The following is a 51250-nucleotide window of genomic DNA, read 5'->3' as shown; positions in this document are numbered from 1 at the left end:
GGCGGCCGGGGCGGCCGGGGCGGCCGGGGCGGCCGGGGCAGCTGGTGCAGTCGGGGCAGCCGGCGCACGCGGGGCAGCCGGGGCGGCTGGGGCAGCCGGGCGCCCCGACCTCAGGTGCCGAGGTGGGTGGCGGCGAACATGGCCAGCCGCGTCGGCAGCACCACGACGTTCGGGCCCTCGGCGAGCCAGGCGTCGACCAGATCCTCGCGCAGCGTCTCCGGCGTGGTCACCGTGGCGGGCACCCCGAAGGCCTCGGCGAGCGCGGCGAAGTCGGGCCGGACCAGCTCGGTCGCGGTCGGTGCCCCGAACGCGTCGGTCATGTACTCGCGCAGGATCCCGTAGCCGCCGTCGTCGACGATCAGCCAGGTCACCGGGAGGTTGTGCTGGCGGGCGACGGCGAGCTCGCCGATGCCGTACATCGCCCCGCCGTCACCGTTCACCGCCAGCACCCGGCGGCCGAGGCCGACTGCGGCACCGAGGGCTGCGCCGTAGGCCCAGCCGATGCCGCCCGCACCCTGCGCGGAGTGGAACTCTCCGGATCGCGGGTCCCAGCACGACCAGGCCCAGTAGCCGGCGATCGTCATGTCCCAGAACGTCTGCGCGTCGTCGGGCAGGGCCGCGCGGATGGCGCCCAGCACGCCGCGCTCGTGCGCCAGGTCCTGCCCGTCCAGCCGCCCCTCGACGATCTCCAGCAGCGTCTCGACCGCGTCCTCGGCGCGTCCGTCGGACGCCCGAGGCTGGAGCCGCTCGGCCAGCCCGGCCAGGGCGAGCTTCGCGTCGGCGTGGATGCCGAGCGCGGGGAAATTCGACTCCAGCACCCTGGCGGTGGCGTCGATCTGCACGATCCGGCCCCGCGGGCGCAGGGTGAAGTAGTTGCTCGTCACCTCGCCCAGCGACGTGCCGATCACCAGCAGGACGTCGGCATCGGCCAGCAGCTCGGTGGTGGCCACGTCCTCGACCCAGGACTGAGCGGACAGCGGGTGCTGCCAGTCGAAGGCACCCTTGCCGCCAGGGGTGCAGACCACCGGCGCCCGGACGGCCTCGGCCACCGCCAGCAGCTCCGCCTCGGCCCGGCCGCGGCGGACCCCTCCGCCGGCCAGGATCACCGGACGCTCCGCACCGGCGAGCCACTGCGCCGCGAGGTCCAGCAGCTCCGCCCGAGCCGGCAGCGGCTCGGGCGCCCCGGATACGTCGGCCACGGGCGGCAGCACGGTCGGCTCCAGCAGCGTGTCCTGGGTGATCTCGACCCAGACCGGTCCCTGCGGCGCCGTCAGCGCGGTCCGCCAAGCCCGCTGCAGCGCCGGCACGATCCCGGCCGCGTGCTCGACCAGCTCGCTGTGCTTGACCACGTTCTCGGCGCTGCGCCGCTGATCGTCCAGCTGGTGCAGGAAGCCCTTCCGCCGCCCGCCGAGTCCGGCGCGCGGGATCTGGCTGCTGATCAGCACGATCGGCACCGAGGTCGCGTACGCCTCCTGCAGGCCGGCCAGCGCGGTCAGCGCTCCGGGGCCGGTCGAGACGAACATCACGCCGGGTCGCCCGGTCGCCCGGGCGTAGCCGTCGGCCGCGAACGCCGCGTTGTTCTCGGTGCGGGAGGCCACGAGTCGGATCGATCCACCTCGGTCGGGCGGCACGTCTCCGGCGTGACGGCTGAGCGCGTCGAACAGGCCCAGCGCGTGCTGGCCCGGGATGCCGAACAGCACGTCGGTGCCCAGCGCGGTGAGGGTCTCGACCACCAGGTCGCCGCCGTTGCGCGCAAGAGCCGGGCCGTCGACGGGCTCGGGACTCGCGGACGCCGCGGGGGGCTCGGGGCTCGCGGGCGGCGCGACGGGCTCGGGGCTCGCGGGCGCCGCGATGGGCTCGGGCGGCGTCACGCGGGCCGACCCTTGGCCAGCACCGAGAGCAGCTCGTAGGCGACGTGCGCGGCGGCGATACCGGTGATCTCGGCGTGGTCGTAGGGCGGGGAGACCTCGACGATGTCGGCGCCGACAATGTTCAGGCCGTTCAGCCCGCGGAGCGTGTTCAGCAACTCGCGGCTGGTCAGCCCGCCGGCCTCGGGGGTGCCGGTGCCGGGCGCGTGGGCGGGGTCCAGCACGTCGATGTCGATCGATACGTAGACCGGAGCGTCGCCGAGCCGGGCGCGCATCCGGTCCACCGCGCCGCGCACGCCGTCGACCTCGTAGTCGTCGGAGCGGACCACCGCGAAGCCGAGCCGGGCGTCGTCGTCCAGGTCGCTGTCGGCGTACAGCGGACCGCGGGTGCCCATGTGCAGGCAGCGCTCGAGGTCGAGCAGACCCTCCTCGCTCGCCCGCCGGAACGGGGTGCCGTGGGTGTACGGCGCGCCGAAGTAGGTGTTCCAGGTGTCCAGGTGCGCGTCGAAGTGGAGCACCGCGATCGGGCCGTGGTCGCGGGACAGCGACCGCAGGATCGGCAGCGCGATGGTGTGGTCGCCGCCCAGGGTGAGCACTGTCGCCCCGTCGGAACGGACCTCGGTGATCGCGGTGTCGATCTGCTGCACCGCCTCGCCGAGGTCGAACGGGTTCACCGCGATGTCGCCGGCGTCGGCCACCTGCAGCACGTTCCAGGGCGAGACGTCCTGGGCCGGGTTGTACGGCCGGAGCAGCTTCGACGATGCCCGGATGTGTCCGGGTCCGAATCTGGCCCCGGGCCGGTAGCTGACGCCGGAGTCGAACGGCACGCCGACGATCGCGACATCGGCTCGGGACACCTGGTCGATCCGGGGCAGCCGGGCGAAGGTGGCCGGCTCGGCATAGCGGGGGACGCGGGTGGCGTCGGGCGGACCGATCGGGGCGGGGGTGGGGGACTGGCTCATCGCGAGGGCTCCTCGTGGCTTGGCGTGGCTTGGCGTGGCGTGGCGTGGCTTGGGCGTGGCGTGGGGTCGGGTGCTCGGTGGCCGGGGCGGTCAGACGGTGGTCGAGGTCTCGTCGGAGGGGGCCACGTAGTGCCGTTCGTGGCCGATCCTGGCGTCCCACTCGTCCCGGATCGCCTGCGGGGTGGGCTTGCTGGCGAGGCTGCCGACGACGTATGCGACGAGGCTGCCGGCGAGCCCGGCGAAGATCGGGGAGTTGGCGTAGATGTCGCCCACCGCGATCATCGTGCCCAGGGTGAGGACGGTGCCGGTGATGATGCTGGCCAGCGCGCCGGTGATGGTGGCGCGCTTCCACAGCATGCCGCCGAGGATCGCGACCAGCAGACCGCCGACCAGGATGTCGTACGCGACGGTCAGGGCGGCGACCACGTCACCGAGGATGCAGGCGATGACGATCGTGAGCACGCCGAAGACCAGGATGTACCAGCGGCTGTTCTTGACCTCGTCGGCTTCGTGCCCGCCACCGGCGCCGCCGCCGGTGCTGGCGCCGGGCTCGTCGGTCACCTCGGGATCGGCCGAGCGGCCGAGCCGGCGCTTGACCGCGCTGACGATGTCCTCCTTGGCAACGGTCGCGGTGGCGATCAGGGCGCCGCTGGAGGTGGACATGATCGCGGCCAGCGCGGCGGCGATCACCAGCCCGGACAGCCCGACCGGGAGCACGGCCTCGACCACCTCGGGATACGCGTCGTCGCGGTCGGTCAGGCCCGGCAGCAGCACCTTCGCGCTCATCCCGATCAGAGCACCGGCGACGGCGTACAGCAGGCAGTAGAACCCGGCGGCACCACCGGCCCAGCGGGCGACCGAGTCGCTGCGGGCGGTGAAGACGCGCTGCCAGATGTCCTGGCCGATCACCAGGCCGAAGAAGTAGATGACGAAGTAGGTGAGGATCGTGCCACCGCCGATGTGGGTCAGCGAGAACGCGTCGGCGGGCAGGTGCGCCTTCAGCCCGGCGAAGCCGCCGGCCTTGATCAGCGCGGCCGGCAGCAGCAGCACGAAGATGCCGACGGTCTTGATGATGAACTGGACGAAGTCGGTCAGCGTGATCGACCACATGCCGCCGAGCATCGAGTAGGTGACCACCACCGCGCCGCCGATCAGGATGGACGGCACCTTGCCGAGGTCGAACAAGACACCGAAGATCGTGCCGTACGCGATCGTCGAGGTGACCGCGAGCATCAGCGTGTACGCCCACATCACCACCCCGGAGATCAGGCTGGCGCCCGGTCCGTAGCGCAGCTGCAGCATCTGGCCGACGGTGTAGACCTGCAACCGGTTGATCCGGCTGGCGAAGCCGAAGCTCAGCAGCAGGATGCCGCAGCCGATGGCGAAGACCAGCCACATGCCGGAGATGCCGTACTGGTAGCCGAGCCCGACGCCGCCGATCGTGCTGGCGCCGCCGATGACGACGGCGGCCATCGTGCCCGAATAGAGCAGCGGTCCGAGCCGGCGGCCGGCGACGAGGAAGTCGGACTCGGTCTTCGCGCGGGACTTGGCATAGAAGCCGATGCCGATCATGCCCGCGATGTAGAGGGCGATGATGACGAGATCGATCATGGTCGGTTCCTTCTGGCTCGTCAGGTGGAGGGGTGCCATCGATCCTCGCTAACTCGCTGCCGACGGTCAATCGTGGTAGACACAGACATTGGTCAGATTCTTGTGGCTTGTCACAAAGGAGGTCGATGGTTGAGCACGGCTTCGGTGGGATGACGGTCGAGCGCCTGGTCCAGTCGCCGGCGCTGCAGATGCAGGTGCTGGCCGGCGGCGCCGGGCTCGGACGCCGGGTCGCCTGGGCGCATGTCAGCGAGCTGGCCGACCCCAGCCCCTGGCTGGCCGGCGGCGAGCTGATCATGACCACCGGGCTCGGCGTGCCGAGGGCCGCGGCACCGCAGCGCGCCTACGTCGAGCGCCTCGACGACGGTGGGGTCGCGGGGCTCGCGGTGTCGGCCCACCTGCACACCCCGCGGATCACCCGGGCGGCGCTGGCGGCAGCCGACGAGCGCGGCTTCCCGATCCTGGAGGTCCCGCTCTCGGTGCCGTTCATCGCCATCGCCCAGGAGGTCGCGGCGGCCGTGCAGGCCGACAGCACGCAGCGGCTGAACGCCCAGCTGCAGGTCTTCGGCGCCGTCCGCTGGCTCACCTCCGGTGAGCTGGACGAGGGCCAAGTGTTCGCCCGGCTCTCCCGGCTGTCCGGGCTGCGGCTCTATCTGTGCACCGTGGCCGGCGCCCCCCTGTTCCCCGACGTGGCCGCCCCGCCGCCCGAGCTGCGCCGGCTGCTGCCCACCGACGACGACGCGCCGCCGACCGTTCCGGGCGGCTTCGTGCTGCCCGTCCCGGTCGCCGGCGGCACCGGCGGCTGGCTGCTGGCGCTCGAGCGCGAGGGAGTCGCCAACGCCGGACTGGCCGTGGTGCAGCACATCGCGACCGTCGCCGCGCTGCAGCTCACCATGCGGCGGCACGGTGAGGAGATCCTGCGTCGGGAGGGTGCGGAGACCTTCGCCGACCTGCTCCAGGGAGATCATTCGGCGGAGGCGATCGTCCGCCGGCTGCGGCGGGTCGGGTTTCGCGCCGACGTCCGGCTGCAACTGATCGCGCTACGCAGTGCCGCCGGCGCGCAGGGTCGTGCTGCCGGGGCCGGCGCAGCCGGTTCGGTCCGGGCCGACGAGGTGGCCCGGGCGCTGGCCGACGGCGGCCTGCCCCATCTGCTGCTGAACACCGGCGACGTCGCGTACGTGCTGATCCGGTCCGGTCCGCGCGCGCGGACCGTGCTCGCCGGGATCCCCGAGCTGCGGGTCGGTGCCAGCCGCCCGTTCGAGGTCGGCGCCCCGCTCGGCCTGGCGCGACGGGAGGCACTGTGGGCCTGCGCCCGGGCCGACGACGCCGGGTTGGCGTACGTCCGATACGGCAGTGACACCATCGGCCGCTGGACGGTCGAGGACGCGGCGTCCCTGCGCGCCCTGGTCGCCTCGGTGCTCGGCGTCGTGCAGGCCTACGACGACGAGCACGACAGCGATCTGGTCCGGACGGTGCAGACCTGGCTCGAGCGGGAGCGCCAGACCGCGCCGACCGCGGAGGCGCTGCACGTCCACCCGAACACGCTGGCCTATCGGCTCAAGCGGTTCGAGGAGCTCAGCGGCCGCAACCTCCGGTCGACCGCCGATCTGGCCGAGCTGTGGCTCGCGCTGCGCGCCCTCGGCCACCTCGAGGTCGAGCAGCCGGGTTGACCCCGGGTCTGGCCCGAGGCCGCGCCGAGGACGACAATCGGACGGGCGGGGCCGTGGCACCGAGCGCGGCACCGGGCAGACGACTGAGCGGTCTATCTAGAATCATTCCAGACGATTATCTAGAATCACTCCAGACAGCGGCCCACATTCAGAGTTAGGACGGCGATGACAGACGGCACCCCCCTGATCGAGCAGGACGAGACCGAGTCCACGACGGTAACGGGGGAGGAGACTCCGGCGGCCGGTGGCTGCCCGGTGCTGCACGACCAGCAGCCGCATCCCACCAACGGCTCGGCCAACGAGACCTGGTGGCCGAACCGGCTGAACCTCAAGATCTTGGCCAAGAACCCCGCGGTGGCGAACCCGCTCGGCGAGGAGTTCGACTACGCCGCCGCGTTCAAGACCCTCGACCTGGCCGCGGTGAAGGCCGACATCGCCGCGGTGCTGACGACCTCACAGGAGTGGTGGCCGGCCGACTTCGGCAACTACGGGCCGCTGATGATCCGGATGGCCTGGCACTCCGCGGGGACGTACCGGGTCTGGGACGGGCGCGGCGGTGCCGGCGCCGGCCAGCAGCGGTTCGCACCGCTGAACAGCTGGCCGGACAACGTCAGCCTGGACAAGGCCCGCCGGCTGCTCTGGCCGGTGAAGAAGAAGTACGGCAAGAACCTGTCCTGGGCCGACCTGATGATCCTGACCGGCAACGTGGCGCTGGAGGACATGGGCTTCCCGACCTTCGGCTTCGCGGGTGGCCGGCCGGACGTCTGGGAGCCGGACGACGACGTCTACTGGGGTCCGGAGACGACCTGGCTCGGCGACGAGCGCTACAAGGGCAATCGTGAGCTGGACAAGCCGCTCGCTGCCGTCCAGATGGGCCTGATCTACGTCAATCCGGAGGGCCCGAACGGCACTCCCGACCCGCTAGCCGCGGCACACGACATCCGCGAGACGTTCAAGCGGATGGCGATGAACGACGAGGAGACAGTCGCCCTGATCGCCGGCGGCCACACCTTCGGCAAGACCCACGGCGCCGCGCCGGACACCAACGTCGGCCCCGACCCCGAGGCCGCGCCGCTGGAGAACCAGGGACTCGGCTGGAAGAACGGCTTCGGCACCGGCAAGGGCGACGACACCATCACCTCCGGGCTCGAGGTCACCTGGACCTACCATCCGACCCGCTGGGACAACGAGTTCTTCCACATCCTGTTCTCCTACGAGTGGGAGCTGTTCGAGTCCCCGGCCGGGGCGAACCAGTGGCGCCCGAAGAACGGTGCCGGCGACGACCTGGTCCCGCTCGCGCACGATCCGTCCAAGCGTCGCGAGCCGCGGATGCTCACGACCGACCTGGCGCTGCGGATGGACCCGGCCTACGAGAAGATCTCCCGCCGGTTCTACGAGAACCCCGACGCGTTCACCGACGCCTTCGCCCGGGCCTGGTTCAAGCTGACCCACCGCGACATGGGGCCGAAGGTGCGCTACCTCGGCCCGGAGGTGCCCGCCGAAGAGCTGCTCTGGCAGGACCCGCTGCCCGCGGTCGACCACGACCTGATCGACGACGCGGACGCCGCGGCGCTGAAGGAGAAGGTGCTCGCCTCCGGGCTGACCGTCTCCCAGCTCGTCTCGACGGCCTGGGCCGCCGCGTCGTCGTTCCGGGGCAGCGACAAGCGCGGCGGCGCGAACGGCGCTCGGATCCGGCTCGCGCCGCAGAAGGACTGGGAGGTCAACAACCCGGTCCAGCTCGCGTCGGTGCTGGAAACGCTGGAGGGCATCCAGGCCGAGTTCAACGGCGCCCAGACCGGCGGCAAGAAGGTGTCGCTGGCCGACCTGATCGTGCTGGCCGGGAACGCCGGTGTCGAGCAGGCTGCCAAGGCGGGCGGGCACGACGTGACGGTGCCCTTCCATCCGGGCCGGACCGACGCCTCCGCGGAGCAGACCGACGTCGAGTCGTTCGGCTACCTGGAGCCCGTCGCTGACGGCTTCCGCAACTACTACGGCAAGTACGCCGAGCTGCCGGCGGAGTATCTGCTGGTCGACAAGGCCAACCTGCTGACGCTGTCGGCGCCGGAGCTGACGGTGCTGGTCGGCGGCCTGCGGGTGCTGGAGACCAACTGGGACGGCACCTCGACCGGCGTGCTGACGTCACGTCCGGGCGTGCTCAGCAACGACTTCTTCGTCAACCTGCTGGAGCTGGGCAACACCTGGAAGCCGCTGGATCCGGGCTCGCACGCGTTCCAGGCGACCGAGGACGCCACCGGCGAGGCCAAGTGGACGGGCAGCCGCGCCGACTTGGTCTTCGGCTCGAACTCGGAGCTGCGCGCCCTGGCCGAGGTGTACGCCAGCGACGACGCGGCCGAGAAGTTCGTCCGTGACTTCGTCGACGCGTGGACCAAGGTCACCGAGCTGGACCGGTACGACCTGCGCTGAGTCCGAGCGCAGATCTTCGCGCCAATCGCGTCGGTTCGCGCCGTGAGGCACGGCGCGAACCGACAGCGATGGCGCGAAGTCAGCGCGGGGCGGCCGTCAGGCCGTCAGGCCGACTCGCTGAGCGAGTCGAGGGTCGTCGTCCGGCCGAGCACCGTGACGGTCAGTGTGGCGGTCGATCCCTTGGCGAGGGTGGCGGTCGGCAGCGCCTGCCAGCCACCGGTCAGCGTCGCCGACCGGGTCCAGGTCGAGCCGTCCGCCGCCTTGACGGTGAGCGTGACGGCGTAGCTGCGGCGGCTACCGGCCGGTGCCTGCACCTCGTAGGTCAGCTGGCGGTCCTTACCGCACGGGCAGGTCGCTGAGAACCGGTACGTCGGCAGCGGCGGGCAGGTGACAGTCAGGCTGCCGCTGTTGGTCGTCGGTGCGCCGGCACAGGTGCCGCCCGCAGCGAGGTAGCAGTACTTCGTGGTGACCACGGCGTCGTCGGTCACGGTGAACGTCTTCGTGCCGGTCTTGCAGGCCGCGACGTCGAGCGTGCCGTCGGTCAGGGCCTTGCCGTCGACGTACACGATCTCGCGCAGGGTCGCCGCACCGCACGGGTTGCTGGCGGTGAGGGTGACCGGCGCGGCGCCGCCGCAGTTGCCGGTGCAGGCGCTGGCCAGGCTCGGGCCGGTGGTGCTGCGGTGCGACGAGACGGTCGCGGTGGCGGACTCGGTGGCCTTGCCGGCGAGCACCAGACGCTGGTGTCCGGAGGTCGGCCGGGTGATCCAGACCCCGCCGGCGGCGGGCGTGGTCAGCTTGGCGTCGATCCGGACCGTCCCGGTGCCGGTGACCTTGACGCTGAAGCGCAGCTGTCCCTTGGCGTTGCTCGCCTTGTCCTGACCGGCGACGGTCCCGGCGGACTTCGCGGTCAGCGCGACGGTCCGGCCGGCGACGGCCTTGCCGTTCGTCGCCTTGATCGTCACCACACCGGAGACGGTCTGGCCGGGCAGCCCGGATCCCATCGTCATCGACAGCTTGTACGGCCCGTGATTCGCCGCCTCCGCAGCGATCTGGCTGACCCGGTCGCGGATCGCCTTCGAGACCATCTTCTTCTTCAGCAGCTTGGCGTAGAAGGAGTTGAAGCGGGAGGTGTTCTGGGTCTTCCAGACGTAGATCGCGGCTGCGGCGCCGTCGACCTTCGACGTCGTCAGGCCGTAGTGGTTCGCCACGTACTTCACCCGTTCGGACTCCTCGGCCGACATCCCGGGCACCCGGCCGTGCAGTGTCCCCGCGCCGGTGCTGTCGGGGTGGTCCTTGTCGAACTCGATACAGAAGCCGGTGCCGTCGGTGATACGCCAGGTGCCGATCCACTGCCCGTCGATGACATAGCCGACCCCGTGGGTGCCCTTGGTCCGCTTGTGCGAGGTGTCGGCGGCGGCGGTCTCCGGGCGGAGGGTCTCGCGGGTCAGGAAGGTCACCGTGCCGGTGATCAGCATCGCCAGGATGATCAGCAGGGCCACCGCGGTGGTCTTGGGGGTAGGGCGCGCGGGAATGATGTCGGGGGACATGGCGGACCGCTTTCTCCGGCTCGTGCCGGCACTCGACGGAGCCGGATCGGGCCCCGCTGGTCGGGATGATCGTCTGGATCCCGACAGCTGTCCGGTGCGGGAGGAGCTCGGTCGCCGGGGATCGTTGACGTCGTAAGGCGACTTTGATCCGGGTCGGCTAAGAAATGGCTGGAACGTGTCGGGTCGACCCGGCCGGGGTCCAGCCATCCCTTAGCCGCGTCCGGGCACCATCGGCGATGTCCCTCCCGATGGAGAAGGTGGCCCGACATGCCGTATCCGCACCGCCGGAGCGGGATCGACGCCCCAGTCGCCGATCGCCCGATCACCGCGCCGCGCGCACCAGCTGCCGTGTCGTCGACGATCCCGCCCGCGGCGTCGCTGATCTCGTCGCTCCAGCGAGTCGCCGGCAACCGCGCGGTCCAGCAGTTGCTCGGCGGCCGACGCCTCGCCGCTGCTCCGCCGGCTACGGTGCAGCGGCAGATCATCATCGGCGCCGCGGAGGCCGACGGCGACGCGCAGCCGCTGGTGCTCGGCGGCCAGGTCGCGCTCGACCTGCTGGTGGATCACTACCCGGAAGTGTTCGGCGGTGAGGTGCTGCTGGAGACGGCATCGTTCTATCTGGCGATTCTGCAGGTCATGGAGGCGAGCCACCGTCGGTTCGCCACGATCGGCGATCTGGCCGCGGCTGTCGAACAGGAACGACGCAACCAGCTGCGGGACCCCTCGGCAACAGCCGAGACGGCACCGGCGCGTGGCTTGGACGGCCCGGCCCCTGCCAGCCCTTCGTCAGGCGAGGTCTCCCGAGGAGGTCCAGAGGTCGCCACAGCGGACTACCACGGGAACGCGATCCGCCAGTACCGGTTGTCGATGGCTCACGGCCATGCGTGGGGGAGCGAGGCCGAAGCGACCGTGGTGGCCGAGTCGCTCGGCGTGCGGTTCCGGATCTATCACTTTGCCGACGAGCGCGCGGCGGCACCGACGTACCACGTGGAGGTTGGTGTCGCCGGGCCGATCTATCCGCTGCACTTCGACCCGACGCCGGGTCACTACAGCCTGCTGACCCTCGACCCGCACGGCCGTTTTCTCCTGCACGGCAACCGATATCGCCTGGTCGAGGTCGCCAGGGACGGCGACTGCTTGTTCAGTGCGGCCTTCCAGGCCGCGAATGGTCGTGCGCCGAGCGCGGAGGACGTACGCGGTCTGCGGGCGGTCGCAGCCAGCATGGTGCCGCCGGACGTCATTGCCCACATGCTCGCTCAGGTCGAGCCCGCTCAGCCGGCGGTGAAGGACCCGTCGGCGCAAGGCGGCGAGCCGGCCCAGGGAAAGCGCAAACGCGACGACAAGGCCAAGGATCTGGCGCCGTTCATGAGCCGGATCAACTACCTGCTGAACCGATACCCGAACCTGTTCTATCTGCTGCGCGCCCAGCATTCCGACTTCGGACAGCTGTTCGGCGGCTTCTCCGAGACCCGGCTGGCGCTGTTCTACAACGATGCGCTGATGCCCAAGCGGCCGGTGGCGGCCGAGCAGCGAGAGAGTGCCCGGCTCGGTCCGGACGACCTCCGGCTGCCGGCGTTGCCGGAGCCGGCCGATCCTCGGGAGGCGGCAGACCAGCTCGAACTCGTCCTCTCCCGTGCCCGGGACGTCGTCAACCGGCTCCGGCTGAGCCAGGCGCCCGCGCAGGTCCTGTACGAGCCGTTGACTCCCGAGGAGATGGGTGAGTGGGAAGAGGCGATTCGGGAGGGGATGGAGCATCACACGTCCCGTGACGAGTTCGCACTGAACCCGAGAACCCGGGCGACGACCCTGGACGAGCGGGACGCGTCACCCGGCGGAGGCACCGCAGAGCGCGCGGCATCCTCGCGGCGGTCCGAGGCGATCGCCATACCTCTGCCGAGTGACGACATCGAAGCGGCCAAGGCGTTCCGCGAGGAATACGTCTACAACAGCAACGCATCGGACAAGTCCGACTTCTACCAGCCCGACGTTCGAGAGCGGCAGACGGCCGAGATGAGGGACCAGCGCAGAGATGCGGCGCTGGCGCCGCTGCGGGAGGGCACGCTCAAGCTGCACGCCAACGAGGAGCATTCCGAGCAACTGATGCTCGCCGGTGGTCCGTGGGAGGCGATCACCACCATCGCGCTGGAGACGGCGTGGCGGGAGGCGACCCGAGCTGACGAGCGGTCGGCCGAGCCGCGCCCAGACCTGAGGGCGGTCCAGACTCCGCACACCTTCACCGTCGTGATCAACCGGGCCGCGTGCCCGGCCTGTACCGACACGCTGGTCGCCGCCATCAGGCTGTTCTGGCGCGCCTGCGAGGAACTGTTCGGTTTGGCCCCGGGGACCGGCAGGACAGCGCTCGGCAAGATCTTCCGGTTCGAGCTGTCGGTGACCGGGATGTACACCGCCGGCAACGGCGACTCGACCACGGCGAACGATCTGGCGGCGCTGACGGTCAGCGGGTGGACGATCGGCCTGCACCACGACAAGTCGGGCGGTCTCGCACCCCAGGGCTATGCCCTGGTCGAGGCGTTGTACGGGCACCACGAGCGCGGCGAGGTGAATTCGCTGGTCGGTCAGGGACGGGAGTCGATCAAGCCGATCAGTGCGGCCGGCAAGTTGGCACTCGGACACGCTCGCAAGTTCAAAGAACCGAAGATGACCCACCGCCCCCCTGGGCAGCGAGCCGCGGACCTGACGGCCCTGACGATGCTCTTGGACGGGAAGTCGTCGGCGCGCGCTGTGATCGCGGCGGCGAAGGGCTTCCTGAGTCAGGCGGCAACGGAGCTGGCCAACTACCCCGACCTCGACAGCGACACCTTCACTCGCTCAGCCGAGAAGCTGGTGGAGACCCGCTTGACGGCTGCCGCCGAATACGGCAACGACAACCTCGCCGGGCTACGAGGCTATCTGTCGGCCGTCCTCACCGCGCTGTACGACCTGCTCGACGAGCAGCGGCTGGACAAGCTCTGACGAACCTCAGCCCCGGTCGTCCGCGTCGGCGCCGGTATCGGGCGAGTAGCCGATGTCGGCGTCGTCCGGAGCCGCCGTGCCGGCCCGGTCCGCGGGCTCGACCGTCTCCGCGCCCTCGTCCTCGATCGTGAGGCTGCCGTACTCCTCGGGGTCGGTGGCGTCCGGGCTGGTCTCGCCCGGCTCGTTCGGTGCGTCCGTCATCGTTGTGCTCCCTCTCCGCGGTGCGTGTCGGCTGCCGATGATTAATACCCGCCGAGGGGCCGATCACCCACGGCCTCCGTGCCGGCGGACGCCGGGGGAAGACTTGCGGGCATCCGGGCGTTGGCGACACCGTGGCGACGAATCTCGATCCGACCGAACCGAGCGCGGCCCGCCGGCGCTACGGCTTGGCCCTGCTGACGTACGCCTTCGTCGCGGTCATGCTCGGCACGACGCTGCCCACCCCGATGTATGCGCTGTATGCCGAGCAGATGCACTTCGGGGTGCTCACGACGACGGTCATCTTCGCGACGTACGCGGGCGGGGTGCTGTTCGCACTGCTGGCCTTCGGCCGGTGGTCCGATGCCCTCGGCCGCCGCCCCGTGCTGCTCGCGGGGGGCGTCGCCGCGATCGCAAGCGCGCTGGTGTTCCTGGCCGCGGCGGACGTCACGGCGCTCCTGGTCGGCCGGTTCCTGTCCGGCCTGTCCGCCGGGTTGTTCACCGGCACGGCGACGGCGGCCGTCATCGAGTCGGCACCGCCGTCCTGGCGCCCGCGTGCCGCCGCCGTGGCGACCACGGCGAACATCGGCGGACTGGGCCTGGGCCCGGTACTCGCCGGCCTCTTGGTGCAATACGCGCCGGCGCCGCTGCAGCTGGCTTTCGAGGTCCACATCGCGCTGGTGCTGCTCGCGATCGGGGCGGTCGCGTTCGCCGCGGAGACCTCGCGGCGGCAGGGCCGGATCGGTTTCCAGCGGCTCTCGGTCCCGGCGCAGACCCGGGCCGTCTTCGCCGTGGCCGCGACGGCGGGATTCGCCGGGTTCGCGGTGCTGGGTCTGTTCTCCGCTGTCGCGCCGTCGTTCGTCTCGGGCGTGATCGGGATCGCGAACCACGCGACCGCCGGGCTCGTGGTGGGCACCGCCTTCGCCGGCTCCGCCGTCGCTCAGCTCGTTGCCGTCCGGTTCCGCTCGTCGCGCGCACTCGCGGTCGGCTGCGCCGTCTTGCTGGTCGGCCTGCTGGCGCTGGCCCTGGCGCTGTGGTCGGCGTCGCTGCCGCTGCTCGTCGTCGCCGCGCTGCTGCTCGGCTGTGGTCAGGGGGTCAGCTTCGGTCGGGGCCTGGCGGCCGTGTCCGACCGGACCCCGGTCGAGCGCCGGGCCGAGGTCAACTCCACCTACTTCGTGGTCGCCTATGTGGCGATTTCGCTGCCGGTGATCGGCGTCGGTCTGGCCGCCCAGCGCTGGGGCCTGCAGACCGCCGGCGTGTCCTTCGCGCTGGCGGTCGGCGTTTTGACGGCGGTGTGTCTCGTCGCCGTCGTGGTCCAGCAGCGGCGGGAGAGCCGCGCGGAGCTCCGGGTCGGCGCGTCGGAGCGGTGACGGCGCCCACCGGATCTTCGGATCCGCCGCGACGGCTCGGATCCGCTGCACGGGATCCGAACCGCCAGAGGGGATCCGAAGTCTCAGAGGGGATCCGAGATCGGCCGGTTGTCGTGGTCGCGCCCGCGATCGGGAGGCGCGACGTGCAGATCAGCCGGGGCGGCGACCGAAGCTGACCGCGGCCAGCAGCTCGGCCGGGACCATGGCCGCGAGCTCCACGTCCGGAGCGGCGCCGAGTGCGTCGTTCACGGTCGAGAAGGCGATCCGGAGCGCGACGAACAGGGTGACGGCGAAGATCTGCGGGTCGTCGAAGCCGACCGCGCGCAGCGCGTCGACGTGGTCGGCGGTAGTCCCGCTGGGATCGCGGACCACCCGCCGGGCCCACGCCGCGAGGGCACGGTCGCGATGGTCCAGCCCGTCGTCGGCGCCGGCCACGACCCGGGCGGCCCGGTCCGCGCCGGAGGTCGCGGCGAGCTTGCGGCCCCAGGCCATCGAGCAGTACGAGTCACCCAGCGCCGATGCCGTGGCCGTGACCAGCAGCGCCCGCTGCCCCGGTTCGATGCCGGCTGCCTCGGTGGCGCGCTTGAGCACGTAGGAGAGCAGTGCCAGCGCTTCCGGCGAGTGTGCCCAGACCCGGGTCAGGTTGGCCACATAACCCTGCAGCTCGCGATCGGAGTCGTACATCTGGCGGACCTGGTCGTCGATCACGGGGTCGGCCAGGAACCCGGCCGGGGCCACCGGAGCCGCGGTGCTCATCGGGCCGCCACCCGGACGTCGACCTGGGTGCCGTTGGTCAGCACGTCGAAGACCGCCGACCGGGCGCGGGACTGGTCGACCAGGGCGGCGATCGTGGCCGGATCGGCGTCGGCGGACACGTCGAACGTGACGGTGATCGCGGAGAACCCGTTGCGGACCTCGGGATCGATGCCCAGGATGCCGCGTAGGTCGATGTCGCCCTCGACCCGGCAGCTGACGCCGTGCAGGTCGACGCCGCGGGCCGCGGCGATGTTGCCCAGGCCGGCCGTCAGACAGGCCCCCAGGGCGTTGAGCAGCAGCTCGGCCGGCGTCGGGCCGGTGTCCGTGCCGACCAGGACTGCTGGGTGGTCGGCGTCGATCACGGCATCGCCGGCGCCCGGGGAGGCGTGCACGTGCTCCTGGCCGGCGCCGAAGAAGCCCGGGAAGCGACCGCGGCTGTGGGTGCCGGACACCCACTCGGTCTGCGTACGGAACCGGAACCGGGCGGCCTCCGGCTGCTGCCGGACGGCGTCGATGGTGGCGAACAGCGTCGCGGTGTCGACGCCGTTGCGGGTGGGACGGGTGGTGACGGACATGAGATTTCCTCTCGTCGGGATGTGGTGGAAGGGGTCGAAGGGTCAGGCGACGTTCTGCGCGAGCGCCCGGCCGATCGTCAGCGGCCGGGCGGCAAGCTGCTGGGCCTCGACATCGAGGGCGCGACTCAGCTCGGTCTGCAGGCTCGCGAAGCGATCGGGCGGCGGGAAGGCGCCGAGCTCACGGGTGATCCGGAACGTCTCGGCCAGGGCGGCGTCTCGCTGTCGCTCGTACGTCGTCATGGCTGCGGCCTCCGCCGACGGCTCCTGCAGGGCCAGATCGGCGGCCTCGGCGAGCAGCTCGGCATCGCGGAAGGCGTCGGTCATGCCGTGCCCGGTGATCGGGTCGCGGTGATAGCCCGCGTCGCCGACCAGGGCCCAGCCCGGTCCGGCCGCCTGCCGGACGTGGTTGGGCAGCCCGATCGCGCCGCGGAGGGGCTCGGTGACGGTGCCCGCCCGGACCTTCTCGGCCAGGCCGGGCACGTGCTCCTCGAGAGCTCCGAGCCATGCGTCCAGCCGGCGCGCCCCGCTGCCGAGGAGCAGGCCGGCGTGCCCGGTCGGCTGGATCAGCCAGACGCACGCCTGGCCGCCGTGGGTCGGGAAGACGCCGGCGAACGCCCCGTCGGCCAGGTGGAACTCGAAGCCGTCCCAGTGGTCGGCGGCGACGTAGCTGTAGAGGCAGACGCCGCTGGGGGCGTACCGCTGCACGACGGCCGCGCCGAACTTCGTCGCGAGCCGCGAACGTACGCCGTCGGCGCCGATCACCAGCTGGGCGTCGATGGCGCCACCGGAGCGCCCGCGGGCGACGACCCCGACGACCCGGCCGGACGGGTCGCGCCGGACGTCGGAGACGGCGGTCGCGTCGAGCAGGGTAGCTCCGGCGCGGACTGCGGCCCGGACCAGGATCGCGTCCAGGACGTGGCGCCGCGGTGCCAGCATGTGGTCGACGCCGGCCCGCGGCTTGACCGCGAGGCTGACCGGGGCGGGCGCACCCGGGTCGTAGCGGTGGAACGCCACCGATCGGATCGGCGGCGCGCCGCTCGCGAGCACCTCGTCCAGCAGGCCCCAGCGGGCGAGCTGGACGACTCCGCCGCGAACCAGCGAGTGGGTGGAGGTGGTGTCGCTCGGAAAGGTGGCGCGGTCCACGAGGGCGACGTCGTGGCCGGCTCGGGCGAGCAGCATGGCCGTGGCCGCACCGGCGCAGCGCGCGCCGAGGACGACCACGTCGTGCCGGCGGGCGTCACCCGTCCGGGCCGGGCCTGTTCTGCGGTTCAGTGATCGAGGCATGCCCCGACGGTAGAAGTGGCGGACCCCGGCGCACGTCGTGAGCGACTGCCCATTTTGCGGCTCGGTGGGTGCCTATCCGGCCGGGGGCGTGCCGAGGTCGAACGTCCAGCAGACGGCCGTGCCTTCGATCGCGACCACACCGTCGTCGCGGACCACCCTGGTCGACAGACCGGTGATCGGCTTGTCCGTCCGGACGGAGGTGACCTCAACCTCGCCGGTGATCGTGTCGCCGGGCCGGGTCGGCGCCACGAACCGCCAGTTCGTCTCGAGGAAGACGGTGCCCGGCCCGGGCAGGCACTCCGCGACCACGGCGTTGAGGATGGCGCTGGTCACGCCGCCCTGGACCACGACGCGGCCGAAACGGGTGCGTGCGGCCACCGTCGGGTCGTAGTGCAGCGGGTTGCGGTCACCGCTGATCTCGGTGAAGCGTTCGATGTCGGCAGCGGTGACGGTACGGGTCAGCGACGCGCGCTGACCCACCGTCGGGGCGCCGTTCGGCCAGGCGGACATGGCTCTCCTCGATTCGTCGGAGTTGGCGTTCGGGTGGCGAGCTCGCTCCGATCTCGGATCCCTCCGGACGGTTCGGATCCTGTGCAGGGGATCCGAACCCGCTCAGGGGATCCGAGTTCGCGGGCGGGCGGTGCAGGTGTACGTGGACGACGGCGCGCGGCCATCGGAGTCAGCCGAGGCCGAGATTGGTCGCGTTGACCACGATCGCCCGGCGACTGGGCATACCGAGCTTGGTCAGCACGGCCGAGACGTGGTGGTCGGTGGTGCGCAGCGAGATGAACAGCCGATCCGCGATCTCGGCGTTGGTGAACCCGCGCGCCACCAGCCGGGCCACCTCGAGCTGCCGGTTGGTCAGGCCCGCCGGGTTGGTCCGGGTCGCGGCCCGCGGCCGGGCGGGCAGCTGGGCGACGCCTCGGCGGCGGAGGTCGCGGCGCAGCCGATCGGCCGTGGCCACCGCGCCGAGCAGGTCCAGCCGGGCGATCCCGGCGAGGACGGTGTCGACGTCGTCGGCGTCGGCGTGGGCCATGGCCGCCTCGTACGCCGCACCGGCGTCCTCCCACCAGGCCGCGGCTTGGTCCGGCGACCCGGTGAGGGTGAGCCGGTGCGGCGTGGCGAGCCGGTCCACGCCCACTTCCGGCTCGATCCCCAGCCGCGCCAGCCAGACCGCTAGGTCGCCCAGTGACCACGCCAGCGCCGGAATCTCCCGCCAGCCCGCGATCCGGCCGGGGGCCGTGCTGACCCGGTCGTCGGGTGTGCCGGTGAGCCACGCCTGCTCGGCCAGGGCGGCGAGGGCGGGCACGATCCGCAGCGGTTCGTCCAGGCTGACCGCGAGCTCCCAGGCGAGGTCGAGCCGGTCGTCGGCCATGCCGTCGCAACGCAACGCCACCAGACCGCCCACGATCAGCGGCCAGAACCGGGCCAGCGGCATGCCGCCGGAGCGCAGCGCCTTGTCGGCGTCCTCGAGTGCGGCCGTCCAGCGGCCCTCCCGGAACCGCAGCCGGGATCTGACCGCCGTCTGCCAGTGGTTGCAGATCGGGATGTCGCGCTCGACGGTGAAGGGCAGGGACACGTCCAGCACCGCCTCGCCGGCGGCCAGCCGGGACTGCTCGACGTCGAAGTAGCTGACGTTGGAGTACCCGGTCGACGCCAGCTCGTCCAGGTGAGCATCGCGGGCGCGCGCGATCAGGTCCAGGCTGCGCTCGCGCGCACCGGGCCGGCCGAGGGCGAGATCGCTCAACGTGCGGACCAGCGAGCCGCGCAGCGACAGCGCCTCGTCGCCGACCTCCTCGGCCACCCGGGCACCGTCGGCGCTGCACAGCTCGCTGTAGGCGTACTCGGAGCGGAGATAGGCCAGATAGGCCTGGGTGACCCGAGCGCTGCCGTACTTCAGACCCGGCACGGCCGAGGCCAGATCCGCGGCCCGGTCGGCATGGTGCTCCGCCTGCGGCCGGTCGGCGTTGTAGTACTCGAACACCGCGCAGGACTCGTGCGCCGCCGCTAGGCCGTCGAGGTCGCCGGCGCTGTGCCACAGCGGGAAGGACTGCTCGATCGAGGCGATCGCGGTGTCCAGCTGGCTGATCATGTACTGCTCGTAGCCGAGCCGCATCTGCAGCTCGGCCCGCTGGGTCGGGTCGTCCCCGACCAGGTTGTCCAGCGCGATCTGGAAGAAGGCCGCGGCCTCGCTGTGCGATCCGGCGGCGACCGACTCCCGCGCCGCCGCCTGGGCATAGCGGTTGGCGCGGGTACGTTCACCGGCGGCGACGGCGTGATGGGTGAGCACCGCGGGGTCGGGCGGATCGAGCCGTTCCAGCGCGTCGAGCAGCCGGCCGTGCAACCGGGCGACCCCGGCCGCCGGAATGGTGCTCTCGACGGCGAGCCTGGACAGCTCGTGGCGGAACACCAGGCCGTGTCCGTCGCGCTCCAGCAGCCCGGTCTCGTGCAGCCGGCGCAGCGTCGGCAGGTCCACGCCGAGCGCGGGCAGCAGCCGGTCGTCGACCCGGTCGGGGGCGGCCGCGGCCAGCTGGAGCACCTCGAAGTCCTGGGGCGCGATCCCGTGCAGCCGGGCCAGCACCGCGTCGCGGACGGTGGCCGGCAGCGGGCGATCGGGCTCCTTGGCGACCTCGGCCACGAAGAACGGGTTGCCGCCGGTCAGCCGGTGCACCCGCTCGGGCTCCAACGGCCCGCCGGCGAGCATCGCGGCGACCCCGCCGGCGCTCAGCGGTGCCAGCTTGCGGCTAACGACGTGGCCGTTCCCGGCGATGTCGCCGAGCAGCGGCCGGGCGACGTGCTGGATGTCGATGTCGTCGTCGCGATAGGTGACCACGAGCGCGCAGGGCATCACCGCCAGCCGCCGGACCAGGAAGCGCAGCACCTCCACCGACGCCGAGTCGATCCAGTGGATGTCCTCGACGACCAGCACCGTCGGTTCGCTGCGCAATGCGTCGAACGCCGCCTCGCAGACCTCGATCGCCGAGCCGTGCAGGGCGGGCAGCCCCGACCCGGCGAAGGCGTCGCGAAACGGACCGAGCGGCCTCGGGGTGGACAGTGGATCGCAGCCACCACGGACGACCCGCAGGGCCGATGCCTGTGCGCACGCGGCCTCGACCAGCGTCGACTTGCCCGCGCCGGGTTCGCCGCACACGGTGACTCCCGAGCCGGAGCCCTCGGCCGCCCCCGCGAACGCCCGGGCCAGCAGGGAGAGCTCGGCGTCGCGCTCCAGAACCTGCATGCGCCGACTGTAGGACTGCCGGGCACCGCCGGGAAGGTCGATCCGTCCGATCGGGACGGCGGGCATGCCCGGACCCCGTGGCGACGTACGGGGTCCGGGCGCGCGGTCGACGCCGACCGGAGAGGTCATCCGACGAACGCGTGCGCCGTCTGCGGGCCGAACTCGTTGGCGACCACCGACACGAGGTCGGCGGGGAAGCCGCCGCGGCGGGCGTGCTCGAGGATGGTCTCGACCTCGTCGGTCTCGTGCACGCAGTAGATCTTGTTGCCGGCGACGTAGCTGGTGACCCAGGTGTAGTCGACGCCGAGCGAGTCGACGGCGGCGTTCGAGGTCCGAGCGATGTCGGCGAGCTGCTCCTGGGTGAGCTCGCTGGCACCGTCGATCTCCCGCTCGATGATGAAGCGCTGCATGGTTCTGCCTTTCGTCCTGGCCCGGCCCGTTGCCGTGCCTGGTGCAACGCTCGCGGTTAGCAGCCACTGCCCACGTCGGGAGTGACTGCCTATTTTCCGCGTCAGCAGCCGCAGGACTCCCCGATCACGAGGTCGGTCGCGAACACCCGGTGCTCGCTCGCCCCGGGCTCATGCCCGTCCTCGTTCGCCTGGGCCACCAGCACGGCGGAGACCGCGGCCTCGGCCATCGTGTCGATCGGCTGGCGGCTGGTGGTGAGGGTCGACCAGGTGAAGCTGGCCTCCTCGGTGCCGTCGAAGCTCGCCAACGCGACGTCCTCCGGCACCCGCAGACCCAGCTCCCGGACGGCGCGCAGCAGGCCGACGGCCTGCAGGTCGGAGCCGGTCACGATCGCGGTCGGTCGCCGGGTCCGCTGCAGCAGCCGGATGCCCGCGTCGTGGCCGCCGGTCCGGGTGAACGGGGCGGGCTCGACCTGCCCGGGGGAGCGGCGGTTCCGGGCGTGGGCCCGCAGCCAGCCGGTCTCCCGGCCGTCGGTGTCCGCGTCCGCGGTGTCGCCGATGATCAACGACACCGAGGCGTGGTCGTGCACCCGGAGCAGATGCTCGACCACGGCGTCTACGCCGTCGGCGGCGGCGGAGCCGATGGTGATGTGGCCGGGATAGGGGGAGGTGGAGTCGATCAGCACGACCGGGGTCCGGACGCCCCGCCGGGCCAGCTCGCCGGCGCCGGTCGTGCCGGTTCCCCGGGCCAGCAGCAGACCGTCGACCTGCCGGTCGCACAGATCGAGCATGCCGCGCAGCTCGACCGCCGGATCGTAGCCCGAGCTGATGGTCAGCAGCGCGAACCCGAGCTTGGCCGCGGCCCGCTGGATCGCCACCGTGTACTCGGCGTAAAAGGGGTTGGTCGCGTCCGGGACGACCAGGCCTAGCGTCCGGGTGCTGCCGAGAGCGAGCGCCCGCGCGGTGCTGTTCGGCCGGTAGCCCAGCTGCGCGATCGCCTCCCGCACCCGCGCCGCCGTCGGCTCCGACACCGACTTGGGGCCGCCGTTGACGACGAAGCTCACCACGGCGTCGCTCACCCCGGCATACCTCGCCACGTCGGCGCGGGTGACCGCACCCTGCCCGGCCGTGCCTGCCGGCTTGCGCCCCATCAACATCCTCCTCGCTCGCGGTCGTCTCCGCACGCTCGCTCGATCCTAGCAGTAACGCGTAGTAACTACCCGGCTCGATTGGGCCGCGCTCGGAGCCTGTGTCGCGTGCTGGAAGGAGATTCCGGCGGATGAGGGGTCGGGTTCGATGAGGTCGATCAGCCGACTTGCATCCGATCTGTAACGCGCGTAACTTTGCATTTCGGTGCGGCCGATCAGTCGGCGCGGCATCCCCGACTCGGTCGCCCAGACCACGACACGAACGGAGCCCCCCATGCGCGGCGTGATCCTGCCCGGCAACTCCAGCACCGATCTTCGGGAGCTGCCCGATCCCGAACCCGGACCCGGCCAGGTGCTGCTCGCCATGCGGGCCTCCACCATCTGCGGCTCCGACATCCGGGCGATCTATCGCGAGCACCACCAGGGCGACCCGGCCGAGACCTACCAGGGTGTAGTGGCTGGGCACGAGCCCGCCGGAGAGGTCGTGGCGGTCGGACCTGGTGCGATCCGGCTCGCGGTCGGGGACCGGGTCTGCGTCTACCACATCAGCGGTTGCGGCCAGTGCGACTCGTGCGTCCGGGGTTACCAGATCAGCTGCTCCTCACCCCGGCGGGCGGCGTACGGCTGGCAGCGCGACGGCGGTCATGCCGATCTGATCCTCGCCGAGGAGCGGGACTGCATCCTGCTGCCCGACTTCGCCACCTTCCTCGACGGGGCGTGCGTGGCCTGCGGGTTCGGGACGGCGTACGAGGGCCTGATCCGGGCCGGGACGAGTGGCCGGGATGCGCTGGCCGTGGTCGGCCTCGGTCCGGTCGGTCTGGCCGCCGGTCTGCTCGGCGGCAAGCTCGGCGCCGTTCCCCGGGTCGGCCTCGATCCGAGTCCCGAGCGCCGTGAGCTCGCCGTCCGGCTGGGTGCCGTCGACGCCGCGTTCGGCCCGGACGAGATCGACGCGGCTCGGGCGGCCTGCGGCGGCGGTGCCGACGTCGCCGTCGACTGCTCCGGGAGCGAGCCCGGCCGGGGCAGCGCGATCTCGCTGGTCCGCGAGCGGGGCCGGGTCGTGCTGGTCGGCGAAGGCAACGCCATGACCGTGCCCGAGGTCAGCCCGACGCTGATCCATCCGTCGATCACGATCATCGGTTCCTGGGTCACCAGCATCGAGCACATGCGCGAGCTGGTGCACCGGCTGCCGTTCTGGGACCTGCACCCGGAGGTGATCGTCTCCGACACGTTCCCGCTGGCGCAGGCCGACGCCGCGTACCGGTTGGCCGACGCCGGCCGCTCCGGGAAGATCGCCCTCACCCCGTGACCCGGGCCTCGACCCGGCACGACGGCGGACGGCCGTGGCGGATCGGCGCGGGACGGCCCGAGGTGCCCGTGAGCACGGCGGGGGTCGGGTTGTTCGCGGTGCAGCTCGGGCTCGGGCTGGTCCCCGCCGATCTGGACGACGTCCGGATCGAACTCGGGGACCGTCTCGACGGTTACGACGCCCTGCTCTCGCACGGTGAGGGCGGCTTCGAGCTGTCGCTGACGATCGTTGCCCGGGATCTGTGGGCCGCCGTGCTCCAGGCGCTGGCCGCAACAGCTCAGCTGGGATATCGCCCGGTCCGGCTGGACGCGCGGCCGGCCGACGTGGACGCGGCCCGCGGGCGGCCTGAGGGCTGAGCCGCCGAGGGCCGTGCCACCGCGGCCGCCGGCAACGGCGACCTCACATTTGGGCCCTCAGCACGTCGACCTCGCAACCCGGCGCGTACGGGTCGAAACCGTGCTGGGACAGCCAGCGGATCGCCACCAGGCTGCGCAGGGACCACCACGCGCGGATCACTTCGAGGTCGACGTCGCCGCCATAGCCGGCGACGACGTCGTCCAGGTGGTTCTCGTGCCCGAACGTCAGGATGGCCAGGTCGAACAGCGCATCGCCCCGGCCGGCCTCGGACCAGTCGATCACCCCGCTGACCCGGTCGCCGACCAGGAACACATGGTCGGCCTGCAGGTCGCCGTGGACGAAAACCGGCGTCCACGCCCGGAGTGCGGCCTCGGCGACCGCGCGGTTGCGCCGGACCAGGTCGGCAGGCAGCGCGTCGTGCGCGACGAGCCAGTCGCACTCGGCCGCGAGCTCGGCCGTCAGCCGATCCAGGCTCCGGCCGGGCCAGGGCGGCAGCGGCAGGTCGTGCAGCGACCGGACGGCCGCGCCCGCCGCCGACCACGCCGCCGGCGATGCGGTCGACGGCGTGCCGAGCCGGCCGAGCGGCGTCCCGGGGACTGCCGCGAGCGCGAGCACGGGCGGGCGCCGCCACAGCACCTCCGGCGTCGGCAACGGCACGCTGCCCATCGCCTCGACCTCGACGTCGGTCCGGGCCTGGTCGCCGTCGATCTTCAAGAAGACGTCGCCGACTCGCAGGGTCGCGCGCTCGCGATGAGCCACCACGACCTCGACCGCCTCCACGCCGGCCATTCTCGCCGGACCGGCGGTCGGGAGACGCACCGGCACGGGTGCCGGCGACGAGCACGGGACCGGCTAGGGCCGCACACTAGGCTCGGGAGGACGGGGACGATCCGAGAACGGGGGAGCTTCGATGGACGACGCCATCCGCACCGCACTCCAACACAGCCAGGTCATCGACCTGACGACGACGGGCCGCCGGACGGGCCGGCCACGACGGATCGAGATCTTCCTGCATCACGACGACGACAGCGGTCGGCTGTTCATCACCGGGATGCCCCGGGCCGACCGGACGCGCGACTGGATCTACAACATCCGGGCCGACCCCCACGTGATCCTCCACCTGAAGCAGTCCGTCGCGGCGGACGTCCCGGCAACCGCCCGCGAGATCGGCGACCCGGACGAACGGCTGCCCTACATCGAAGCAGCGGCACGGCGCTGGGGCCGGACCGACGTCACCGACATGCTCCGGCACAGCCCGCTGATCGTGCTCGGCGTCGACGACCGAGAGGCGTGATGGTGATCGCACTGGATCCCCGACCCGCACCCACCCGTCGGCAGTGAGCGGGCGGCTGCCGCGGCCCCGCACAGCCGGCGCCGGCGCCGGCTAGGGGGCGATCCGCAGCAGGACTTTGGCGGACCGGGACGGGTCCTTCGCGACCGTGAACGCCTCGATCGCGTCGGCCAACGGGTACTCGTGGGTGATGACCGGATCGACCACCAGGCTGCCGTCGGCCAGCGCGGTGATCACCTGGTCGATCTCGTCGTTGAAGCGGAACGCTCCCACCAGCTCGAGCTCGCGGGTGATGGCGAGCGAGATCGGCACCGGCTGATCGCCCGTCGGCACGAGTCCGATCATGACCACCCGGCCGCCCCGGCTGGCTCCGCGGATGGCGCTGGCCAGTCCGCGAACGTTGCCGCTGGACTCCAGCACTACATCGGCCTGGACGGCGGCGATCGCCTCCGCGTCGGCGGCGTTCAGGGTGCGGGTGGCACCCAGCGCGGTGGCGACGGCGAGCGGGTGCTCGTGCACGTCGACGGCGACGATCTCCCGGGCGCCGGCGCGCCGGAGCACCGCGACGACCAGGGCTCCGATCGGACCGGCGCCGATCACGAGTGCGGACTTTCCGGCGACGTCGCCCGCGCGCGAGACGGCGTGCCAGGCCACCGACGCGGGCTCGATCGCGGCGGCGGTGCGCAGGTCGATGCCGTCCGGCAGCGGGCGCAGCATCCGGCTCGGCAGCGTCGCGTAACGGAGGAAGGCGCCGTCGGTGTGGGGGAGTCGGGCCGCGCTGCCGAGATAGGTGCAGCCGGGGGAGATGTTCGGACGGTCCGCCGGATAGCGGGTGACGCCGTCGCCGGCGGGCGATGCCGGGTGGACGGCGACCCGCACCCCCGCGTCCGGGCCGCTGCCGTCCGCCGCCGGCCGGACGACGGTGCCGACCACCTCGTGGCCGAGCACCATGGGTGCACGCAGGATCGACTCGCCGGCGGCCCCGCTGGTCCAGTAGTGGAGGTCGGAGCCGCAGATGCCGCCGTACGCGATCTCGACGATCGCCTCGTCGGCGCTGGGCGTGCGTACCTGCACCTGGTCGATCCGTAGGTCGCCGGCGGCGTGTGCCACCACGGCGGCCGACGTGGCCGGGACGGTCATCAGACCACCGCCGTCATTCCGCCGTCGACATAGATGGTCTGCCCGTTCACGAAGTCCGAGGCGGCGGAGGACAAGAAGACGAGCGTGCCGACGAGCTCGCTCACCTGGCCCCACCGTCCGGCCGGCGTGCGCTGCGCGACCCAGGCACTGAACGCCTCGTCGTCGACGAGCGCCTGGGTGAGCTCGGTGGCGAAATAGCCGGGTGCCAGCGCGTTCACCTGGATCCCGTGCGGCCCGAGGTCGGCGCACATGCCCTGGGTGAGCATCACGATCCCGCCCTTCGTCGCGCTGTAGGGCGCGATCCCCGGGCGGGCGAGCCGGCTCTGCACCGACCCGACGTTGACGATCTTGCCGCGGCCGCGCAGGAGCATCCCGCGAGCGACCCGCCGGCCCACCAGGAAGGCGCTGGTCAGGTTGGTCGCGACCAGGTCGTTCCAGTCCTCGACGGCGAAGTCGACGAAGGGGGCTCGGCGTTGGATGCCGGCATTGTTGACGCAGACGTCGAGGGTGCCGCACGCTGCCTCGATCCGGCCGATCCCGTCGTCCACGCTCTCGGGGTCGGTCACGTCGAAGGTCTCCACCATGGTCTCGCCACCGGTCGCCGTCCGCAGCCGCTCCGCCGCGGCGTCGGCGGCGCCGGCATTGCGGCCGTGGACGACCACCCGGGCGCCGGCCTCCAGCAGGCCCTGGGCGAGCGCATAGCCGATGCCGCGGCTCGAGCCGGTGATCAGTGCGGTCCGGCCGGAGAGGTCGAACAGGTTCATCGGGCAGCCACCTTCGTCTCGCGGTTCTCGACCAGCGCGTCCGGGAGCCTGGTCAGATCCCGGCCCTTGGTCTCCGGGGTGATGAAGGTCGTGGCGAAGGTGATCGCGGCGAGCCCGAAGGCATAGATGGCCAGCGGGATCCACGAGCCGTCGTACGCCTTGATCAGCACGGCGCCGAGGACACCCGCGAGGCCGCCCGCGATCACCGCGCTGAACTCACGCGAGATCGCGACGCCCAGATAGCGGTGCTTGTTGCCGAACATCTCCGGCAGCAGGGCGCACTGGGCGCCGAGCATGGTGTTGACGCCGAACCCGATGGCGACCGCGATCACGACGATCACCAGCACCGGGTTGCCGAGTGAGATGAGATACCAGCCCGGGAAGGCGAGCACGAGCAGCACGATCGCCCCGAACCGATACACCGGGACCCGGCCGACCCGGTCGGAGATCCAGCCGGCCAGCGGGACCGAGACCATGCCGATCAAGGATGCGACCGCAACCGCGATCGGGCCGATCGACTTGCTGACCATGATCGTCCCGGTGGCGTAGGCGACCGCGAGCGAGTTGAACATGTACGAACCGCCGTTCTCGGCCATCCGCAACCCGATCCCGCGCAGCAGGCTGCCCAGCGAGCCGCCGAAGATCTCGCTGAACGGCCGGTCGGAGATCTGGTCGTTCTGCTCCAGCTCGATGAAGGTCGGGCTCTCCCGCAGCTTCATTCGGATGAACAAGGCGATCAAGATCAACACCGAGGACGCCAGGAACGGGATCCGCCAGGCCCAGCCGAGCAACACCTCCTCCGGCAGGCCGCCGAGGAAGGCGAACACGCCGGCGGCGAGCAGGGTGCCGGCCTGGATGCCGATGAAGGGCAGCGAGGCGAAGAAGCCGCGGCTCTTGACCGGGGAGTACTCCGCCATCAAGACGGTCGAGCCGGCCTGCTCGGCGCCGGCGCCGAACCCCTGGCAGAGCCGGAGGAAGACCAGCAGGATCGGAGCCCAGACCCCGATCTGCTCGTACGTCGGAAGCACGCCGACCAGGGTGGACGCGCCGCCCATCAGCAGGATCGTGACGACCAGCACCCATCTGCGGCCGAGGCGATCGCCGACGGTGCCGAAGAACAGCCCGCCCAGTGGCCGCGCGACGAACCCGACTCCGAACGTGGCGAAGCTGGCGATCAGGGCGGTGGCCGGATCGAGGTTGCTGAAGAACAGCTTCGAGAAGATCAGCGCCGAGGCGAGGCCGTACAGCGCGAAGTCGTAGTACTCGAGCGCGCTGCCGGCGGTGCTGGCCAGCGTCGCGCGCCGAAGATTGGCCGAGTACTCGGGGTCATCCGACTGCCGGACCGGTGGTGCCAGGTGATCTGCGGCCACTGACGTCATCTCCTTTGATCGAGCGGTGGGCACACGCTAACAACATGTTGAATGAAGTTCAATAGACTGAACGATACGGTGGGTCATTTTCGGCGCGAAGGGCCGTGTAGAGCCGCGCGCAGGCCGGTCTCGTGTGTTCAGCCAGTACGATGCTGTTCAGTCAGTGGAACATCGCGTACAGTGTCATCACCCTGCCATCGAAGCCCGGAGGATCTGTGACCAGCCCCGAACGCCGACTCCGCGTCGTTGTCGCCACTCCGCTGAGCGAGGACAACTGCCGACGCATCGAGGAGCTGGAGCCGCGGATCGAGCTGATCCGCGACCAGAGCCTGTATCCACCGATGCGGCACGCGGCCGACTTCTCCGGCGACCCGACATTTCGCCGTACGCCCACCCAGCGCAGCGCGTACGAGGCGATGGTCGACTCCGCCGAGGTGCTCTACGGCATCCCGGACGTCGATCCGGCGGCGCTGCGCCGGACGGCCGACGCGAACCCGGGGTTGCGCTGGGTGCAGACGATGGCCGCCGGCGGCGGCGGGCAGGTCAAGGCCGCCCGGCTGACCGCCGAGCAGCTGGGCCGGATCGCCTTCACGACGTCGGCGGGCGTTCACGGCGGCCCGCTGGCGGAGTTCGCGATCTTCGGCCTGCTCGCCGGAGCCAAAGATCTTCCCCGGCTTCTCGCGCAGCAGCGCGACCGCTCCTGGACCGGACGCTGGGAGATGCGGCAGGTCTCCGAGCTGACCGTGCTGGTGGCCGGGCTGGGCGGGATCGGGGCCGAGGTGACCCGCCGGCTCGCCGCGCTCGGCGCCCGCGTGATCGGCACCAGCCGCCGGGCGCAACCGGTCCGGCACGTCGACCGGGTGATCCGTCCCGACGAGATCGCGTCTGTCGCCGGCGAGGTCGACGCGATCATCTCGACGCTGCCCGGCACGGCCGCCACCGAGAAGCTCATCGGTGCCGAGGTGCTGGCCGCGGTCAGGCCGGGGACCATCCTGGTCAACGTCGGCCGGGGCACCGTGATCGACGAGGACGCGCTGATCGCCGCCCTGGCCGACGGGCGGATCGGCTTCGCCGCCCTGGACGTCTTCGCCGTCGAGCCGCTGCCCTCCGATAGTCCGCTCTGGGACCATCCGAACGTGCTGGTCAGCCCGCACACGGCCGCGCTCAACGTCGCCGAGGACCGGCTGATCGCGGAGCTCTTCGCCGACAACGCGGGCCGGTTCCTGGACGGCCGCGAGCTGAGGAACAGGGTGGACACCGTTGACTTCTACTGATCCCGACCGGTCACCGGCGCCGGCGGTGACCCGATCGCTCGCGATCTTGACCCTGCTCGCCGACGCCGCCGGCGAGCCGCTCGGACTCGCCGACATCGCCCGCGGCATCGGCGCGGCCAAGTCCTCCACCTCCAATCTCTGCCAGGCGCTGGAGGAGGGGGAGATGATCAGCCGCACCCCCCGCGGGTACGTCCTCGGCCGGCGCAACGTCGAGCTCGGCGGTGCCTACATCGCCCAGTTCAACCAGATGCGCGAGTTCTATGCCTTCTGCGAGACCGCGCCGCTGCTCAGCCACGAGGTCGTCCAGATCGCCATGCTGCAAGGCACCGACGCCGTCTATCTCGCCCGACACGAGGGCCGGGCGCCGATGCGGCTGACCGCCAGCATCGGCAGCCGCTATCCGGCCGCCCCGACCGCTGTCGGCAACGCGCTCCTGACCACCCTCGGCGACGCCGAGATCATCGACCGCTTCCGCGGGGCGCAGCACTTCCCGCAACTGACCGAACGCAGCGTCCGGACCGTGCCCGCCCTGCTGGCGAAGATCAAGGCGGCCCGGGAACGCGGCTACGCCATCGACGACAACGAGGTCCACCCGGGCATCTACGGGCTCGCCGTTCCGCTGCCGCCGTGGATGAGCGGCGACCAGCCGCTGGCCATGGGCACGTCGCTGATGGCGTCGGCGGCAACCCCGGACTTCGTCGCCGCGATCGTCGCCGAGTTGCGCGACGGTGTCCGCCGGCTCACCAACCCGCTCTACCGGGCGGCGCTGGCCTCGGGCTGATTGTCGGCCGGGCAGCCGATCGGCCTCGGCTGGACGCGGCGGGGAGCGCCGCTGAGATCGGCCGGCGATCCGGTCCTGCGGCGCTGGCGTCTCGTTGATCATCCGGCGAGGCCCCCGGTTTCGGACCGTTTCCGGCTGCGTCGTCATCGACAGAACGAAGCGCGAGAAAGTGGCTCAATTCGCGCGACAGCCGGCGGTCGATGGCGATAGAATGTCCTTTGTCGATTGGGAATCCGGCCCGAGAACTCGTGCGCAGAAAAGTCACCGGATGTGGGCGGAAAACCCTTGAGTCGCCTCCGATCGAGTGTCATAGTCATGCGCCATGACCACATCACAGTTCGCCTTTCCGGGCGGCCCGGAGCTGCGTCCGCTGACAGCTGACGACATCCTTCCGGCGGAGCTGCCCGGCCCACCGATCGATCAAGGCTCACCCCGGGATCCGCGTCCGGTGGTCGCCGTCGACCATGATCAACTCGTCGGGGTCGGTTGGACCTCGCTCGATCCGGTGCTCGAGCTCTACTTCGCCGAGATCAACGTCGTCGTTGATCATCGTCGGCGCGGGGTGGGAACGGCGCTGTTCAGGGCCGTATGCGCCGGCGCCGATCCGTCCTTCCCGGTCTGCGCCCGGGTGATGTCGAGCCAGCCCTGGCGGCGCGGGTTCGCCGACTCGCTCGGCTGCGTGACGCGCGTCCGTTGCCCGGAGGTGTGGATCGATCCCGTCAGCGAGCCCGGGAGGGCGTGGGCCGACCGGCAGGTGCTGCCGCCCGGGTTCCGCACGCTCCCCCTGGCCGAGGTGGACCGCGAGCTGGTGATCGGCGCCTGGGCTAGCTATTACGACTGGGCTCATCGCCCGCTCGGTGCGGTGCGGACCGAGCGCCTCCGTGAGCACTGGGACCGCTACGCCGATGGCCTCGACCCGCAGCTGTCCATGATCACGACCGACGAGCCCGGAACCGTGGTCGCGTTCAGTCTGGTCACGCCGGACGGCTGGCAGGGTCGGACGTTCGTCGTCGCGGAGACCGCCGATCCCGCGCAGCCCGACGGCGACGCCCTGCTGACCGCAACGGTGGCCGCCTCGATCCGGGCGCTGGCTCGTCGCGGCACCCGCCTGGTCGAGCTGGAGGGACACGCCACCGACCCCCACTCGCCGGCGCTGGCGCGGAGCCTGCCGCCCGGCGGCAGCGACCCGATGGAGATCGTCGAGCTGACCCGATCGGCGCAATCAGTCGCCGCCCGGTGCTCCTCCACCGCCGCGTAGCGCGGCCACCACCCGTGGCCCGCCGAGCACGCGGCTCCAGCAGGTCGGCAGCCGTACGCCACTGCCCGAAGGTGCAGGCCGGACTGCCCTCGGTCGCGCGCGTTGGCTCGGCGACGGCGGCCGGAACATCGGGTAGACCCGAGGAGTGCGGCGCGAGCGGATGACCGAGCGACGGTACGACCCTGACGCGTCGGCCCGAACGACGGGCGGTGGGTGGCGACCACGCCGGCCGACCGAACCGGACCTCGCGCCGGCCGCTGGTCGTGCAGCCAGCCGTGCGGTCGCCCACCGGGCGGGTGCGCTGCTCGATCTCCAGCGGTGGGCCGGCAATCAGGCGGTAGCCGCACTCGCCGGCCCGGCGGGCCGGCCCCGGCCGGGCGTGCTGCAACGGCAGCCCGCGCCGGCCGGACCGATGACCCGCGATCGATTCGTCGAGACGCTGCGGAGCCGCTACGGCGTCGCGCGGGTCCGCGCCGGCACATTCGCCGAGCAACAAGGGGTGAACAACCGGCCGAACGTCGCACCGGGCGGCCGACTGACCGAGCGCGTCTGGCAGCCATGGGATCCCGGCGCAACCTCGGACGTCTACGAGTCGATCCTCACCGCGTTCGGCGATCTCGAGTCGGCGTTCGGCGGGATTCCGCCGGTCGATGAGTTGTTGTTCTTCGATACCGCCTACGACGTCGATCCGGCGACCCACGCCGTGGTCCCGGTGGCCGGGGTCGGGGCGGACTTCGGCGCCGGCCACCTCAGCGTCTACCGCGCCGGCGTCAGCGGCGGGATCGGAACACGCAAAGGTATTCCCGTCGGCCGGAGCAGTTCAACCGGCCGTTACCCGACGGTGGTAGCCGGCATGCGTGGCCGGGGTAGCGATCCCGGGGCGCCGATCCCGCTCCCGTCGGCGGCGGAGAACACCGGGCGGATCATCACCCACGAGCTCGGCCACGGCGTGGCCGAGCAGGCGATGGCGGCGGACCCGGCGATGTTCACCCAGTACCGGCTGGCGGTCGGCTGGGTCGGCGACGAGCTGTTCGACATCGGCATTCCGGAGGTCCGCCAGGCCCTCGCGGCCGGCGTCCGACCGCCCGCGACGGTCCAGCAGACCCGCGGCGGTCGGCAGGGCACCCAGCGCACGCAGATCACCCGCGACGATTGGAACAACCCGCAGTGGATCGAGCAGCCGGTGAGCGAGTACTCGGTGGCCGGCGGTGCCGGAGAGGACTTTGCCGAGGCGGTGATGGCGTTCGTCAACACCCGCGACGTGCTGGCGGCCCGGTCACCCGCTCGTCTGCAGTTCCTCGAGTCGCATCGGCAGAGCTGGCTACGGTTCTTCAGGGTCAGACCGCCGGTGGGCGACTTCCCCACACCGTCCGGGCCAGAGCGAGTCGCCTGACGCTGCTCCGATGGCCCTGACCGTGCTGCGAACGCCGTGACCGTACCCTGAGTGGCATGGCAGCGACCCCCGGCTCGGGCCGACCGGTGGATCGGCGTGACCCCGCGTGGGCAGACCACGTCACGCCCGAGTGGCGACCCACCGGACGCCGTCGAGCTCGGCAGACTGCCCCCGATTTTCCGCCGGCGGTGACCGAGCTGTGCTCGTGGCCGGCCCAGACGGCGCTGCTGGTGGCCGACGAGCCCTACCCGACCGCGGTCGATGCGGTTCGGCGGGTCGGCTTCACGGTCGTCGTGGTCGATCCGGAGACCCCGGCGGAACAGCTGGCCGGGCTCGATCCGTTCACGTACGTCCTGATCGGACCGGAGATCCTGCGCCGGGATTCCTGTGTCGAGTTGCTCGAGGCCCTGCGCGATACCAGCCCCATCGCCCGGTTCCTCCTGCTGGCCGGCCAGGACGTGGACGCTCCCACCCTGCTGGCCGCCATTCGGGCGGGCGTTCAGGAGGTGCTGGATCCGCATGATCAGATCACCCTGCTGACCACCCTCCGGATCCAGGTCGATCGGGCCGCGCGCACTCGTGAGCGGGTGCTGGCGGTGGGCGCGCACCCGGACGATGTGGAGATCGGTTGCGCGGGTGCGCTGCTGGAGCACCGGCGGCAGGGGGACCGCGTCTCGGTGCTGACCCTCAGTCGCGGTGCCGTCGGCGGTGACGCGGGGGATCGGGTCGTGGAGGCCACGACGGCGGCGGGCCTGATCGGGGCGCAGCTGCTTCTCGGCGACCTTCCCGACACCAAGGTGAGTGCGGGCATCGACACGATCTCGTTGATCGAGGCGGTGATCGCGGCGCTGGAGCCCACCACCGTCTACGTGCACTCCCCGCACGACACGCATCAAGATCATCGCGCGGTGCATGCCGCCACGATGAGCGCGGCGCGGGCCGTGCCGACGATGATGGCCTATCAGTCCCCGTCGGCCAACAACCGCTTCCTTCCGACGGCATTCGTCCCGATCGACCGGGTGGTCCGGCTCAAGCTCCGGGTGCTCGCCTGCCACGCCTCCCAGGCCGGCCGTAGCTACCTGGACGCGGACACGGTCGTGTCGACCGCACGCTACTGGGGCCGGCACGTCGCGCCACCGGCCCGCTACGCCGAGCCCTTCGAGGTGTTGCGGGCGATCGATCACATCGGCGGCCCTCCGGCGCCGGCGGCCGACCTCGCGCCGTCGCTGGGCGAGGAGGGACCGGACCGCGAGTGAGCAGTCGCCGAGGTGAGCCGGCGCCTCCTCGACGGCGGCGGCGGGTGCGCCGGCCAGTCGATGGCAGGCCGGACTCCGGATGGTCACGATGAAGCCGGTCCGCGCGTGGGCCCGGTTCGACGACCTGATCACCGGTTCCGCACTGCTCTGCCCGCAGCCCGATCGGGTGCTCGTGGCCGATCGAGCCGCGGACGTACGGCCGGTGTTGGAGCAGGTGCAGCGGGCCACCGACGCCGGCCGGTGGGCGTTCGGCTACGTCGCGTACGAGGCCGCGGCGGGCCTCGACCCGAGTCTGGCCGTGCACGACACGACGCCGTTCGGCATTCCGCTGGCCTGGTTCGGTCTCTGCGACCGGCCCACGGCCGTCCCCGCGCTGCAGCCGCCACCGGATGCCGAGGCGCCCGATCCGGGTGTGTCGTGGCAACCGCTGTGGACGGCCGCCGGCCACGCCGCGCGGGTGGAGGTGATCAAGGACCAAATCGCCCGGGGCGAGACCTACCAGTGCAATCTGACCGAACGGCTGACCGGCGGGCTCGATGGCGATCCGTACGAGCTGTATCGCACCCTGGCACTCGGCCAACGCGGTGCCCACAACGCCTACCTCGACCTCGGTGCAGTCGTCATCGCGAGCGCGAGTCCGGAGCTGTTCTTCGAGCGCCGCGGAGATCTGCTGACGCTGCGCCCGATGAAGGGCACGTCGCGCCGCGGCCGGTTCCCCGCCGAGGACCGGCAGCGGGCGGCGGAGCTCTGCGGCAGCGCGAAGGAGCGGGCCGAGAACCTGATGATCGTCGACCTGATGCGCAATGACGTGTCCCGGATCGCCGAGGTCGGAACGGTCGCGGTGCCCAGACTGTTCGCCGTCGAACGCTACGAAACCGTGCTGCAGTTGACCTCCGACGTGACGGCGCGGCTCCGGCCAGGCACCGGCCTCGCGGAGATCTTCACCGCGCTCTTCCCGTGCGGTTCGGTCACCGGGGCACCGAAGGCCAGCTCGATGAAGATCATCCGTTCCGTCGAGGCGGAACCGCGCGGCGTCTACTGCGGGGCGATCGGCCTCGTCTCTCCTCCCGACGAGCCGGTGCGGGCCCGGTTCAGCGTCGCCATCCGGACCGCCGTCGTCGACGTCCCGACACGGCGCGCCGTGTACGGCACCGGCGGAGGCATCACCTGGGACTCGAACCCGGCGGCCGAGCACGCGGAGATCCGGGTGAAGGCGGCCCTGCTGCGAACGCGACCGGTCGCCTTCCAGCTGCTCGAGACCATGCGCGTCGAGGGCGGCTCGATCCACAACGGCGATCTGCACCTGGAGCGAATCGCGTCCTCGGCCGAGCATCTCGGCTTCCGGTTCGACGGTTCGCGGGTCAGCGGGCTGCTCCGTGAGCGGCTGAGCGGCCGGCCTGACCCCGCGCGGGTGCGGCTGCTGCTGGATCGCGACGGCACCGTCCACGTCGACGTCACCCCCATCCCCCCGGCGCCCGCAACCGTCGTGCTGGCCGTGGACGACGAACCGGTCGATCCGGAGCTGTGGTGGCTGCACCACAAGACGACGCTGCGCCGGGAGTACGACCGCCGTCGCGATCGCCGGCCGGAGGTCGACGACGTGATCATGGTCAACACGGCGGGTGAGCTGACCGAGGTCACCCGCAGCACACTGGCGGTGCGGATCGGCGACCAGTGGTGGACACCGCCCCGCGAGGTCGGTTGTCTCCCGGGCGTCGAGCGCGCCCGGTTGCTCGCCGGCGGAGTGCTGCGCGAACGGCGGCTGACCGTGGCGGAGCTCACCGGGGCACAGGGACTCGCGGTGCTGAGCTCGCTTCGCGGCTGGCGCTCGGCCCGCCTCGACTCGGCCTGAACGGGCCGGCACAACCTGCTCGTCGATGTGGTGGTGGGGGATACCGTGCTCTATGACCCTAAGGAGCCCGTCGTGACGCTTGAGTCGACACCGAGGCACGCAATCTCGGGACACCTCCCAACCGAGACACGCTGATCTGAGATGGCACTGAGCACGCTGGACATGTTCTCGGTCGGGATCGGACCGTCCTCGTCGCACACCGTCGGCCCGATGCGGGCCGCCGCCCTGTTCACCGACGGGCTTCGCGCGGACGGCCTGCTGAGTGACGTCGGTCGCGTACAGGCCGAGTTGTTCGGCTCGCTGGGAGCCACCGGGCACGGCCACGGCTCGGACAAAGCGGTCATCCTCGGCCTGCAGGGGGCCAGGCCAGAAACCGTCGACACCGACACCGCCGACGATGTGGTCCGTGCCGCGACCGGCTCGGGACGGCTGCTCCTGGCCGGGACGCACCCGGTGCCGTTCACCCGCACCGACGACGTGATCATGCACCGGCGGCGGAGCCTGCCGGCGCACCCGAACGGGATGATGTTCCGCGCCCTCGATGCCGCCGGCACGGTGCTGCGGGAGAGCACCTACTACTCGGTCGGCGGCGGCTTCGTGGTCGACGAGCACGCGGCCGGAGTGGACAAGATCGTCGAGGACAGCACTCCGGTGCGCTATCCCTTCACCACCGGGGCGCAGCTGTTGGACATCTGCCGCCGCGAGCGCCTCCGGGTCAGCGACGTGATGCTCGCCAACGAGTTGTCCTGGCGGACCGAGGAGCAGCTGCGGGCCGAGTTGCTGCACATCTGGGCGGTGATGAAGCAGTGCGTGCACAACGGCTGTACCCGGACCGAGAAGGTCCTGCCGGGCGGGCTGCGGGTGCCGCGCCGAGCCCCGAAGCTGCTCGCCGACCTCGAGGCCACCCACGACGAGACGGACCCGATCCGGGCGATGGACTGGGTCAACCTCTATGCGCTCGCGGTGAACGAGGAGAACGCCTCGGGCGGCCGGATCGTGACCGCCCCGACCAACGGCGCGGCCGGCATCGTGCCGGCCGTGCTGCACTACTACGACACCTTCGTCCGCTCCGGCGACGACGACGCTGTGGTCCGGTTCCTGCTCACCGCCGCGGCGGTGGGGATCTTGTTCAAGGAGAACGCGTCCATCTCCGGCGCCGAGGTCGGCTGCCAGGGCGAGGTCGGCTCCGCTTGCGCGATGGCCGCCGGCGGACTGTGCGAGATCCTCGGCGGGACCCCGGCCCAGGTCGAGAACGCCGCCGAGATCGGCATCGAGCACAACCTCGGACTCACCTGCGACCCGGTCGGCGGCCTGGTGCAGATCCCGTGCATCGAGCGCAACGCCATGGGCAGCATGAAGGCGATCAATGCCGCCCGGATCGCGCTCCGCGGTGACGGCAGCCACAAGGTATCGCTGGACAAGGCGATCAAGACGATGCGGGAGACCGGTGCCGATATGAAGATCAAATACAAGGAGACGTCGCGCGGCGGACTGGCCGTCAACGTGATCGAGTGCTGATCGGCCGAGCGGGCGGTCTCGGCAGGGAGTGAGCCGGCCGGGAACGAGCGAGAAGGGCAGGCGATGAGGGGCAGGCGACCGGGCGACGCCTCGCACCAGCTTCAGCATGTCGTGGCGCTGACGACTCCCTCCGATCCGCTGCCGAGCGCGGTGGAGGTCGCGGTGATCGGCGGCGGGATCATCGGGGTGAGCATCGCCTACCATCTCGCGGCTGCCGGCGTGGCCGGCGTGCTCGTGATCGAGCGGAACAGCCTCGGCTCCGGCTCGTCGGCCAAGCCGTTGGGCGGTGTCCGGGCCACGTTCTCCGATCCGGGCAACATCAGGCTCGGCCTGCGCAGTCTCGGCGCGTTCGAGGACTTCTGCACCACCTGCGGGGCGGAAATCGGGCTGCACCAGGTGGGCTACCTGTTCTTGTGCCGTTCGGCGAGTGAGCTCGCCGCGGTCGAGGCGAGCGTTCGGCTACAGAACGAGCTCGGTTGCGACAGCCGGATGATCAGCCCCGACGAGGCGTACGAGCTCAACCCGTTCCTCGACCCCTCGCGTCTGCTCGGCGCCTCCTTCTCGCCCCGCGACGGCTACGCCGAGCCGGCTCTGGTGGTGGCCGGCTATGCGGCCGCCGCCAGCCGGTACGGCGCCCGGTTCGCCGAACACACCGAGGTCTTCGAGCTCGGCACCGGCGCGGACGGCGTGCACCGGATCCTCACCCGCAGGGGTGAGCTGCGGGCGAACGCGGTGGTGATCGCGGCCGGCGCCTGGTCCACCCGCCTCGGAGCGATGCTCGGCCTGCACCTGCCGATCGAGCCCGTCCGCCGGCAGATCGGCTTCACCCCCCAACGGCCCGAGCCGCACCCGACGGTCCCGTTCACGCTGGACCTGTCCACCACCTTGTACTTCCACAACTATCGCAACGGGCTGCTGCTCGGAATCTCCGACGCCGAGGAGGAGCCGGGTCTGTGCCGGGAGTTCAGCTACGGCTGGACCCGGGCGTTCGACGCCGCCGCGGAGGTCGTCGCGCCAGCGCTGGCCCACCAGCCGCTGGTCGGCGGCTGGGCCGGGCTGTACGAGAACAGCCCCGACCACAACGCCATGATCGGCCGGGCCGACGTGCCGGGTGTCTTCTACGCCACCGGATTCTCCGGTCACGGCTTCCTGCAGGGGCCGGCCGTGGGGGAGATCGTCCGTGACCTCTATCTCGGCCGGGAACCCTTCATGGATCCGACGCCGTTCAGCGCCGACCGTTTCGCCGCCCATGGGACTCGGCTCGACGAGGTCCACATCATCTGACTTCGCTCCGGTCGACGCCCTCGCTGCCCTCGCCGACGATGATGTCTGCCGCGATCCGTCGGCCGCCGACTCGCCGCCGGCGCCGGCGACGGTAGCCGGCCGGTGGTCCGGGCCTGCGTAGGCGCCGAGCGTCGACGGAGGTCATTGGACGGCGGAGGTGAGCCGCATGACGTTGTCCAGCCATCGCTGGGACAGTGGACGCTTCTTCCACTCCTCCAGCGTCATCTCGCGAGACAACGAGCGGTACAGGTCCTCGACCTCGCGCATCTTGGCGACGAAGGACGGGCCCGTGCACATCATCGATACCTCGAAGTCGAGGTTGAACGACCTGATGTCCATGTTGGACGAGCCGATCACGGCGGTGTGATCGTCGACCGAGAAGTGCTTGGCGTGCAGCACGTAGGGATACGGGTACATGAAGATCCGGACGCCGGCCTCGAGCAGATACCGGTAGTACGAGCACTGGGCGTGGGAGACCATGAACTGCTCACCGCGTTCGCTGACGAACAGCTCGACCGCAACACCGCGCTGAGCGGCGGTGGTGATCGCGTACAACAGCGAGTCGTCCGGCACGAAGTAGGGACTGGTGATCGACAGCCGCTGCTGCGCCCCGTAGATCAGCGTGTTGAACAGGCGGAGATTGTTCTCGTCCGGGAACCCGGGACCGCTCGGCACGATCTGGCAGGTCAGGTCGCCGAAGCCATCGGCGAACTCCTGCGGCCGGACGTAGTCCACCAGCTGCTCCTTGGACTCGATGAACCAGTCGGAGGCAAACACGAGGTTGATGGTTTGCACGACAGGTCCTTCGACCCTGGTGGTGAGTTCACGCCACTGGCGGCCTTCCGCTTCGAGCTTCTTCTTGTGGTAGCTGGAGTCGATCATGTTCTGAGACCCCACGAACGCCGATCGCCCGTCGACGACGACGATCTTGCGGTGGTTCCTCAAGTCCGGACGGCGAAACTCGCCCTTCAGGGGCCGGATCGGCAGCATCGGACGCCACTCGATGCCGGCCTGGTCGAACGTCGCCAGCAACTCCTTGTGGCCCGGCAGGCCGTTGGTGGAGAGATGGTCGAACAGGACGCGAACCTTGACGCCTCGCGCGGCAACCTCCAACAGCGCCTGGAAGAACGGTTCCGTTGTGCTGTCGCGGCACATCATGAAGTACTCGACGTGGACGAAGTGTTGTGCCGTGCGGACGAGGTCCGCCTTCGCTTGGATCGACTCCTCGTATACGTGGAACAACTCCGCCGAGTTGTTGGTCACGCTGGGCAGCCAGCCAAGCCTCCGATTGAGCACCATCGCCGAGTCCAGCCAGGCGGGTCGGTCGGGAGACGGCGCCAGCGGTGGGATGTGCGCGAGACCGCTCTGAATCAATTGTCCCGCCACGTGCTGTTCATCACGACGCTTCCGGGGCACATGGGTGCTGCCGATCAAGAGGAAGAACAGCAGACCGACCACCGGCACCAAGAAGATGAACAGCAGCCACGCCATCGCTGAACCAGGGCGCCGCCGCTCCGGCACCAAACCCAAGACGATGACATTGATCAGGAAGATGAGCAGTGCGACCAACAGCGACCAGATCATCGCGACGATTCCCTCCAGGTGTACGACAAGAAACCACGTGCAGCGGGGGACTCGCCTTCTGCCGACCCGAATCTGCGCGGTGCCAGGGTCCAGCGGGCCGAGCAAACCGGCCCGGACAGCTGCCGCTGCCGGCGCCGAAGCCACCCCGGCGGAGCTGTCGACGCTGCGCTGGTCACAGCGTCGGTCGGCGGGTCGACCGTCCTGGGCGGCGAGGCGTCGCGGCGCGAATGAGGCAACATTGCGCACATCATCGTCCGTCCGATGCGACCAGGCGGAGCATTTGGGGAATCCGGACAAGAATTGCTTGTCTCCGCCGGCCGTGCCGGCATCGTCGGCCGCGGCCGTACGACCACCTGCGTCACCGGTCAGCAGGGCCGCGCCGACACCCAGCCGAGCCGCTCCCCAAGCAGCGATCACCCCTGCGGGCGCCGCCGATCACGGCCAGGTCGGCCCGCGGCATCGCTACGAGTCTCGTTGACGGCATCCGCTCTTCCTCGATGTCGAGATCACTGTTATCCAGCGAGCATGAGGACCTCGACGGCTTCGCGCCACACCCGGCCCGGGTGAATCATGGCCAAACTGCCAAACACCTCGTCGAAGGGCTGGCAGCCGGCTCCGCCTGGTCAGGCCAACCTCGCTCGCAGGCTCGAGAGGAGTGTCCATCCGGGCATGGGGAGTTTCTGCACGTGCCAGGCCTCGCCGGGGATCTGGGTCCAGGAGCCGACCGTCACCTGCCCTGTGACGATGTCGAGCTGGTACGGGGCCGTCTGGATCGTCCATCTGTCGTCGATCCAGAACAACGGCTTCGGGTTGGGTTCCCTCGCTTCGATGGTGCGGTGGACGACGGCGGCGAGCAGTGTCCCGTCGTCGCACGGGCTCAGTGAGATCAGTCCCAGGAGTGGGGGTTTGAAGTTCTGGGGCCAGCCCTGGTAATAGATGTTCGTGGAGTTGTCGCCTAGCTCGAGGTGCTCTCCGAGGAGAGAATCCGGCAGCCTCGGGTAGGTCAGCCAACCCGGCGCCGGTCGAGTGCCTTTGAGGTGGCTCAGCACAGAGGCGTGGGACACGACGGCGAAGCCGTACGGCTGGTAGAGCCACAAGAATGTCTGGTCCACGGCGAGGCCCGTGCACGGTCCCCAACCGGCCGGCCCGGGGATGTAGTGGTCCTGGTTGCCGGTGTTGACGTAGATGTCGGTGGAATCGCGCATGGACGCGTAGAGCAGCCGGTCCGCGCCACCGGGTGGGATCGCTGCCTCGTCCGCATCACCGGCCGCCGATACGGGGCTGGCCACGGCCCGGATCGTCCCGACGGCCCACTTCGTCTGTGGCCACCAGTTCACCCGTTCGAGCGGCGCGGTGAAGTCGTCCTTGGCCGGCATGGTCCAGGCCATGACGCTACCGGGTGCGCCCGTGCCTTCTGCGGTGCCGGCGTAGACGTCGAGGCCCTTGTCCGTCTGCCCCTCCGCCCAGATGTCGGTGAACGCAGGCGTGAAGTTGTCCAGAACCTGGCTGGTGCCGTCGACTGACCCCGTGTCCGCGTGTACCCAGAGGTGGTCCACCCAGTGGCTGGAGCCGGGATACTCGCTGCTCGTGCTCTTGAGCACGAAGCAGTGGTAGGAGGGCTCGAAGTTGAAGTCTTCGGAGACCTGGCCATCGCGGATCACCGTCGCCGCATCGGGGACGAGCATGAGCTGGTGGTAATAGTTTCGGTCGCTGACGTCGTTCCATTTGCCGCTCTTGACGTTCTGCGGACCGGTGACGAACTTCAGCGCGTGGTTCTTTGCCGTGATGCCGTAGAGGCCCCATCGTTGCGCGACGCCGGTCAGAACCCGAAGGGCAGGAAGCACGATCTTGTTGCAGGAGCTGTACTCCTTCCTCCGTTCGTCGAGCAGCGAAGCGAGATCTTCGAGCGCGTTCGAGAGATCCCTCCGGTCGCTCTCCTCCAGAGTCGTGAATTTCGGGTCGACGTCGTGCATCCGCGCGGCCATGTCGTCGGACTGGACTACCACGGTGATGGTCGTCATCGTGCTCAGCATGTCCGAGTAGGTCTTGCACCAGACGCCTAGAACGGTCGGCCAGAGCGCCACGTTGTGATTCTTGGCATCCTTGAGGTACTCCAGCACCTTCCAGTTCTCGAACGACGAAGCGGCGTCGTGCATGCTTTTGGCCGCCAGAGCGTAATGGGCCGTTCCGATTCCGCGCTGGCACCTGAGAAAGTCATCGTGTGTACGAACGGGCTGCGCCAACAGCTTCTGCAGGTCCGCTGCCTGGTCGAAAAGGGTCATTGCATACGCGAGGACGTCGTCGTGGACGGCTTTGATGCCCTGCAGCTCGGTCCGGGCATTGAGCTCCTCCAGCATCTTCTGGAACTTGGCGAGGTCGGACTCCTCCTTCGGCCCGAAGCATCGCAGGATCTGGCCGACGACTGAGAAGAAGGCGCCGACCAGCGCGCCCTCGGGCCCGGCGGCGTTGAGGAAGGTGCTGATGAGTGGCGCCATCGAGGCGCAGATGTCCATGATCTCGGCCACACCGTTGATCGCGTCACCCTTGCTGAAGGCCTTGATCGCCGAGATGACGCTCTTGGTGATCGCCGGGGCGGCCTTGGCGATCCCGTCAGCGACCTCCTTGGCCCGCTTGCGCTCGTCGGCGGTCTTCTTCTCGTCGTTCTCGATGGCACGGGCATCGGTGTAGCTCTTGTTGACCTTGTCGATCTTGTCCTGCCACGCCAACACCTCCTCCGGGTCCATGCCGGAGATCTGCATCTCTCGGAGGAGTTCGAGGTTCTTCCGGACGTAATCGTCCTGGGCGCTCATCGACGGCTGCCCTCGCCAGGGTGGACGGCGGGGGTCCCCGACGCTGCTCCGGATGTCGGGACAGCAGCGACGCCGAGATGGGCGTCGACACTCTGCGAAGACCGGCGGCACATCATGCCGCCGTCGACCTGGCCACCGCCCGGTCGTGACTCAACTGCCATCGAACAACCCATCGAACCCGACCCCTTCGGCGTCACGATGAGTCGAACCATCGCGCGGCGGACACAGCCCGTCACGTCGAGACCGATCGGACGCCGCCGTCATCCGATCAACCGCCACCGTGCTCGGTAGCTACCCAGACACTGCTCCCCTCCGAGATGGCCCGTCAAGACTTCCTACCCCGTCAGTATGAGGAGCGGCGCGGGGTCGACCACGGAGCCGCGAGCGTCGACAACGTCCACTGGCATGTGGGCGGCTGAGCCGCTGCTTCAGACCGGACGACAGTCGCTCGGATCACCGATCGGAGACGTGCGACGAGGCGATTGTCACCTCGATCCGATCCAGGATCGCCTCAACGGTGAGCCGGTAGATGTCCTCCTCGCCGACGGTCGCGAGCTCGGCGGCATGGGCTCGCGCGGCGGGATACTCCGCCTGTGGCAGGACGGCGTAGATCCTCGTCCAGGCCGCGGCGTCCTTGCCCCGGAGCTCGGCCGGCATCGCGGCCACGCTGGCCGCCATCCCACACAGGGCCAGCGTCGTGTCGCCGAACATCCGGTAGTGCAGGACCACCTGGTCGGCGGTCATGCCGGTCGAGGCCAGCGCGGCCAGGATGTACTCGACGATCTCGCTCTCCGCCTCACCACCGGTCGTCCGCGTCCAGCCGAGGCTGAACAGGGCCGGATATCGTGCGGCCAGCTGCCACGAGCCCCAGGCCAGCGAGTGCAGCCTGGTCCGCCAGTCGACGTCGGGCGCGATGGTCCGGATCTGGGCTGCCAGCTCCCCGGTCACCCGGTCGTACGCGGCCAGCACCAGATCGTCCTTGTCGCGGAAGTGCCGGTAGAAGGCCGTGGCGTCCACGCCCAGCTCGTCACCCAGCCGGCGCATGCTCAACGCCGCGACTCCGTCCCGCTCGATCACGGTGATCGCAGACTCCAGGATCGAGTCGCGGCTGAGCGCGGTGGACCGGCCGCGCCCCTTGGCGGAACGGGTCGACGTCGACATCGGTGGACCTCCTCTGCGCGACGGTGCTCCACCGCCTGGATCCGCACTCTATCGCATCTGTTGTCAACAGTGTTGACAACAGTGGTGTCACTGAGCTTTCATTGAGTCATGCAGACCACGGCCTTCGTCAACGGCGCCGTCTTCACCGCCTCCTCGACGCAGCGGTGGGCGACCTCGCTGGTGATCCGGGACGACCGGATCGTCGCCGTCGGCAACGACGCGGAGGTGCGGCCCTTCCTGCACTCCGCGGACGAGGTCGTCGACCTCCGGGGGCGGCTGGTCACCCCCGGCTTCGTGGACGCCCACGTGCATCCGATCGTCGGCGGCCTCGAGCGCACCCGATGCGACCTCTCGGGCACCGATTCGGTCGAGGACTATCGCCGACTGATCGCGGCGTACGCTGCCGGCAGCCGGGCGCCGTGGATCCTCGGCGGCGGATGGTCGATGGCGGCGTTCGAGGCGGGCTGTCCCGATCGCCGGATCCTCGACGAGCTCGTCCCGGACCGGCCCGCCTACCTCCCGAACCGCGACCACCACTCGGCCTGGGTGAACACGGCCGCGCTGCGGCTCGCCGGAATCGACGCCGCGACACCGGACCCGGCCGACGGACGGATCGAACGCGACGCGGCGGGACACCCGACGGGCCTGCTGCACGAGGGGGCGATGGCCCTTGTCGAGCGTCGCCGTCCCGCCGACTCCGAGGCCGACCGCCGGGCCGCCCTGCGCGAGGGGATGCGCTACCTGCAGTCGCTGGGGATCACCGGCTGGCAGGACGCGATGGTGCACCACGACGGCGCCGACGCGACCCACGCCACCTACCTGTCCGCTCAGGCCGAGGGCTGGCTGACCGCCCGGGTCGCGGGCGCGCTGTGGTGGGACCGGGACGTCGACGACGTGCAGACCGAGGTGAAGCGCCTGCTCGCCGCCCGCGACGAGGCCGATGCGGCCGCGGCGAGCTCGACCCGGCCGCGCTATTCCCTGCCGCACGTCAAGGTCATGCAGGACGGCGTGATCGAGACGTTCACGGCGGCCCTGATCGAGCCGTACCACGACCGGTGCGGGCATCCCGGACAGAACCGCGGCATCAGCTTCCTCGAGCCCGAGCTGCTCCGCGAGGTGGTCGTCGAGCTGGACGCGGCCGGCTTCGGCGTCCACTTCCACGCCCTGGGCGATCGCGCCGTGCGCGACGTGCTCGACGCGGTGGAGGCGGCGCGATCGCTGAACGGGACGGCCGACCGCCGCCACCAGGCCGCTCACCTCCAGCTGGTCCACCCCGACGACGTACCCCGGTTCCGCAGGCTGGGCGTGGCTGCGAACCTGCAGGCCCTCTGGTCGGCGCACGAGCCGCAGATGGACGAGCTGACCATCCCGTTCCTGGGTGACGAGCGGGCCGACCGGCAGTACCCGTTCGGTGACCTCTACCGCGACGGCGCCACCCTGGTGATGGGCAGCGACTGGCCGGTCAGCACCCCGGACCCGTGGGCGGCGATCCACACCGCCGTCAACCGGGTCGGCCCGGACGCACCGCCCGGGACGCCGCCGCTCGGCGCGGACCAGCGCCTGACGCTGGCGACCGCCCTGACCGCGTACACCGCCGGATCCGCCTGGGTGACCCGGGCGGACGACCTCGCCGGCACACTCGCCGCCGGACGCGCCGCAGATCTGGCCGTCCACGACCGCAACCCGTTCGATTCCGCCGTCACCGAGATCGCCGCCACCCAGGTGCAGCGCACCTACGTCGGCGGCGAACTGGTGCACGAGAGCGCCTGACGTCCGAACCCTGATCCCGAACCAAGGAGACCCATGTCATCGAAGACATCCCCGGCGACGCCGTCCAGCCGCGCACGACGGTGCTCACTGCAGCTGGTCGCCGTCGCGGCAACGCTGGCGACCGCGTTGACCGCCTGCGCCGGCGGGAAGGGACAGGAGTCGTCGGGCGAGCCGTCCGGCAGCGCGGTGAACCGGATCGGCCTCTCCCAGGTCACCACCGGCACCGCCGCGGGCCCGGTGGACGACGTCACCTGGTACGGCGGCTACCGCCCGGTGATCACGCTCGACCCGATCGGACTGGCCGATTACCCGGAGGAGACCGCCATCCCGAACATGTGCGAGCCCCTGGTCCGGGTCACCCCCGACTACAAGCTCACCCCGGGTCTGGCCACCACGTTCGGCTATACCGACGACACCCACTACGTGATCACCGTCCGCCAGGGCGTGACGTTCGCCGACGGCAAGCCGATGACGGCCGAGGACGTCGCGTACAGCCTGGGCCGCAACCTCGACCCCAAGTACGCCTCCAACTACTCCGGCAGCTTCGCCCAGGTGAAGAAGATCGAGGCCACCGACGACAAGACGGTCACCGTCACCCTCGCCCGGCGCTCGATCGACTTCACCACCGCGCTCGGCACCCTCGCCGGCGCTGTCGTCGAGAAGGACTTCGCGGAGAAGGCGGGCCGGTCGTTCGGCAGTCCGTCGGTCGGTGTGATGTGCACCGGGCCGTACGAGTTCGGTTCCTACGACGGCAGCACCAAGCTCGTGCTGACCAAGAACGACGACTACTGGGACAAGGCCAACGCGGCCCACGCCTCGACGTTCACCTTCGTCTACCCGGCCGACCCGAGCGCGCTGGCCAACGGCCTGCTGTCCGGCAAGATCGACGGCGGTCTGTCACTGCCGAGCAACCTGGTGACCCAGCTGCAGAACGCGAGCAGCGGCAAGCTGTACGTCGGCGACAAGGGTTCGACCCCGATCAACGTCGATCTGCTGTTCACCAAGAGCAGCGGCGCGTCGGCCGATCCGGCGGTCCGTCAGGCGCTGTCTCTCGTGCTCGACCGCGCGGCGATCGCCAAGACTCTGTTCAACGGCACGGCGGACCCGCTGTACAAGGTGTCCGGTCCCGGTGTGTGGGGTTACGCCCACGACGCGTACGCCGACGCCTACCAGCCCTACGTCGCCGAACCCGACGTCGCCAAGGCCTCCGAGCTGGTGAAGCAGTCCGGCGTCGGCAGCACGGAACTGGCGTTCGCGTTCCCGGCCGGCGATCCGGAGAGCTCGCAGATCGCGACGGTGGTCCAGCAGGAGGCAAAACAGGCCGGGCTGAACGTGAAGCTGGTCGGCCTGCCCAGCCAGCAGTACGGCGCGATCTTCGCCGATCCGAAGGCACGCGCGCCGTACGACGTCATCCTCACCAAGAACTACGTCGAGCTGCCCGAACCGCTGCTGCTCGACCAACTGGTGGGCGACGTCCACGGCAACATGAACTTCAGCGGCTACCACGACCCCACGGTGACAGAGAAGTTGGCCCAGGCGGACTCGACGACCGACGACCGGGCGCGCGCCGAACTGGTCATCGCGGCGGAGGCGAAGCTCGCCGAGGGTCTGCCGGCCATCCCGATCGTCCAGCCGCGGGCACTGGTGTTCGAGAACTCACGGTTGACCGGGGCGACGCTGACGTTCTCCTACATGACCTCGCCGTGGGCGGCCGCGGTCGGCGCCCGCTGATGCCCCGGAGCAACGGATGAGCCGCTTCATGCTGCACAGGCTGATCGGACTGGCGGTCACCCTGCTGGCCGCCAGCCTGGTGGTCTATCTCAGCCTGTACCTGTCGCCGGGCAGCCCCGAGCAGGTGCTGTTCGGATCGCGCCCGCCCTCGCCGGAGGTGCAGGAGCAGGTGCGGCACTACCTCGGCCTGGACCAGAACGTGTTCGTGCGCTACGTCGACTGGCTCGGCAACGTCTTGACCGGCGACCTCGGCACGTCACTGATCACCCAGCAGCCGGTCGCCGATCGAGTGGCCCCGGCGGCCGAGGTCACCCTCGCCCTGGTCGCCTACGCCGGCGTGCTCGTCCTGCTGCTGGGGATCGGGTCCGGCCTGCTGGCCGCGCTGCGCCCCGGCAAGCTCGACGGTGCCGTCACGGCCGGTACGTCCGTTGCCGTCGCCCTGCCCGCGTTCGTGGCGTCGAGCCTGCTGATCTCGGTGTTCGCGGTGAACCTGGGCTGGTTTCCGGCGTACGGCCTCGGCACCGGCGTCGGTGGCTGGCTGCGAGGACTCACCCTGCCGGCGATCTCGCTCGCGATCATCGCCAGCGGGCTGCTGGCCCGGGTGACCCGCTCGGCGGCACGGGCCGAACTGGCATCGGAGCACGTGCAGACCGCGACCATGCGCGGAATCAGCCACGGGCGGCTCATCCGCAGCCACGTGCTGCGTAACGCCTCGGCGCCGATCGCAACCGTCGCCGGCCTGCAGGTCGCCGGTCTGATCGCCGGGGCGGTGGTCGTCGAGCAGGCGTTCGGGCTCGGCGGTCTGGGCGGGCTGTTGATCAGTTCGGTGCAGCAGAAGGACTTCCCGGTGGTGCAGGCGGTCGCCCTGATCGTGGTGGTCGGCTTCGTCGTGTTGAACCTCGTCGCCGACGTGATCTCGGCGATCCTCGATCCCCGCGTCAGAAGGGCGGTGTCGTGATGACCGCGGTCCTCAGCGAACCGTTTTCCCCGGCAGCGTCGGCGACGACGCGCCGCTCCCGCCGGCTGCCGCGCCTCGGTGTGGCCGGCTGGTGCGCCGCGGTCTTCTTGATCGCGATGGTCGTGATGGCGGTCTTCGCGCCGCTGATCGCACCCTACGATCCCGACGCCGCCGACCTGCTCGCCGCATACGCGCCGCCGAGCGCCGAGCACTGGCTGGGCACCGACGGAACCGGCCGCGACATCGCCTCGCGGCTGATCTACGGCGCCCGTCCGTCCCTGCTCGGGCCGGCCGCGATCGTCGTGATGACCGTCCTGGTCGGGATTCCGCTGGCCCTGCTGGCCGCCTGGCGACGCAGCGGCACCGAGTTCGCGATCACCCGCGCGTTCGACATCCTGTTCGCGATCCCCGGCCTGCTGCTGGCGATCCTGGCCGTGGCGATGTTCGGGCCCGGCCTCGGCGCCGCCGCCGTCGCACTGGCGATCGCCTATCTTCCCTATTTCGGCCGGCTGGCCCACACCGCCGCGGTGACGGAACGGAACCGCCCCTACGTCACGGTGCTGCAGGTGCAGGGGCACGGGCCGATGAGGATCAATGTGCGCCACGTGCTGCGCAACCTCTCGCCGATGCTGACCGGTCAGGCGAGTGTCACGTTCGCGTACGCACTGATCGACCTCGCGGCCCTGTCGTTCCTGGGCCTCGGCGTCCAGGCGCCGCAGGCCGACTGGGGCGTCCTGGTCAGCGATCGTGACGCGCTGCTGCGCGGACATCCGCTGGGTGTCGTCGCCGCGGCGGTCGCCATCGTGCTGACCGTGATGTCCCTGTTCACATTGGGATCCAAGCTCTCCGGGGAGGAATCGTGAACGCGGTCCACGGCTCTTCGGTGGCGCCCGGCCTGCTCGAGATCGATGATCTGCACGTCGCGATCGGCGGCGTACCGATCCTGCGGGGTGTCTCGTTGCAGGTGGAGAACGGGACGTCGCTCGGCATCGTCGGCGAGTCCGGTTCGGGCAAGTCGATGACCCTGCGGGCCGTCACCCGGCTGCTCCCGAAGAACGCAACGGTGTCCGGGCGGGTGACCGTGTCCGGGCGGGACGTGCTGGCGATGGACGCTGCCGCACTCCGGCGGTACCGGAGGTCGGTGGGCATGGTGTTCCAGGACCCGCGGTCGGCGGTGAACCCGATCCACCCGGTCGGCAGCTTCCTGCTGGAGCGGGCCAAGGACTCGAACGCCGATCTCCGCGCCGCCCGAGAGCGCGCCGTGGCCACGCTGCGACGGATGCGGATCAGCGACCCCGAGGCGCGAATGGCGCAATATCCGTTCGAGCTGTCCGGAGGGCTGCTGCAGCGGGTGATGATCGCCTCGGTGCTGATGGAACGTCCCGCACTACTGCTCGCCGACGAGCCGACAACGGCCCTGGACGTGACCACCCAGGCGGACGTGCTGGCCCTGACCGACGAGCTCCGCCGGGAGAGCGGCACGGCGATGATCTTCGTCAGCCACGACCTCGACCTGGCCACCGCGATCTGCGACCGGATCGCGGTGATGTACGGCGGTCAGGTCCTCGAGGAGGGGCCGGCGGCGGAGATCGCGTCGACGCCGAAACACCCTTACACCCGTGCACTGCTGGCCTCCCGCCCCGATCTGGACCGCCGGCTGCCGGAGATCCGGGTGATCGACGGAGCACCGCGGGCCGCCTCCGACGCCGGCCCCGGCTGTCCGTTCGCGTCACGGTGTCCGGTCGCCCTGGACCGGTGTGCCCAGCTGCCGCCGCCGGCGACGGCCGGTGATCACAGCGTGCGCTGCCACCGGATCGCCGAGGTCGATGCGGGCATCCTCGACGCCGAGCTCCCGCTCCGGGTGGTGGCGTCGTGAACAGGATCGGCGAGGTGCTGACCGTCGGCCACCTGGTGAAGGCGTACGGCGACCGGGCCCCGGCCGTCGACGACGTCTCCTTCAGCCTGTCCGCCGGCAAGACACTCGCGCTCGTCGGCGAGTCCGGTGCAGGCAAGTCCACCATCGGCGCGGTGGTGACGGGAACCGTTGCAGCGACCTCCGGCACGGTCGGTGTCTGCGGCGAGGACCGGAGCCGGCCGGCGCGGTCGGCCCGCGAGCGCCGTCGTCGCGGGCTGCAGCTCCAGCTGGTCCCGCAGGACCCGTACACCACCCTCGACCCGACCCAGACCGTCGGCGACGCGATCGCCGAGGCGGTGTCGCTGCGCGGTGGTGCCCGCAACGGTCGCGCCGCGCGAGTCGCCGACCTGCTGGCCATGGTCGGTCTCAGCGACGCCCACCGTGAGCTGCGGCCTCGGTCGCTGTCCGGCGGACAGCGTCAACGGGTGGCGATCGCCAGGGCGCTCGCA

The 51250-nt window shown here is 70.9% G+C and carries 40 protein-coding genes (1 of these 40 running past the window's edge); 21 read left to right on the top strand and 19 right to left on the bottom strand.

Annotated features, from left to right (window positions below; translation table 11 throughout):
- Positions 1 to 110 precede the first annotated feature (110 nt).
- The 3 genes from ABD747_RS19950 to ABD747_RS19940 form a co-directional block, all read right to left on the bottom strand.
- Positions 111 to 1871, bottom strand: coding sequence for a thiamine pyrophosphate-binding protein (locus ABD747_RS19950; protein WP_344807889.1), 1761 nt, complete (start codon positions 1869 to 1871; stop codon positions 111 to 113).
- Positions 1868 to 2830 (bottom strand): agmatinase, encoded by a 963-nt coding sequence (gene speB, locus ABD747_RS19945; protein ID WP_344807887.1) that lies wholly within the window; start codon positions 2828 to 2830, stop codon positions 1868 to 1870. Before speB ends, ABD747_RS19950 begins: the two co-directional genes overlap by 4 nt.
- Positions 2831 to 2920: 90 nt before the next feature.
- Positions 2921 to 4441: a sodium:solute symporter family protein gene (locus tag ABD747_RS19940; RefSeq protein WP_344807885.1), complete on the bottom strand. Its 1521-nt coding sequence runs from the start codon at positions 4439 to 4441 to the stop codon at positions 2921 to 2923.
- A gap of 125 nt (positions 4442 to 4566) precedes the next feature.
- Here ABD747_RS19940 and ABD747_RS19935 point away from each other — a divergent pair, with 125 nt between their 5' ends.
- Positions 4567 to 6108, top strand: a complete 1542-nt coding sequence (locus tag ABD747_RS19935; RefSeq protein WP_344807884.1) for a PucR family transcriptional regulator — start codon at positions 4567 to 4569, stop codon at positions 6106 to 6108.
- 165 nt (positions 6109 to 6273) lie between these two features.
- Positions 6274 to 8532 (top strand): catalase/peroxidase HPI, encoded by a 2259-nt coding sequence (gene katG, locus ABD747_RS19930; protein WP_344807883.1) that lies wholly within the window; start codon positions 6274 to 6276, stop codon positions 8530 to 8532.
- 104 nt (positions 8533 to 8636) lie between these two features.
- Here the strand turns inward: katG and ABD747_RS19925 are convergent, their stop codons facing one another.
- Complete coding sequence (locus tag ABD747_RS19925; protein ID WP_344807882.1) at positions 8637 to 10079, bottom strand: hypothetical protein; 1443 nt, start codon at positions 10077 to 10079, stop codon at positions 8637 to 8639.
- Between the two features lie 267 nt (positions 10080 to 10346).
- Here ABD747_RS19925 and ABD747_RS19920 point away from each other — a divergent pair, with 267 nt between their 5' ends.
- The gene (locus tag ABD747_RS19920) at positions 10347 to 13052 is read left to right on the top strand and encodes a hypothetical protein (protein ID WP_344807880.1); all 2706 of its coding nucleotides are present in this window, start codon (positions 10347 to 10349) and stop codon (positions 13050 to 13052) included.
- 6 nt (positions 13053 to 13058) lie between these two features.
- On the opposite strand, the gene ABD747_RS19915 is transcribed toward ABD747_RS19920, so the two are convergent.
- Positions 13059 to 13253, bottom strand: a complete 195-nt coding sequence (locus ABD747_RS19915) for a hypothetical protein (protein WP_344807878.1) — start codon at positions 13251 to 13253, stop codon at positions 13059 to 13061.
- Between the two features lie 131 nt (positions 13254 to 13384).
- Between ABD747_RS19915 and ABD747_RS19910 the strand changes: the two genes are divergently transcribed.
- On the top strand, positions 13385 to 14620 hold the full coding sequence (locus ABD747_RS19910; protein ID WP_344807876.1) for an MFS transporter: 1236 nt from the start codon (positions 13385 to 13387) through the stop codon (positions 14618 to 14620).
- Positions 14621 to 14770: 150 nt separating this feature from the next.
- Here the strand turns inward: ABD747_RS19910 and ABD747_RS19905 are convergent, their stop codons facing one another.
- The 7 genes from ABD747_RS19905 to ABD747_RS19875 form a co-directional block, all read right to left on the bottom strand.
- Positions 14771 to 15376, bottom strand: coding sequence for a carboxymuconolactone decarboxylase family protein (locus ABD747_RS19905; RefSeq protein ID WP_344807874.1), 606 nt, complete (start codon positions 15374 to 15376; stop codon positions 14771 to 14773).
- Positions 15373 to 15951, bottom strand: coding sequence for an OsmC family protein (locus ABD747_RS19900; RefSeq protein ID WP_344807872.1), 579 nt, complete (start codon positions 15949 to 15951; stop codon positions 15373 to 15375). The genes ABD747_RS19905 and ABD747_RS19900 overlap by 4 nt, the downstream gene beginning before the upstream one ends.
- A 42-nt stretch (positions 15952 to 15993) precedes the next feature.
- Complete coding sequence (locus ABD747_RS19895; RefSeq protein WP_344807870.1) at positions 15994 to 17235, bottom strand: NAD(P)/FAD-dependent oxidoreductase; 1242 nt, start codon at positions 17233 to 17235, stop codon at positions 15994 to 15996.
- A 72-nt stretch (positions 17236 to 17307) separates the two neighbouring features.
- Positions 17308 to 17745, bottom strand: a complete 438-nt coding sequence (locus ABD747_RS19890) for a MaoC family dehydratase (protein WP_344807868.1) — start codon at positions 17743 to 17745, stop codon at positions 17308 to 17310.
- A gap of 169 nt (positions 17746 to 17914) precedes the next feature.
- Positions 17915 to 20473, bottom strand: coding sequence for an ATP-binding protein (locus tag ABD747_RS19885; protein WP_344807866.1), 2559 nt, complete (start codon positions 20471 to 20473; stop codon positions 17915 to 17917).
- 125 nt (positions 20474 to 20598) lie between these two features.
- Positions 20599 to 20883 (bottom strand): DUF4242 domain-containing protein, encoded by a 285-nt coding sequence (locus ABD747_RS19880; RefSeq protein ID WP_344807864.1) that lies wholly within the window; start codon positions 20881 to 20883, stop codon positions 20599 to 20601.
- Positions 20884 to 20984: 101 nt separating this feature from the next.
- Positions 20985 to 22031: a LacI family DNA-binding transcriptional regulator gene (locus ABD747_RS19875; protein ID WP_344807862.1), complete on the bottom strand. Its 1047-nt coding sequence runs from the start codon at positions 22029 to 22031 to the stop codon at positions 20985 to 20987.
- A 271-nt stretch (positions 22032 to 22302) separates the two neighbouring features.
- Between ABD747_RS19875 and ABD747_RS19870 the strand changes: the two genes are divergently transcribed.
- The gene (locus ABD747_RS19870; protein WP_344807860.1) at positions 22303 to 23334 is read left to right on the top strand and encodes a zinc-dependent alcohol dehydrogenase family protein; all 1032 of its coding nucleotides are present in this window, start codon (positions 22303 to 22305) and stop codon (positions 23332 to 23334) included.
- Positions 23331 to 23690: a hypothetical protein gene (locus tag ABD747_RS19865; protein ID WP_344807858.1), complete on the top strand. Its 360-nt coding sequence runs from the start codon at positions 23331 to 23333 to the stop codon at positions 23688 to 23690. The genes ABD747_RS19870 and ABD747_RS19865 overlap by 4 nt, the downstream gene beginning before the upstream one ends.
- A gap of 43 nt (positions 23691 to 23733) precedes the next feature.
- Here the strand turns inward: ABD747_RS19865 and ABD747_RS19860 are convergent, their stop codons facing one another.
- Positions 23734 to 24480, bottom strand: a complete 747-nt coding sequence (locus ABD747_RS19860) for a phosphotransferase family protein (RefSeq protein WP_425562561.1) — start codon at positions 24478 to 24480, stop codon at positions 23734 to 23736.
- 121 nt (positions 24481 to 24601) lie between these two features.
- Here ABD747_RS19860 and ABD747_RS19855 point away from each other — a divergent pair, with 121 nt between their 5' ends.
- Complete coding sequence (locus tag ABD747_RS19855) at positions 24602 to 24985, top strand: nitroreductase family deazaflavin-dependent oxidoreductase (protein ID WP_344807855.1); 384 nt, start codon at positions 24602 to 24604, stop codon at positions 24983 to 24985.
- A gap of 90 nt (positions 24986 to 25075) precedes the next feature.
- Here the strand turns inward: ABD747_RS19855 and ABD747_RS19850 are convergent, their stop codons facing one another.
- The 3 genes from ABD747_RS19850 to ABD747_RS19840 are packed head-to-tail and all read right to left on the bottom strand — an operon-like array spanning position 25076 to position 28256.
- Positions 25076 to 26122 carry an L-idonate 5-dehydrogenase gene (locus ABD747_RS19850; protein WP_344807853.1) on the bottom strand — a complete coding sequence of 349 codons (1047 nt, stop codon included), beginning with the start codon at positions 26120 to 26122 and terminating at the stop codon, positions 25076 to 25078.
- A complete protein-coding gene (locus ABD747_RS19845) occupies positions 26122 to 26886 on the bottom strand; it encodes an SDR family oxidoreductase (RefSeq protein ID WP_344807851.1) in 765 nt (254 codons plus the stop codon). The genes ABD747_RS19850 and ABD747_RS19845 overlap by 1 nt, the downstream gene beginning before the upstream one ends.
- Positions 26883 to 28256, bottom strand: a complete 1374-nt coding sequence (locus ABD747_RS19840; protein WP_344807849.1) for an MFS transporter — start codon at positions 28254 to 28256, stop codon at positions 26883 to 26885. Before ABD747_RS19840 ends, ABD747_RS19845 begins: the two co-directional genes overlap by 4 nt.
- A gap of 215 nt (positions 28257 to 28471) precedes the next feature.
- Here ABD747_RS19840 and ABD747_RS19835 point away from each other — a divergent pair, with 215 nt between their 5' ends.
- From ABD747_RS19835 to ABD747_RS19800, 8 genes are all read left to right on the top strand, one after another.
- On the top strand, positions 28472 to 29530 hold the full coding sequence (locus ABD747_RS19835) for a D-2-hydroxyacid dehydrogenase (protein ID WP_344807847.1): 1059 nt from the start codon (positions 28472 to 28474) through the stop codon (positions 29528 to 29530).
- A 25-nt stretch (positions 29531 to 29555) separates the two neighbouring features.
- Positions 29556 to 30311 carry an IclR family transcriptional regulator gene (locus tag ABD747_RS19830; RefSeq protein WP_344807845.1) on the top strand — a complete coding sequence of 252 codons (756 nt, stop codon included), beginning with the start codon at positions 29556 to 29558 and terminating at the stop codon, positions 30309 to 30311.
- A gap of 322 nt (positions 30312 to 30633) precedes the next feature.
- Positions 30634 to 31569, top strand: coding sequence for a GNAT family N-acetyltransferase (locus ABD747_RS19825; protein WP_344807843.1), 936 nt, complete (start codon positions 30634 to 30636; stop codon positions 31567 to 31569).
- A 160-nt stretch (positions 31570 to 31729) separates the two neighbouring features.
- Positions 31730 to 32962, top strand: a complete 1233-nt coding sequence (locus tag ABD747_RS19820; RefSeq protein WP_344807841.1) for a hypothetical protein — start codon at positions 31730 to 31732, stop codon at positions 32960 to 32962.
- Between the two features lie 56 nt (positions 32963 to 33018).
- A complete protein-coding gene (locus ABD747_RS19815) occupies positions 33019 to 34218 on the top strand; it encodes a PIG-L deacetylase family protein (protein WP_344807839.1) in 1200 nt (399 codons plus the stop codon).
- 88 nt (positions 34219 to 34306) lie between these two features.
- Positions 34307 to 36070, top strand: a complete 1764-nt coding sequence (pabB, locus tag ABD747_RS19810; protein ID WP_344807837.1) for an aminodeoxychorismate synthase component I — start codon at positions 34307 to 34309, stop codon at positions 36068 to 36070.
- Positions 36071 to 36211: 141 nt separating this feature from the next.
- A complete protein-coding gene (locus tag ABD747_RS19805) occupies positions 36212 to 37588 on the top strand; it encodes an L-serine ammonia-lyase (protein WP_344807835.1) in 1377 nt (458 codons plus the stop codon).
- Between the two features lie 63 nt (positions 37589 to 37651).
- On the top strand, positions 37652 to 38872 hold the full coding sequence (locus tag ABD747_RS19800; RefSeq protein WP_344807833.1) for an NAD(P)/FAD-dependent oxidoreductase: 1221 nt from the start codon (positions 37652 to 37654) through the stop codon (positions 38870 to 38872).
- Positions 38873 to 39013: 141 nt separating this feature from the next.
- Here ABD747_RS19800 and cls read toward each other — a convergent pair whose 3' ends face one another.
- The 3 genes from cls to ABD747_RS19785 form a co-directional block, all read right to left on the bottom strand.
- Positions 39014 to 40456, bottom strand: a complete 1443-nt coding sequence (cls, locus tag ABD747_RS19795) for a cardiolipin synthase (protein WP_344807831.1) — start codon at positions 40454 to 40456, stop codon at positions 39014 to 39016.
- Between the two features lie 623 nt (positions 40457 to 41079).
- The gene (locus tag ABD747_RS19790; protein ID WP_344807829.1) at positions 41080 to 43266 is read right to left on the bottom strand and encodes a hypothetical protein; all 2187 of its coding nucleotides are present in this window, start codon (positions 43264 to 43266) and stop codon (positions 41080 to 41082) included.
- A gap of 453 nt (positions 43267 to 43719) precedes the next feature.
- Positions 43720 to 44427 carry a TetR/AcrR family transcriptional regulator gene (locus tag ABD747_RS19785; protein ID WP_344807827.1) on the bottom strand — a complete coding sequence of 236 codons (708 nt, stop codon included), beginning with the start codon at positions 44425 to 44427 and terminating at the stop codon, positions 43720 to 43722.
- 108 nt (positions 44428 to 44535) lie between these two features.
- On the opposite strand from ABD747_RS19785, the gene ABD747_RS19780 reads away from it, so the two are divergent.
- The 6 genes in view from ABD747_RS19780 to ABD747_RS19755 are tightly spaced (at most 33 nt apart) and all read left to right on the top strand, a layout consistent with a single transcriptional unit that may run on beyond the window.
- Complete coding sequence (locus ABD747_RS19780; RefSeq protein ID WP_344807825.1) at positions 44536 to 46197, top strand: amidohydrolase; 1662 nt, start codon at positions 44536 to 44538, stop codon at positions 46195 to 46197.
- A 33-nt stretch (positions 46198 to 46230) separates the two neighbouring features.
- A complete protein-coding gene (locus tag ABD747_RS19775; protein WP_344807823.1) occupies positions 46231 to 47928 on the top strand; it encodes an ABC transporter substrate-binding protein in 1698 nt (565 codons plus the stop codon).
- 16 nt (positions 47929 to 47944) lie between these two features.
- Positions 47945 to 48886, top strand: a complete 942-nt coding sequence (locus tag ABD747_RS19770; protein WP_344807821.1) for an ABC transporter permease — start codon at positions 47945 to 47947, stop codon at positions 48884 to 48886.
- Positions 48886 to 49749 (top strand): ABC transporter permease, encoded by an 864-nt coding sequence (locus ABD747_RS19765; RefSeq protein WP_344807895.1) that lies wholly within the window; start codon positions 48886 to 48888, stop codon positions 49747 to 49749. Before ABD747_RS19770 ends, ABD747_RS19765 begins: the two co-directional genes overlap by 1 nt.
- The gene (locus ABD747_RS19760) at positions 49746 to 50762 is read left to right on the top strand and encodes an ABC transporter ATP-binding protein (RefSeq protein WP_344807819.1); all 1017 of its coding nucleotides are present in this window, start codon (positions 49746 to 49748) and stop codon (positions 50760 to 50762) included. The genes ABD747_RS19765 and ABD747_RS19760 overlap by 4 nt, the downstream gene beginning before the upstream one ends.
- Positions 50759 to 51250, top strand: partial view of an ABC transporter ATP-binding protein gene (locus tag ABD747_RS19755; RefSeq protein WP_344807817.1) — the 5' portion only. The gene runs 300 nt beyond the window's last position; the window shows 492 of its 792 coding nt (coding positions 1–492); it begins with the start codon at positions 50759 to 50761; its stop codon lies beyond the right edge, outside the window. Before ABD747_RS19760 ends, ABD747_RS19755 begins: the two co-directional genes overlap by 4 nt.

The sequence above is a fragment of the Microlunatus ginsengisoli genome, assembly GCF_039537205.1.
GTDB lineage: Bacteria > Actinomycetota > Actinomycetes > Propionibacteriales > Propionibacteriaceae > Microlunatus > Microlunatus ginsengisoli.
The sequence above is the reverse complement of the archived record's forward strand: the minus strand, read 5'-3'. Positions and strand labels throughout refer to the sequence as shown.

Bases quoted from the DNA above. Each gene is read 5' to 3' on its own strand.
- speB (WP_344807887.1), bottom strand. From the start codon at position 2,830: ATGAGCCAGTCCCCCACCCCCGCCCCGATCGGTCCGCCCGACGCCACC.
- ABD747_RS19940 (WP_344807885.1), bottom strand. From the start codon at position 4,441: ATGATCGATCTCGTCATCATCGCCCTCTACATCGCGGGCATGATCGGC.
- ABD747_RS19935 (WP_344807884.1), top strand. From the start codon at position 4,567: ATGGTTGAGCACGGCTTCGGTGGGATGACGGTCGAGCGCCTGGTCCAG.
- katG (WP_344807883.1), top strand. From the start codon at position 6,274: ATGACAGACGGCACCCCCCTGATCGAGCAGGACGAGACCGAGTCCACG.
- ABD747_RS19925 (WP_344807882.1), bottom strand. From the start codon at position 10,079: ATGTCCCCCGACATCATTCCCGCGCGCCCTACCCCCAAGACCACCGCG.
- ABD747_RS19920 (WP_344807880.1), top strand. From the start codon at position 10,347: ATGCCGTATCCGCACCGCCGGAGCGGGATCGACGCCCCAGTCGCCGAT.
- ABD747_RS19915 (WP_344807878.1), bottom strand. From the start codon at position 13,253: ATGACGGACGCACCGAACGAGCCGGGCGAGACCAGCCCGGACGCCACC.
- ABD747_RS19905 (WP_344807874.1), bottom strand. From the start codon at position 15,376: ATGAGCACCGCGGCTCCGGTGGCCCCGGCCGGGTTCCTGGCCGACCCC.
- ABD747_RS19900 (WP_344807872.1), bottom strand. From the start codon at position 15,951: ATGTCCGTCACCACCCGTCCCACCCGCAACGGCGTCGACACCGCGACG.
- ABD747_RS19895 (WP_344807870.1), bottom strand. From the start codon at position 17,235: ATGCCTCGATCACTGAACCGCAGAACAGGCCCGGCCCGGACGGGTGAC.
- ABD747_RS19890 (WP_344807868.1), bottom strand. From the start codon at position 17,745: ATGTCCGCCTGGCCGAACGGCGCCCCGACGGTGGGTCAGCGCGCGTCG.
- ABD747_RS19885 (WP_344807866.1), bottom strand. From the start codon at position 20,473: ATGCAGGTTCTGGAGCGCGACGCCGAGCTCTCCCTGCTGGCCCGGGCG.
- ABD747_RS19880 (WP_344807864.1), bottom strand. From the start codon at position 20,883: ATGCAGCGCTTCATCATCGAGCGGGAGATCGACGGTGCCAGCGAGCTC.
- ABD747_RS19875 (WP_344807862.1), bottom strand. From the start codon at position 22,031: ATGGGGCGCAAGCCGGCAGGCACGGCCGGGCAGGGTGCGGTCACCCGC.
- ABD747_RS19870 (WP_344807860.1), top strand. From the start codon at position 22,303: ATGCGCGGCGTGATCCTGCCCGGCAACTCCAGCACCGATCTTCGGGAG.
- ABD747_RS19860 (WP_425562561.1), bottom strand. From the start codon at position 24,480: ATGGCCGGCGTGGAGGCGGTCGAGGTCGTGGTGGCTCATCGCGAGCGC.
- ABD747_RS19855 (WP_344807855.1), top strand. From the start codon at position 24,602: ATGGACGACGCCATCCGCACCGCACTCCAACACAGCCAGGTCATCGAC.
- ABD747_RS19850 (WP_344807853.1), bottom strand. From the start codon at position 26,122: ATGACCGTCCCGGCCACGTCGGCCGCCGTGGTGGCACACGCCGCCGGC.
- ABD747_RS19845 (WP_344807851.1), bottom strand. From the start codon at position 26,886: ATGAACCTGTTCGACCTCTCCGGCCGGACCGCACTGATCACCGGCTCG.
- ABD747_RS19825 (WP_344807843.1), top strand. From the start codon at position 30,634: ATGACCACATCACAGTTCGCCTTTCCGGGCGGCCCGGAGCTGCGTCCG.
- ABD747_RS19820 (WP_344807841.1), top strand. From the start codon at position 31,730: ATGACCGAGCGACGGTACGACCCTGACGCGTCGGCCCGAACGACGGGC.
- ABD747_RS19815 (WP_344807839.1), top strand. From the start codon at position 33,019: ATGGCAGCGACCCCCGGCTCGGGCCGACCGGTGGATCGGCGTGACCCC.
- pabB (WP_344807837.1), top strand. From the start codon at position 34,307: ATGAAGCCGGTCCGCGCGTGGGCCCGGTTCGACGACCTGATCACCGGT.
- ABD747_RS19805 (WP_344807835.1), top strand. From the start codon at position 36,212: ATGGCACTGAGCACGCTGGACATGTTCTCGGTCGGGATCGGACCGTCC.
- ABD747_RS19800 (WP_344807833.1), top strand. From the start codon at position 37,652: ATGAGGGGCAGGCGACCGGGCGACGCCTCGCACCAGCTTCAGCATGTC.
- cls (WP_344807831.1), bottom strand. From the start codon at position 40,456: ATGATCTGGTCGCTGTTGGTCGCACTGCTCATCTTCCTGATCAATGTC.
- ABD747_RS19790 (WP_344807829.1), bottom strand. From the start codon at position 43,266: ATGAGCGCCCAGGACGATTACGTCCGGAAGAACCTCGAACTCCTCCGA.
- ABD747_RS19785 (WP_344807827.1), bottom strand. From the start codon at position 44,427: ATGTCGACGTCGACCCGTTCCGCCAAGGGGCGCGGCCGGTCCACCGCG.
- ABD747_RS19780 (WP_344807825.1), top strand. From the start codon at position 44,536: ATGCAGACCACGGCCTTCGTCAACGGCGCCGTCTTCACCGCCTCCTCG.
- ABD747_RS19775 (WP_344807823.1), top strand. From the start codon at position 46,231: ATGTCATCGAAGACATCCCCGGCGACGCCGTCCAGCCGCGCACGACGG.
- ABD747_RS19770 (WP_344807821.1), top strand. From the start codon at position 47,945: ATGAGCCGCTTCATGCTGCACAGGCTGATCGGACTGGCGGTCACCCTG.
- ABD747_RS19765 (WP_344807895.1), top strand. From the start codon at position 48,886: ATGACCGCGGTCCTCAGCGAACCGTTTTCCCCGGCAGCGTCGGCGACG.